The sequence below is a fragment of the Burkholderia sp. Ac-20379 genome, from assembly GCF_017104645.1.
Lineage (GTDB): Bacteria > Pseudomonadota > Gammaproteobacteria > Burkholderiales > Burkholderiaceae > Burkholderia.
In genome coordinates, this window is record NZ_JAAGPF010000013.1 from 1 (window position 1) to 50709 (window position 50709).

Sequence of the window (50709 nt, forward strand, 5' to 3'; positions counted from 1 at the left end):
GCCACGGCGGGCGCGTCGAACGGCCCGCGGCCGCCGGCGCCGCCGCGGCCGAACCGGCGCTGTCCGTCGACAGGCTGCGCTGGCGCACCCGCGTGCGCGACGTGTCGATGCGGATCGCGCCGAAGGAGATCGTCGGGCTGGCCGGCCTGCTCGGCTCGGGCCGCACCGAAACCTTCAAGGCCGTGTTCGGCGCGCAGAAGGCCGAAGGCGGCGACGTGCGGATCGACGGCGGCGCATTTCGCAACACCGCGCCGGCGCGCTCGATCGAACGCGGCCTGGCCTTTCTGTCGGAAGACCGCCGCTCGGAGGGCATCTTTCCGCGGCTCTCGGTGCGCGACAACCTGGTGGCCTCGGTGCTGCCGCGCATTTCGCGCTTCGGCTTCATCTCCACGCGCAAGCAGGACGAACTGGTGGCGCGCTACATCGAGGCGCTCGGCATCAAGACCGCCGGCCCCGGCGCGCCGATCTCGACGCTGTCGGGCGGCAACCAGCAGAAGGTGCTGATCGCGCGCTGCCTGTCGACGCATCCCACCGTGCTGCTGCTCGACGATCCGACGCGCGGCATCGACGTCGGCGCGAAGGAGGAAGTGCACCGCGTGGTGCGTGGGCTCGCCGATGACGGGCTCGCGGTGGTCGTCACCTCGTCCGAAATGGAGGAACTGCTGGAACTGACCGACCGCCTCGTGGTGCTCAACGAGGGCGTGACCACCGGCACGCTCGCGACGCAGGGCGCCAGCGCCGACGACGTGCTGGCGATCCTCGCCCAGGGCGGCCAGGACGCCGGCGGCGACGCGGCGCCGGACGCCGCCTCCCATGCCGCCCAGGCCCCGGCCAACCGATAGCGCAACCGCCGGGCCGGGCGCGCGCAGCGCCCCGCCCGGCCGCTCCACCGAACCGACGAGGACAGCTTGAGCCTTTCCAACCCTTCCGCGCAGCGCCCGCCCCGCGCGCTGCCCGCCCACGCCGCGCTGACGTGGGCACGCGAGAACAGCGTCTACGTGGCGCTGGCGATCCTCGTGCTGATCAATCTCGCGATCACGCCCGGCTTCTCGAATCCGCTGGCCGCCCGCAGCCTGCTGTTCGAGGCCGCGCCGGTGGTGCTGATCGCGCTCGGCCAGAACCTCGCGATCGCCACGCGCGGCATCGATCTGTCGGTCGGCTCGGTGATGGCGCTGGCCAGCGCGACGGTCGCCGTCTGTCTCGATTTCGGCACCGGCACCGCGATTGCGGCCGGCATCGCGGCCGGGCTGGTGGTCGGCATCTTCAACGGCGCGCTGGTATCGATCGTGCGCATCGATCCGCTGATCTCCGGGCTCGCGCTGCTGGTCGCCGCGCGCGGCCTGGCGCAGGCGCTGGTGGGCGGCTCGCGCGTGAGCCTGCCGCCCGCCGACGCGTTCGACCTGCTCGGCACCGGCGCGATCGGCCCGCTGCCGGTGGTGATGCTGATCGCGCTGGCGCTCGGCCTGCTGGTCATGCTGCTGGTGCGCCGCACCACCTTCGGCCGCTACACGATCCTGATCGGCGCGAGCCGCGGCGCGGCGTTCCTGGCCGGCATTCCGGTGCGCCGCACGCTGTTCCTCGTCTACGCGGCGAGCGGCGCGCTGGCGGGCCTGGCCGGTGTGTTCGCGTCGGCGCGGCTCGGCGCGTCGGATCCGAACTACGTGGGCGTCAATTTCGAGCTCGACGCGATCGCCGCGTCGGTGATCGGCGGCACGCCGCTGTCGGGCGGGCGCATCTCGATCGTCGGCACGGTGTTCGGCGTGCTGCTGCTGCAGGTGCTCGATGCGAGCTTCATCATGAACAACGTCAGCTTCACGTATGCGCAGATCCTGAAGGCCGTGTTCATCGTCGTCGCGCTGTATCTGCAGCGGCAAGGAGGCTGAGATGAACGCACGTCCGAACCTCGACTCCGGCTCCGGCCGGCTCGACGCCGACGCGAACCTGCGCCCGGCGCCGTCGGCCGCCCCGCAGCGCGCCCGCAAGGCGCGCCGCGCGCGGCTCGTCGGGCTGATCCAGTCGCGCGGCGCGATCGGCATCCTGATCCTGGTATGCGCCGCGGCCGGCGCGGTGTTTCCCGATTTCCTGCGTCCCGCCAACCTGGCGGACATCGTCTCCGCAGGTTCTTTCCTCGGCCTGATCGCGATCGGCCAGAGCCTCGTGATCATCATGGGCGGCTTCGATCTGTCGGTCGGCTCGATGGTGGGCCTCGGCACCGTGGTGGCCGCCTATGCGGCGCCGTACGGCTGGGGCGCGGCGATGCTCGCGCCGGTCGTCACGGGCCTGCTGGTGGGCCTCGTCAACGGCGTGCTGATCGCGCGGGCGCGGATGGCGCCGTTCATCGTCACGCTGGCCGCGCTGCTCGGCCTCAAGGGGCTGGCGCTGGTGCTGGCGAGCCAGGATCTGCTGATCGAGAACCCGGGCTTCTTCACGCAGATCGCCAACGGCTCGATCCTCGGCGTCAACACGCTGATCTGGCTGCTGGTGGCCGCCTATGCGGCGGGCGCGCTGGTGCTGAACGCCACGCCGTACGGCGCGGCGATCTTCGCGATCGGCGGCAACGAGGAAGCGGCGCGGATGCTCGGCGTGCGCGTCGAGCGCATCAAGATCCTGACCTACGGCCTGAGCGGTGCGCTGGCCGGCCTCGCGGGCGCGCTGCTGGCGTCGCATCTCGATTCGGGCCTGTCGGGCGCGGGCTCGGGCTACGAGCTGCAATCGATCGCGGCGGCCGTGATCGGCGGCGTGCTGCTGACGGGCGGGGTCGGCACCATGACCGGGCCGTTGGCCGGCGTGTTGCTGCTCGGCGTGATCCAGAACGTGATCAATCAGGTCGGCACGCTCAGCCCCTATTACCAGAACCTCGCGAGCGGCGTGTTCCTGCTGCTCGCGGTGATCGTGCAGACGGTGCTGACCAGCTCGCGCAAGCGCTAGGCGGCCTGCTGGCGGCCGCGGCGGCGAGTAGAGACAAGCGCGGGGAGATCGGTTAGAATCCGCGCTCGCGCTTTCCGGCGGCCGTCCGATTCCACGTCGGCGGCATGCTCGCGGAACGCTCCGGCCGCTACGCGGCGGCGTTCCCGATCATCGATGTGCGTGAGTGGCGAAATTGGTAGACGCACCAGGTTTAGGTCCTGACGCCCGCAAGGGTGTGCCGGTTCGAGTCCGGCCTCACGCACCACCCCGCATCACCCCCCTATTGTTCCCCCGCCGATTCCCCGACGTTCCGCCTCCGTCCCATCGCCCGGCCCATGCCGCGATCCGGCACGTCGGTGCTAGAATCGCCGCGCATTGGCCCGGCCCGGCGGCGCTGTCCCCCCGCCCCGCGTCCGGCCGCCCGCTTACGTCCATGTTGCCCCGCCCGTGAATTTCGACGACTACTGCCAGCAGAAGGCCGCTCCGGCCGGCTCCAGCGCCTATTACGCGCTCCGTCAGGCGCCGTTCGCCAGCCAGGGCGCGCTGACCGCGCTGTTCGCGCTGCGCCGCGAACTGGACGAGACCACCCGCGAAACCAGCGATCCGACCATCGGCCACACCAAGCTCGCCTGGTGGCGCAACGAGCTCGTCGCGCTCGCGCAGGGCCGCGCCTCGCATCCGGTCACGCAGGCCATCGCCCATCACGCGCCGGCGCTCGCGCCCGACGAGGCCGCCTGGCAGGCGCTCGCCAACGGCTTCGCGATGGATCTCGAACAGGCGCGCTATCTGGATTTCGCGAACCTGCGCCGCTATATCGGCGGTGTGGGCGGCGGCTTCGCGGCGCTGGTCGCGCGCGCCAGCGCGGGCGACGGCGCCGGCAACGCGCCCGATTGGGCGTTCGCGCTCGGCAACGCGTTGGCGCTCGCGCAGATCGTCGAGGACGTCGGGCACGACGCGCGCCACGGCCGCGTGTATCTGCCGATCGACGAGTTGCAGCGCTACGAAGTGACGGCCGCCGATCTCATGCACCGGCGCTACGGCGACGCATTCGACGAACTGATGCGGTTCCAGGCCGAGCGCGCGCGCCGGGCCCTGAACGAAGCACTCGACGCGATTCCGGCCGCCGAGCGGCGCGCCCAGCGCACGCTGCGCGCGCTTGGGGCGCTGGCGCTGGCCACGCTCGACGAAATCGATCGCGAAAAGTATCAGGTGCTGCACCAGCGCATCGCGCTCACGCCGATCCGCAAGCTGTGGGTGGCGTGGCGCGCCGCGCGCCGGCGCTAAACGTGCCGCCCGCGCGCATTCACGCGCGCAACAGCGGCAGCGGCGCGAACCTGCCGCGCAGCACCGCCGCCGCCGCATCGATCCCCCACCACGACGGCCCCAGCACGGTCGCATACAGTTGCCGGAAATCGACGGCCACCGGCAGGTTGCCATTGCCGTCGAGCCGCGCGAGCGCCGGCGTCTCGCCATGCAGCCCGCCGCGCACGCGCCCGCCCATCACGAAGTGCGGCGCCGACGTGCCGTGATCGGTGCCGCCGCTCTGGTTCTCGCGCACGCGCCGGCCGAACTCCGCATAGGTCATCACGAGCGTGTCGTCCCAGCGCCCCAGCTCGACAAGCGCCGAGCGCATCGCCGCCAGCCCTTCCGACAGTTGCTTGAGCAGCGCCGCCTGCTGGCCGGCCTGGTTCTGATGCGTGTCGAAACCGTTCAGCGTGAGCCGCAGCACGGCCACGCCCTGCCCCGCCAGCGGCTGCCGCTGCGGCGATTCGGACGCCGCCAGCACCTGCATCGCCGTCTTCACCGAGGTGCCGAACGGGCCGCCCGGAAACGCCGTGGCGAACGCGAACGCGCCGTCGCGCGGCCGCAGCCGCGCCGCCGCGTTGACGATGTCGTTCTCCACGTCGATCAGATGCGCAAGCGCCGGGTTCTGCTCGCGCAGCGCCACCGGATGCGCCAGCTTCGCCGCGCCGATGAACTGCGCCGGATTGACGAGCACGATCGCGCGCGCGCCGTTCGCGAGCGGCCCCATCTCGGCGCTGCCGAACACCACGCCGTCGGCCGCGAAACCGGGCGGCACCGGCGCGCGCGCGAACGCGCGCGACAGCCAGCCGTCGCCCAGATATTCGTCGGAGCGCGAGGCCGTGTCCCAGATCTCGATCGAGCGGAAATGCGAGAGATTCGGCTGCGGATAGCCGACGCCCTGCACCACCGCCAGCTCGTGCGCCTGCCAGGCGGGCAGCAACGGCGCGAGCGACGGATGCAGCGCCACATGTTCGTCGAGCGGCAGCAGCGTGTCGCGGCGCAGCGCGAGCGTCGGGCGCAGCGTGCGATAGAGCGGATCGGCGTAGGGCACCACCATGTTCAGGCCGTCGTTGCCGCCCTTCAATTCGACGAGGATCAGCAGGCGCTGGTAATGGCCCGTTTCGCTCGTCGGCTTGGCGAGAGTCGTTCCGGCCAGCGCCTCGGCCGCCTGCGCGCCCGGCGTCCAGATCGTCACGCCGGCCGCGCCCGCCATGCCGGCCAGCCTCAGGAAATCGCGTCGTTTCATGGTTGCGTCCTCGTTGCCGTTGCCGGCCTCAGCACAGTTGATAGACCGGATCCATCAGCAGCGCGCGCAAATACGCCGCGCCGCTCGCCCCGGCATCGATCGCCGCGACCGGCGACAGCGGCAACACCGCATGCTGCAATTGCAATTCGACCGACACCGACGGCTTGCCCTGCGGCGCAGCGCCGAACCGCGCGAGCCAGCCGTCGAGATCGAAGCGCATCGCCGCACCGCGCGGCTTGGGCGCGGCGGACGCCGTCGGTATCGCGGAAGCCATCGCGGGCCGCGCCGCCTTCGCCGGTTTGCCCGGCGCGGTGGTCGAGCGGAACATGCGCTCGACGAACTGCTTGCGCGCCAGCAGCGTCGCGCTGTTGATCCACAACGCGCCGCCGGGCCAGCCCTTGACGTTCGGCGGCGCGAACAGGTTCTCGCCGAGCCCGCGCACCACCGGCACGAATTGCGCCGCATCGCCGTAGTCGATCGCGAACAGCCGCACGTTGCCGACCACGAATTCCACCGGCGATTTCACATGCACGCCGCGCACGCGGTCGCTCCAGAACGCATCGCTCGACAGCAGCGCCGCGAGCGCCGCGCGGATCTCGTAGCCGCTGTCGCGAAAGCGCGCGGCGATCGCATCAAGCTCGACGGGATCGGGCGTGTCGGAGACGAACTCGCGCCACAGCTTCGCGCAGACGAAGCGCGCCGTGTCGGGCTGCGCGAGCAGGATGTCGAGCACGCCGTCGGCGTCGAGCGGGCCGCTCTGCCCGAGCACGGTCTTCATGCCGTCGTCGTGAAGGTTCGGATGCCAAACTGTTTCGAGCGTATCGGGATCGAGGCCCCAGCCGGTCAGCGCGCGCGCCGCCTCGGTCACGTCGCGCTGCGTGTAATGGCCTTCGCCGAGCGTGAACAACTCCATCACCTCGCGCGCGAAATTCTCGTTGGGGCGGCCCTTGCGATTGCTCGCGCCGTCGAGGTATTGCAGCATCGCCGGATCCTTCGCCACCGCATGCAGCATCGTGCCGAAATTGCCGAGCGCCTCGCCGCGCAGCAGGCGGTGCTGCATCGCCATCGTGCGCGCATACGGCGATTTGTCCTGCCCCGACGTGAAGTGCCGATGCCAGAACAGCGTCATGCGTTCGGCCAGCGGCGACGGCGTGCTCAGCATCGCGTCGAGCCACCACGCGCGCAACGCGTCGTAGCGTTGCGCTTGCAGGCGCTGGTCGTCGCGGCGCTGATCGGGGCTCCAGGCGTTGCGCACCGCGCGCGACGGCGGCAGTTCGTCGGTCCAGGGCGGCATCGCCGTGAACGTGTCGTGGCGCGCGCCGTCGAGCAGCGCGTCGACGGCCGCCGCGCGCGTCGTGCCGACATGGCGCGCAACCTCGTCGGGGGCCGCGGCAAAACCCGTGCGCGTCAGCAGAAAACGGGCGTCGTCGGCATCGAGCAGCGCCTGCATCGACGGCGGCCCGTTGCCGACGGCACGGGTGGCGGCATGCGCGCCGTGCGCACCCGGGCGAGACACTTCGGTATCGATTCGACGCATGCGACGCCGCTCCCTGATGACCTGAATCGCGCGCAAGCCGGCACGCTTGTGGCCAAGCGGGCGCGGCATGCGCATCCATCAAATAAACGGACGGCGCAGGCGACGCGTTGACGTGACGCATCCGGGTGCACGCGCACGCAAACGGTGCGTCGCACGACGTCCTGACATCAAATATAGGGAAAATGAAACGCTGGACTCAGCGCTTGTAGAGCTCGCGCACGGCGTCTTCGATGTGCTGGCGCAGCAGATGGCGTTCTTCGGGCGTCATGTGCCCGTCGCGGCGGCGCTGGTCGAGATCGGGGGGAACGGCGGAGCGGCCGGACGGTTCGTCGAAACGATCGAGCTGATCGCGCGCCGGCGGCGGCACGACACGGCCGCGCGACACCTTGTGCAACGGCCCGCCCCGCTCGTGGCGTTGCGCGCAAGCGAAGTTCGATGCAAAGAGACCGGCAAACACGATCGTCAGTGCGCATGCCATCTGGTGAGATCGCATCACTGTGCTCGCTTCTGTGGTCGATTTGTTCCCTTCGTCACGCGGCAACCGTTTTAACCTCTGGTACTTGAAGACACCCGGCGAATATCGGGCAAACGAACTACGAAATCTCGAGTGGGTGGAGTATCCACTGAACTTCCGCGCCAAGTAAAGGAGTGTCTAACGACTGTCTTTACTCAGCATCGCAGCACGGGTAAATTTTGTAACCGACTGTTACTCGTAAAATCCCGCGCCCGTGCGCACCTCCGTAATCGCGATAAGATGCCGTCCATGGAAACGAAAAACCCCTCGAAAATCCTCGTCGTCGACGACGATCCCCGCTTGCGCGATCTGCTGCGCCGTTATCTCGGCGAGCAAGGCTTCAATGTGTATGTCGCAGAAAATGCGACGGCCATGAACAAGCTGTGGGTTCGCGAACGTTTCGATCTGCTCGTGCTCGACCTGATGCTGCCCGGCGAGGACGGCCTGTCGATCTGCCGCCGCCTGCGCGGCAGCAACGACCGCACGCCGATCATCATGCTGACGGCGAAGGGCGAGGACGTCGACCGCATCGTCGGTCTCGAGATGGGCGCCGACGATTATCTGCCGAAGCCGTTCAATCCGCGCGAACTCGTGGCGCGGATTCACGCGGTGCTGCGCCGCCAGGCGCCGGCCGAATTGCCGGGCGCGCCTTCGGAAACCACCGAAGTATTCGAATTCGGCGAGTTCTCGCTGAATCTCGCCACGCGCACGCTGACCAAATCGGGCCAGGAAATTCCGCTGACCACCGGCGAATTCTCGGTACTGAAAGTATTCGCGCGCCATCCGCGCCAGCCGCTGTCGCGCGAAAAGCTCATGGAACTGGCGCGCGGCCGCGAATACGAAGTGTTCGACCGCAGCCTCGATGTGCAGATCTCGCGTCTGCGCAAGCTGATCGAACCGGATCCGGGCAGCCCGCGCTTCATCCAGACCGTCTGGGGCCTCGGCTACGTGTTCATCCCCGACGGCGCGGCCTGATCGCCCAACCGGCTCGGCGCGCGTTCGCGCGCGCCGGCCTTCCCCGCCACGCCTGCCTAGACAGTCCGCACTATGCGTATTGACCGGCGCCTTTTGACGCTCGTTTTTGGCGGGCTGTTCTGGCGCACCTTCCTGCTGATCGCCCTGTTGATCGCGGTCAGCCTCGCCGCGTGGTTCCAGAGCTTTCGCGTGATCGAGCGCGAGCCGCGCGCGCAGCGCGTGGCGCTGCAGCTCGTCGCGGTCGTCAAGCTCACGCGCACCGCCCTGCTCTATTCCGATCCCGACCTGCGCCGCGCGCTGTTGCAGGATCTCGAGAGCAACGAGGGCGTGCGCGTCTACCCGCGCGAAACATCCGACAAATTCAAGCTCCAGCCCGACGAATCGCTGAACCGCCTGATCGAGCACGACATCCGCAGCCGGCTCGGCGACGACACCGTGATCGCGCAATCGGTCAACGAGATTCCCGGCGTGTGGATCAGCTTCAAGATCGACGACGACGATTACTGGGTCGCGCTCGACCGCGACCAGCTCGATACCGTCACGGGCCTGCAATGGGCCGGCTGGGGCCTGTTCGCGCTGGCGCTCTCGCTGCTCGGTTCGGCCTTCATCACGAGCCTCGTGAATCAGCCGTTCTCGCGGCTCGCGCTCGCCGCGCGCAAGGTGGGCGCCGGGCAGATGCCCGAGCCGCTGCCCGAGCGCGGCATGGGCGTGGCCGCCGACACCAACCGCAGCTTCAACCAGATGGTGCGCGATCTCGAACAGCTCGACGCCGATCGCGCGCTGATGCTGGCCGGCATCTCGCACGACCTGCGCACGCCGCTCGCGCGGCTGCGGCTCGAAACCGAGATGAGCCCGTCGGATCAGGCCACCAAGGACGCGATGGTGGACGACATCGAACAGATGGATCGCATCATCGCGGCCTTCATCGATTACGCGCGGCCCACGCCGCAGCGCGCACTCGAACCGGTCGACCTGTCGATGATCGCGCACGACGTGGCCGCGCGCCTCGCCAACGAGGACGGCGTGCAGATCACCACGCGGCTCGCGCCGGCGGCCGTGGTCGAGGCCGACGAAACCGACATGCGGCGCGTGGTCGGCAACCTGGTCGAGAACGCGCGCAAGTACGGCCTGAGCGCGGGCGACGGCATCGCGCGGATCGTCGTCGAAACGCGCAGTTCGGCCACCCGCGTCGAGCTGATCGTGCGCGACGAAGGCCCCGGCATCCCCGACGATCAACTGCCGCTCGTGATGCGCCCGTTCTATCGCGTCGACGCGGCGCGCAGCAAGGCCGACGGCACCGGCCTCGGCATGGCGATCGTGCTGCGCATCGTGGGCCGCTACCGCGGCACGCTGAAGCTGCGCAACCGCGCGCCGGAGCCGGGCCTCGAAGTGTTGCTCGACTTCCCCACCGGCAAGGCCGCCCGCACGGCAGCCTGATTCTCCCGCTTCATTCCCGATCCCGAGCGGCGGCGGCGATTGGCCCGCCGCTCGCGGCGCGCGCGTTTCGATAGCGAATTCCTACTGGAGCGCTTCCCCGATAGACCTATAGTCGATGCGTGGCACCCGCTCACCGCAAGGAGCCCGCATATGAAAACCGTCGGCGACAGGCTCGAGGCGTTCACCGTGGTGGCCGCCCGCCCCGGCTTCCTGCAGCCCGAGGAAAACGGTCATTCGGCCTACGAAACGATCACGGAAGCCTCGTTCCCCGATCGCTGGAAAGTGATCTATTTCTATCCGCGCGATTTCGATGCCGCCTGCGCCGACGAGATCGCCGGCTTCGCGCGGCTGCAGCCGGCGTTCGCCGAGCGCGGCGCGGTGCTGCTCGGCGGCAGCGCCGACAACGAATGCGTCAAGCTCGCCTGGCGGCGCGAGCACGCCGCGCTCGACCGGCTCAACCACTACGCGTTCGGCGACGTGAAGGGCGAACTGATCGACCAGCTCGGCGTGCGCGACCGCGACACCGGCACCGCGCTGCCCGCCACGTTCATCGTCGACGCCGACAACATCATCCAGCACGTCTCGGCCGACCGACTCGAAGCGGGCTGCCGGCCCGAGGAGATCCTGCGCGTGCTCGATGCGCTGCTGGGCGCGGCATCGGCGGCGCGTTAGCCGCCGGCGCGCAGAAACGACAACGCCCCGCACGAGGCGGGGCGTTGCGCGCATCGGCCGGCTCGCGCCGGCTGTCACGACACTCAGGCGCCGTCGCGTACCAGCAGCGCGGCGGCTTGCGCCTCGATGCCTTCGCCGCGGCCCAGATAACCGAGCTTCTCGTTGGTCTTCGCCTTGACGTTGACGCGGTCGAGCGGCAGGCCGAGATCCTCGGCGATGGTGACGCGCATCGCCTCGATGTGCGGCGCGAGCTTCGGCGCCTGCGCGATCACGGTGGTGTCGACGTTGCGGATCGAGAAACCCGCCGCCTTCACGCGCTTCACGCATTCGCGCAGCAGCACGCGGCTGTCGGCGCCCTTGAACTGCGCGTCGGTGTCCGAGAAATGACGGCCGATGTCGCCGAGCGCGGCCGCGCCGAACAGCGCGTCGGTCAGCGCGTGCAGCAGCACGTCGGCGTCCGAGTGGCCGAGCAGCCCGCGCTCGTAGGGGATCGTCACGCCGCCGATGATGAGCGGCCGGCCGGGAACCAGTTGATGTACGTCGTAGCCTTGTCCGATTCTGAAATCCATGCTGGGTCGGTTCCTGGTTGAGTGGATCAGGAGGCGTTCGCCGGCCGCGACAAAAATGCCTCGGCCAGATCGAAATCCTCGGGGTACGTGACCTTGAAGTTGCGCAGGTTGCCCTGCACGACGCGCGGCGCATGGCCGGCCCATTCGATCGCGCTGGCCTCGTCGGTCAGGTCGTGGCCGTCGCGCTGCGCGGCGAGGATCGCGTCGCGCAGCATGCCGATGCGGAACATCTGCGGGGTTTGCGCCTGCCAGAGCCCGTCGCGCGATTCGGTGCGGGCGATCTCGTCGCCGCCGGCCGGCACGCGCTTGAGCGTATCGGCCACCGGCAGCGCGACGATGCCGCCCACCGGGTCGTCCTTCAGCGTGGCGATCAGCGTGCGGATCAACGCGGGCGTGATGCCGGGGCGCGCGGCGTCGTGCACCAGCACCCAATCGGCGTCGGTCGCGCCGAACTCCTCGGTGAGCCGCAGCAGCCCGTTCAGCACCGAGGCCTGGCGCGACGCGCCGCCGCAGCGGCTGACCGCGAAGCGCAGGCCGGAGAAGCGGCGCGCGTCGAAATGCGTGTCGTCGGGCGAGATCACCACCAGCGTTTGCGAGAATTCGCTGAGCGCGTCGAATGCGGCGAGCGTGTAGTGCAGCAGCGCGCGACCGGCCAGCGTGCGGTACTGCTTGGGCAGCGCCGAGCCGGAACGGCTGCCGGTGCCGGCGCAGGGAATCAGGGCAAAAAGTCGGGGAGTCACGTGAGCGAACGCCGGTAATAGGGAAATCGAAGGCAGGATTTTATAATAGGTCTTTCGCCTCGGCCGTCGTGCCGATCGCTGCGCCCCGGCGCTCGCCATTCCAGCCTCGTCCATGCCAGAAAACGCCAGCACTCCGTCGTCCCCCGTCGCACTCGTGAAACCGGGCCAGCGCTTCGCCTTCGACGGCGCGCACGGCTCCGCCGATGGCCTCGTCATCGCCCGCTATCTCGCCGCCCACCAGGCGCAGGTGCCGCTGCTCGCGGTGGTCTGCGCGAGCGCGGTGGACGCGCAGCGGCTCTCGCAGGAGCTGGCGTTCTTCGCCCCCGAGGCCCGCGTGCGGCTGCTGCCCGACTGGGAAACCCTGCCTTACGATACGTTTTCACCGCACCAGGATCTGGTCTCGGAACGGCTCGCCACGCTGCACGATCTCGGCGAGGGGCGCTGCGACATCCTGCTCGTGCCGGCCACCACGGCGCTGTACCGGATGCCGCCCGCCTCGTTCCTGGCCGCCTACACATTCGCGTTCAAGCAGGGCGAGCGGCTCGACGAGGCGAAGCTCAAGGCGCAGCTCACGCTGGCCGGCTACGAGCACGTGAGCCAGGTGGTGCGCCCCGGCGAATACTGCGTGCGCGGCTCGCTGATCGACCTGTTCCCGATGGGCTCGCCGCTGCCCTACCGGCTCGACCTGTTCGACGATCAGGTCGATTCGATCCGCGCGTTCGATCCCGACACGCAGCGCAGCCTCTACCCGGTGCGCGACGTGCGCCTGCTGCCGGGCCGCGAATTCCCGTTCGACGAGGCCGCGCGCACCGCGTTCCGCAGCCGCTGGCGCGAAACCTTCGAGGGCGACCCGAGCCGCGCGACGATCTATCGCGACATCGGCAACGGCGTGCCGTCGGCCGGCATCGAGTATTACCTGCCGCTGTTCTTCGAGGACACCGCCACGCTGTTCCACTATCTGCCGCAGGATGCGCATCTGGTGTTCAGCGGCGATCTGGACACCGCGATCCGCCGCTTCACGGCCGATACGAAGCAGCGCTACACCTTCATGTCGCACGACCGCGAGCGGCCGATCCTCGAGCCGCAGCGGCTGTTCCTCAGCGACGACGATTTCTACACGTTCGCCAAGCCGTTCGCGCGCGTGGTGCTGCCGGCGCAGCCCGAAGGCGGCTGGGCCGCGCCGCTGCCGCCGCTCGCGCTCGAACGGCAGGCCGACGATCCTGTCGCGGCGCTGCGCCAGTATCTCGCCAGCTCCCCGAACCGCGTGCTGTTCACGGTCGAATCGGCCGGCCGCCGCGAAACCATCGCGCAACTGCTGGCCGAGAACGGCCTGCGCCCGGCCGGCAACGACAGCTTCGCCGCCTGGCTCGCCAGCGACGAGCGGTTCGCGCTCGGCGTCGCGCCGCTCGCGAGCGGCTTCGCGGTGCCGGGCGAAGGCTACGCGATCGTCACCGAAACCGAGCTGTACGGCGCCACCGGCCGCCGCGCGGGGCGCCGCCGCCAGGAGCAGGCCAGCAACGTCGACGCGATGGTGCGCGACCTGTCGGAGCTCAAGGTGGGCGACCCGGTCGTGCACACGCAGCACGGCATCGGCCGCTACATGGGCCTCGTGTCGATGGATCTCGGCGAGGGCGACACCGAATTCCTGCATCTCGAATACGCGGGCGAAAGCAAGCTCTACGTGCCGGTGTCGCAACTGCACGTGATCTCGCGCTACAGCGGCGCCGATCCCGACAGCGCGCCGCTGCACGCGCTCGGCTCGGGCCAGTGGGAGCGCGCCAAGCGCAAGGCCGCGCAGCAGATCCGCGACACCGCGGCCGAGCTGCTGAACCTGTACGCGCGCCGCGCCGCGCGCGAGGGCCATGCGTTCGCGCTCGATCCGCGCGACTACGTGAAGTTCGCCGAGAGCTTCGGCTTCGAGGAAACGCCCGACCAGGCCGCCGCGATCGCCGCCGTGATCGGCGACATGACGAGCGGCAAGCCGATGGATCGCCTGGTGTGCGGCGACGTGGGCTTCGGCAAGACCGAGGTGGCGTTGCGCGCAGCGTTCATCGCCGTGCTCGGCGGCAAGCAGGTGGCGCTGCTCTCGCCCACCACGCTGCTGGCCGAACAGCACACGCAGACCTTCATCGACCGCTTCGCCGACTGGCCCGTGCGCGTGGCCGAGCTATCGCGCTTCAAGTCGACCAAGGAAATCTCGGCGGCGATCCAGCAGATCAACGAAGGCAGCGTCGACATCGTGATCGGCACGCACAAGCTGCTGTCGTCCGACGTGCAGTTCAAGCGGCTCGGGCTCGTCATCATCGACGAGGAACACCGCTTCGGCGTGCGCCAGAAGGAGGCGCTCAAGGCGCTGCGCGCCGAGGTGGACGTGCTGACGCTGACGGCCACGCCGATCCCGCGCACGCTCGGCATGGCGCTCGAGGGCCTGCGCGATTTCTCTGTGATCGCCACCGCGCCGCAGAAGCGGCTCGCGATCAAGACCTTCGTGCGCCGCGAGGACGACAGCGTGATCCGCGAGGCGATGCTGCGCGAACTCAAGCGCGGCGGCCAGGTGTACTTCCTGCACAACGAGGTCGAGACCATCGAGAACCGCAAGGCGATGCTCGAGGAACTCGTGCCGGAAGCGCGCATCGCGATCGCGCACGGCCAGATGCACGAGCGCGAACTCGAACGCGTGATGCGCGATTTCGTGGGGCTGCGCGCCAACGTGCTGCTGTGCACGACCATCATCGAAACCGGCATCGACGTGCCGAGCGCGAACACGATCATCATGCATCGCGCCGACAAGTTCGGCCTCGCGCAGTTGCATCAGTTGCGCGGCCGGGTCGGCCGTTCGCACCACCAGGCCTATGCCTACCTGCTGGTGCACGATCCGCAGGCGCTGACCAAGCAGGCGCAGCGCCGGCTCGAGGCGATCCAGCAGATGGAGGAGCTCGGTTCGGGCTTCTATCTGGCGATGCACGACCTGGAAATCCGCGGCACGGGCGAGGTGCTCGGCGACAAGCAATCGGGCGAGATCCACGAGATCGGCTTCCAGCTCTACACCGACATGCTCAACGACGCCGTGAAGGCGCTCAAGAACGGCCGCGAGCCGGATCTGCTCGCGCCGCTGGCCGCCACCACCGAGATCAACCTGCACACGCCCGCGATCCTGCCGGCCGATTACTGCGCCGACGTGCAGGAGCGGCTGTCGCTCTACAAGCGCCTCGCGAACTGCGAGGAAGCCGAATCGATCGACGCGATCCACGAGGAACTGGTCGACCGTTTCGGCAAGCTGCCGCCGCAGGCCACCGCGCTGGTCGAGACGCACCGGCTGCGGCTGCTGGCCCGGCCGCTCGGCATCAGCAAGATCGATGCGAGCGAGGTGGCGATCGGCCTGCAGTTCGTGCCCGATCCGCCGATCGATCCGATGCGCATCATCGAGATGGTGCAGAAGCATCGCCACGTGAAGCTCGCCGGCCAGGACAAGCTGCGCATCGAGACGCGCACGCCCGATCCGGCGATCCGCGTGTCGACCGTCAAGGAAACGCTGCGCGCGCTCGGTCAGCCCACCGGCGGCAAGAAGGCGCCGGCGCGCTGAGCGCGGCTGCCGCAGCGCGGGCCGCGACGCCCCCGCTGCGGATCCCGCTGCCCGGGCCGGATCCGGCGCGGGCGAGCGGCCGGCACGCGCTTTTCATGCTGCACCGCAAGGCGGCCCGCGAGCGCGGGCCGCCTTGTTTTTGAGTATGATTTTCGTATTGCCATCCGGAGTTTCACCATGCGTTCCGCTGTCGACGCCGCTACCCCGCCTGCTTCCTCCTCCGCTTCCACTGCGTCCGCCGCCAGCCTCGACTGGGTCAATCGCCTGGTGGCGATGGACACCACCAGCCGCGTGCCGAACCTCGGCCTGATCGAAACCGTGCGCGATGCGCTGGCCGAACGCGGCATCCGCTCCGAGCTGACATACGACAAGCGCGAAGGCTGGGCCAACCTGTTCGCGACGATCCCCGCGCACGACGGCGCGACCGACGGCGGCGTGGTGCTGTCCGGCCACACCGACGTGGTGCCGGTCGACGGCCAGAACTGGGACAGCGATCCGTTCGCGCCGCAAATTCGCGACGGCCGCCTCTACGGGCGCGGCACCTGCGACATGAAGGGCTTCATCGGCTCGGCGCTCGCGCTGGTGCCCGAGATGCAAGCGGCGCGGCTCGTCAAGCCGATCCACTTCGCGCTGTCCTACGACGAGGAAATCGGCTGCGCCGGCGCGCCGCTGCTGATCGCCGACCTCAAGGAGCGCGGGCTGAACCCGAGCGGCTGCATCGTGGGCGAGCCCACCAGCATGCGGCCGATCATCGCCCACAAGGGCATCAACACCTACCGCTGCTGCGTGCGCGGCCACGCGGCGCATTCGTCGCTGACGCCGAAGGGGCTCAACGCGATCGAATACGCGGCGCGCCTGATCTGCCATATCCGCGACATCGCCGACGAGTTCCGCGCCAACGGCCCGTTCGACGAGCTCTACGACGTGCCGTTCACCACCGCGCAAACCAGCCTGATCGAAGGCGGCAACGCGATCAACACGGTGCCGGCCGAGTGCCGCTTCTCGTTCGAATTCCGCAACCTGCCGACGCTCGATCCCGACACGATCTTCGCCCGGATCGACGCCTACGCGCGCGACACGCTGCTGCCGAAGATGCGCCGCGAGCACCCCGACGCGGCCATCGAGATTTCGAAGATCGCCGCCGCGCCCGGCCTCGACGCCGACGAGCAGGCCGCCATCACCGAGCTGGTGCGCGCACTGACGGCCGACCGCTCGCAGCGCAAGGTCGCCTACGGCACCGAGGCCGGGCTGTTCGCCAACGCGGGCATTCCGAGCGTCGTGTGCGGCCCCGGCAACATCGAACAGGCGCACAAGCCGAACGAATACGTCGAGCTGGCCCAGCTCGACGCCTGCGACCAGTTCCTTCGCAAGTTCATCCACAGCATGACGCTGGCCTGATCCCCAACCACCTGCCGCGGCGCCCGCCGTTCGCGGCGGGGGCCGCGCCCCCGCCGACATGTCCACCCTCGCTCCCCCGCCCGCTCCCGCCGCCCAGCCCGCCATCAACGGCAAGCCGGTTCCGACGCTCGACGACATCGCCGCCGAACACTTCGCGCTGACGCCCTGGGTGTCGCGCACGCCCGTGTTCGAGCGCGCCGACCTGCCCGAGCTGGAGTCCACCCACGTCAATCTGAAGTTCGAGCTGCTGCAGGCCAGCGGCAGCTTCAAGGTGCGCAGCGCGTTCGCCAACCTGCTCGCGCTCGGCGAGCGGCAGCGGCGGCTCGGCGTGACCTGCGTGTCGTCGGGCAATCACGCGGCGGCCGTCGCCTACGCGGCGATGCGGCTCGGCATCGGCGCCAAGGTCGTGATGCTCGACAGCGCCTGCGACGCGCATCGCGCGCTGTGCCGCCAGTACGGCGCGGAGATCGTCATGGCCGACGACCGCGCCGAGGCATTCGAGCGCGTGCGCCGCATCGAAACCGAGGAAGGCCGCCATTTCGTGCACGCGTTCAACGGCTATCGCACGATCCTCGGCACGGCCACGCTCGGCTACGAATGGGCCACGCAGGCGCCCGACCTCGACGCCGTGATCGTGCCGGTGGGCGGCGGCGGCCTCGCGGCCGGCGTGTCGACCGCGCTGCGGCTCGCCAATCCGCGCGTGCGCGTCTATGGCGTGGAGCCGTCCGGCGCCGACGTGATGAGCCGCAGCTTCGCGGCGAACCGGCCCGTGGAAGTGAGCGAGGTGCATACCATCGCCGATGCGCTCGCGCTCACGCACACCGAGGAATACGACTACGAGCTGTGCCGCCGCCATCTCGAGCGGCTCGTCACGGTGGACGACGACGCGTTGCGCGCCGCCATGCACTACCTGTTCGCGCAATTGAAGACGGTGGCCGAGCCGGCCTGCGCGGCGCCGCTCGCGGCCTTGCTCGGGCCGCTGCGCGAAACGCTGCAGGGCAAGCGCGTGGGCGTGCTGCTGGCCGGCTCCAATATCGACGCGGCGAGCTTCGCCGCGCATCTGGCGGCACGCCGCGGCGCGGCGCGCGCGTAAGCGGCCGCGCCGACATATCCCCAGATTGTGTTGAGTAGCCTGTGGACAAGCGCCTGACAAGCGAGCCAAGTGCTTGATTGAGCGGACATTCGCGGCGCTGACCCAAATCGGTCGCCGCGCGGGCGGGCGCGCCGCGCTGCCCGTTTTCGCACCCGCGCTGCCCAATGCGCGACCGCCGACAAAAAACCGAACGCGCTCAACGGCTTGCGCGGCCTCCCGGGCAGTTATCAACAAGGATCTCAACACAAACTGTGGACAACCCGGCCCGGGCGTCAGGCCGCGTCGAGCGCCTTGATCAGGTCGACCAGCGCGCGCAGCCCCGGCGGCATGTGCCGGTTCGCCGGGAAGTACAGGAACAGGCCCGGCACCGGCGGGCACCAGTCCTCCAGCACCGCGCGCAATTGCCCCGACGCCAGCCCCGGCGCCGCATACATCTCGGGCACATAGGCGATGCCGAGGCCGTCGGCGGCCGCCTCCACCATCAGCGGATTGTGATCGAGCGTCAGCGTGCCGGGCACGTCGATCGTCAGCTCCTGATCGTGCCGGCGGAACTCCCAGCGATAGCGCTTGCCGCTCGGCAGGCGCTGCCGGATGCAGCGATGCGCGTGCAGATCGTCGGGTGTGCGCAGCGCCGGCGCGCCGTCCAGATACGCGGGCGCGGCCACCGCCGCGAAGCGCAGGTCGGGCGCGAGCCGCACCGCCACCATGTCCTTCGGCACCGCCTCGCCAAGCCGGATGCCGGCGTCGAAACCCTGTTCGACGATGTCGACCAGTTGCCCCTGCGCCACCAGATCGAGCGCCACTTGCGGATAGCGGCGCTGGAACTCGGGCACGACGCGCGTCAGCAGCACGCGGATCGCTCCTTCGCTGCCGTTGATGCGCACCGTGCCGCCGGGCCGCCCGCTCGCGGCGGCGGCATCGTCGAGCACGGCCGACAGCTCGCCGAGCACCGGCGCGAGCCGCGCGAGCAGGCGCTCGCCCTCCTGCGTCGGCGACACGCTGCGCGTGGTGCGGTTCAGCAGCCGCACGCCGAGCTGGCGCTCCAGCGCGCGCATCGCGTGGCTCAGCGCCGAGTGCGAGACGCCCAGCGCATCGGCCGCGCGCCGGAAGCTGCGGTGCGTGGCCACGGCGATGAAGGCATGCAGATCGGTGATCGATGGCGATTTCATTGGTCGATATTACTCACCAACACATGCAAGATCCAGGGGATTCTCGAACCAATCGACGATCACTACGATGGCTTCATTGATCCCCCATCGAAGGAGAACGTCATGCGGAAAACCTGGCTCATCACCGGCACCACGGCCGGGCTCGGCCGCTTGCTGACCGAGAAGGCGCTGCAACGCGGCGATCGCGTCGCGGCCACCGTGCGCCGCGACGGCGCGCTCGACGCGCTGCGGGCGCAGTACGGCGAACGCCTGCTGACGCTGCGCGCCGACGTGACCGACACACCCGCGCTGCGCGCCGCCGTCGATCGCGCGTTCGCGGCGTTCGGACGCATCGACGTGGTGGTCAGCAACGCCGCCTACGGCCTGTTCGGCGCGGCCGAGGAAGCGAGCGACGCACAGATCGCGCGCCAGATCGCCACCAACCTCACCGGCTCGATCCAGTTCGTGCGCGCGGTGCTGCCGCACCTGCGGCAACAGGGCGGCGGGCGCATCGTGCAGGTGTCGTCGGAGGGCGGCCAGATCGCCTACCCCGGCTTCAGCCTCTATCACGCGACCAAGTGGGGCATCGAGGGCTTTCTCGAATCGGTCGCGCAGGAGGTCAAGCCGTTCGGCATCGACGTGCTGATCGTCGAGCCGGGGCCGACGCGCACGCAGTTCGGCGCGAGCCTCGACCGCACCGAGCCGATGCCGTGCTACGACGCCACCCCGGCCGGCGAAATCCGCCGTGCGATCGGGAGCGGCGCGTTCAACGAATACGGCGATGCCGAGCGCACCGTCGACGCGATGCTGCCCGCGATCGATGCAGCCGAGCCGCCGTTGCGGCTCGCGCTGGGCAGCTCGACGTTCCGTGGCGTATCGGCCGCGCTGCGGCAACGGCTTGCGCTGCTCGAATCGCAGCGCGAGGTGGCGCTGTCGGTCATGCCGCCGGCCTGAAAAACGATTCGCGGGCCGCTCGCCGGCCGTAAACGCAAGAACGTCGCGGCCGACAGCGCCGCGACGTTCTTTGCCGGGTTCAGGTTGCGCGCCCGCCTTCGAGCGGGCGCGCGGCCGAACCGGATCAGGGCTTGTCGAACATGTCCATGATCTGCTGCTTCTCCTGCGCCGTGACGGGCGGCGGCGTCAGGCCCGCGGCGCCGGCCGAGCCGAGCGCATCGTTGGCGTTGATGCCGTTGCCGGCCTGGTTGATGTCGACGCTCGACACGAACCCGTTGCCCGGCGTGTGATCGGCGAAATACAGCTCGCCGTCGATGGTCGTCACGCCGTCCGGCATCGCCATCTGCTGCTCGGGCACGCCGTGCAGCGCCGTGCGCATGTAGTTGATCCAGATCGGCAAGGCCAACTGCGCGCCGAATTCGCGGCTGCCGAGGCTCTTCGGCTGGTCGTAGCCCATCCAGGCCACCGCCACCAGCGACTGCTGATAGCCGGCGAACCAGCCGTCCTTCGCGTCGTTGGTGGTACCCGTCTTGCCCTGCAGATCGCTGCGGCCCAGCACGTTCGAACCGGCGCCGGTGCCCGACGTCGCGACCGTGTGCAGCAGGCTGTTCATGATGTAGGCGTTGCGCGAATCGACGGTGTGCTGCGCGTTGCTGCCCGCGATCGCCGGCTGCGCCTTCTGCAGCGGCTGGCCGTGCGCGTCGTCCACCTCGGCGATCAGATACGGATCGACGCGGTAGCCGCCGTTGGCGAACACCGAGTAGGCGCCGGCCAGTTGCAGCGGCGTGACGAGGCCCGCGCCAAGCGCCATCGGCAGGTACGGCGGCGTCTTGGCCGGATCGAAGCCGAAGCGCTGCGTGACGTAATCCTGCGCGTACTTGGTGCCGATCGACGCGAGGATCCGGATCGACACGAGGTTCTTCGAACGGCGCAGCGCTTCGCGCATCGTCATCGGGCCGTCGGGCTGATCGTCGTCCTTCGGTTCCCAGGCCGCGCCGCCCGGCGTGCTCGACGGGAACGACAGCGGCGCATCGTCGATGATGGTGGCCGGCCCGAGGCCCTTGTCGAGCGAGGCCGAATAGATGAACGGCTTGAAGCTCGAACCCGGCTGGCGCCAGGCCTGCGTGACGTGATTGAACTTGCTCTTGTTGAAGTCGAAGCCGCCGACCAGCGAACGGATCGCGCCGTCCTGCGGAGCCAGCGCAATCAGCGCGCCTTCCACCTGCGGCAGTTGCGACAGTTGCCATGCGCCCTTCGGATCCTTGGTCACGCGCACGATCGAGCCGGGCTTGATGCGCACCGCATCGGCGGCGCGCGGGCTCAGCGCGGCGGCCGCGAAGCGCACGCCGGCCGCGTTGATGCTGGCCTTCTCGCCGCCCACGAACTGCACCTGCACGCCCGACGGCGCCGCCGCCGTCACGACCGCCGATTGCAGATCGCCGTTGTCGGGGTGATCGGCGAGCGCGTCGTCGATCGCCTCGTCGCGCGCGTCGCCGTCGGCCGGCAGCGCGATGAAGCCTTCGGGGCCGCGATAGCCGTGGCGGCGCTCGTAATCGAGAATGCCGCGGCGCACCGCCTGATAGGCCGCTTCCTGATCGCTCGAATTGATCGTCGTGGTGACCGTCAGGCCGCGCGTGTAGGTTTCGTCCTTGTACTGCGCGTACATCATCTGGCGGACCATCTCCGAGATGTATTCCGCATGCACCGCGTACTGGTTGCCCGGCGTGCGCGTGTGGATCTCTTCCTTCACCGCTTCGTCGTACTGCTGCGGCGTGATGTAGCCGAGCTCGCGCATGCGCTGCAGGATGTACTGCTGGCGGATCTTCGCGCGCTTCGGATTGACCACGGGGTTATAGGCCGACGGCGCCTTCGGCAGCCCGGCCAGCATCGCGGCCTCGGCCAGCGTGATGTCCTTCAGATCCTTGCCGAAATACACGCGCGCGGCGGCCGCGAAGCCGTAGGCGCGCTGGCCCAGATAGATCTGATTCATGTACAGCTCGAGGATCTGGTCTTTCGACAGCGTCTTCTCGATCTTGTACGCCAGCAGCATTTCGTAGATCTTGCGCGTGTAGGTCTTCTCGCTCGACAGGAAGAAGTTGCGCGCCACCTGCATCGTGATCGTGCTCGCGCCCTGGCGCGCACCGCCGTGCAGCAGGTCGGCCACGCCGGCCCGCATGATGCCGACGAAATCCACGCCGCCGTGCTCGTAGAAGCGGTAATCCTCGATCGCGAGCACCGCCTTCTTCATGACGTCGGGAATGTCCTGGAAGCGCACCAGGCTGCGGCGCTCCTCGCCGAACTCGCCGATCAGCACGTGATCGGCCGTGTAGACGCGCAGCGGCACCTTCGGCTGGTAGTTGGTCAGCGCATCGAGCGACGGCAGTTGCGGCGCCATCACCACCAGCGCGTAGCCGACGATCAGCGCGCCGATCACGCCGGCGACGGCGGCCAGCCCGGCGAACCAGATCGCGATGCGGGCGCCGAGCGAGCGGCGGCCCGAATCGCCGTCGTCGCGGCCGCGACGGTCGCCGCCGCCTCCGCCGCCACCGCCGCCGTGGCGGTCGGATTCATCCGCGTAGAACGCGCCGGACGGCGAGCGGCGTAACTTGTAATTGGGTTCGGAATCGGACGGTCGTTTGATGATCGGCATGTCGGAATGGCAGGCGCGGCAGCGGCACCGTGAGCGCGCGCAAGGTGCGCGCGTGTGGATCGATACGTCAGGCTAGACGCGATGCGGATGGAGCGTAGCACGTCGACGGACCCAGGCACGTGTGGATCCGTTCCCGCGACGTGACAGCGCATTCTAATGAAATCACCCCGGCCCTCTCGCGATTTTTTGTAAAAATTTCCGCCACCCGCCCCATCGTGGGGCGGCGTGCCGCGCAGCGCTGGCGCAGCCCGTTTGCGGGCGGCCCGATGCGCTTCGCCGGCACGCATCGGCGAAAGCTTCGCGCGCAATTATGCACGCATTGAATTCGCGTTTCCGCGTTTCTCGCCTTTCAATGGCGAAAGCATTGTATCCATCTGTATTTTTCACTGGAAATCCACGCGTGCCGTCCATATTTCCTGCTCGCGCATCAGCATGCCCCCGCCCGCGCCGAACGCCGTGTTTAAGCGGTGTTTAAGCGATCCGGTGGTGTAATATCCGCCGGCACATCGGGCGCGCAGCGCCGTGCCGCCGACGCGGTCGCCGACCGCGTCGTCATCATCATCACGGAGGGTTTCATGTCGCTTTTCGACTCTATTTCGCGCACGCTCAAAGGCCTGTTGAATGACGCGGCCGATTCGGTGCAGGATCCGTCGCGCGATGCACGCCAGATCGTGCGGGAGCTCGACGACAGCATCGGTCGCGCCGAGAATTCGCTGATCGAGATCGAAGCGCAGGTGGCCACGCAGCGCAGCAAGTGCGATGCGGCCAACGACAAGGTGCGCAAGTACGAAGAAGGCGCGAAGCGCGCGCTGCAATCGGGCGACGAATCGCTCGCCCGCGAGGCGCTGACCGCGCAGAGCAACGCCGAAGTCGAACGCAACGCACTCGCGCACGAACTCGAAACGCTGGAGCCGTCGGTCGACAAGCTCAAGTCGCAGATCGCCGACATGCGTCAGCGCCGCAACGACCTGAACACGCGCTCGAACATCCTGCAGGCGAAGCAGGAAATCGCGCAGGCCAAGGACGTGGCGGCCACGGCGCTGGGCGGCATCGGCGGCAAGGATCTGTCGGGCGATTTCCAGAAGCTGGAAGACAAGGTCGCGCTGTCGAACGCGCGCTCGGACGCCCGCCTGAACTCGGCCGACACCAACAGCGGCAAGGCGCTCGACGACAAGCTCGCGGCGCTCAATCGCGGCCCGTCGGTCGACGATCGTCTCGAAGCGCTGAAGAAGCAACTGAACACGCCGGCGCAGTAACACGCGCACCGGCCGCTCCGCGCGCGGCCGGGTTCGCCCGGCCCGCGCGGCTCCGCCCGCAAGGAGGCAGGCTCGCCGCCTGGTCAATCATGAAGAAATTCGTCGCCGCCGCAGGCATCGCGCTGCTGGCCGCATCGGCCAGCGTGTTCGCGGCCGTGCCGTCGCTGTCGCAGGTCACCCAATCGATCGAGCAGCGCGACTGGCAACGCGCCGACAGCCAGCTCTCGCAAGTCATCGCGGCGCACCCCGACAACCCGCGCGCGCACTATCTGTACGGTCAGGTGCTCGACCGCGAAGGCCGCTCGGCCGACGCGCTCGCCGAGATCGAACGCGCGAAGTCGCTCGACCCGTCGCTCCATTTCACGAACCCGCAAGCGTTCGCGCAAACCGAGTCGCGCGTGCGCGCCGATGCGCAGCGCGCCTCGGGCCAGCACCGCTCGGCCACCTCGGGCGGCGCGCTGGTGCCGACCGATTCGCAACTGACGCAGCAGGCGCAGTTTGCGCCGGCCAAGCCCGCGCATCACGGCCCGTCGGCCGCGATGTGGATCGGCCTGATCCTGCTGGTGGCGGTGATCGCGCTGGTGCTGCGCTGGACGCTGCGCCGCTCGCGTTCGACCGAAAACCAGGCCGCCGACGACGAGCGCCGCGCGCAGCTGAAGCGCGCCACCGATCTGCTCAACGAAGTGCGTCCGCTCAAGCTCGATGCGCGCATTTCGACGATGCCGGGCGTGTCGGCGCTGACGGGCGAGATCGAGGCCGTGGAAAGCGAGGCGCGCAGCCTCGTCGAAGCGCTGTCGAACGGCAAGAATCCGGTGCCGCCGTATCAGCTCGAGGATCTCGAGCACCGCTTCGCGAGCCTGAAGGCGCGCGTCGAAGGCCGGCCCGATCCGAACGCGGCGCCGGCCTCGGCGCCCGGCACGAACTTCGGTTCGGGGGCCGGTTCGGGTTCGGTGTTTGCTCAGGAAGCGGATCGCCTGACGCAGCCGCCGTATCCGCCCTACCCGCCGCAAGCACCGTATCCGTATCCGCCGCAGCAACCGCCGGTGGTGATCCAGCAGGGCGGCGGCATCGGCAGCGGCGTGGGCGGCCTGCTGACCGGCGTGCTGCTCGGCGAGGCGCTGTCGGGCAACCGCGAGCGCGTGGTCGAGCGCGACGTGATCGTCGACGACCAGCGCCAGCACGGCTCGGGCTCGATCGGCAATCCGTTCGACAACGGCGGGAACGACAGTCGCTTCGATCTGGGCCAGAACGACAACTGGGACAGCGGCAACGACAGCGGCGGCGTCGATCTCGGCAGCACGGACGACGACTGGAACAATAGCTGAGCGCACAACCATGCGCCGCATGCACACCTCGACGGGCCGGCAACGGCCCGTTTTTCATGGCGCGCCGAACGCAACGGACTTTGTTAACATTGGTCAGTCGAACTTTCGGTGTCCGATCGGGTTCGCTATCATCACCGCGTTCGCGTGCGGGCAGGTCCGGCCGCACATCCCCTACCCCTTCCCCGGAGAAACCTGCATATGAGCATCGTCAAGGAATTCAAGGAGTTCGCCGTCAAGGGCAACGTGATGGACTTGGCTGTCGGTGTGATCATCGGCGGCGCGTTTTCGAAGATCGTCGACTCCATCGTCAAGGATCTGATCATGCCGGTGATCGGCGTGATTACCGGTGGCCTCGATTTCTCGAACAAGTTCATCCAGCTCGGGCCGATTCCCGCGACCTTCAAGGGCAACCCGGATTCCTACAAGGATCTGCAGGCGGCAGGCGTCGCCCTGTTCGGCTACGGTTCGTTCATCACCGTGCTGATCAACTTCATCATCCTCGCGTTCATCATCTTCATGATGGTGCGCTTCATCAACCGCCTGCGCCGTCCGGAAGAAGCGCCGGCCACCCCGGCCGCACCGCCGCCGACGCCGGAAGACGTGATGCTGCTGCGCGAGATCCGCGATTCGCTGAAGAACCGCTGACAGCCGCCGCGCCCTGCGCGCGTCACGCCTGGAAAAGCCCGCCGCGCGCGGGCTTTTTTGCGTGCGCTTTGGTGCGGCGCACTGCGCGGGCGCCGCGCGTACGCGGGAAAACACTCATCGTTTCGGCGACCGAAAACCGCGCTTTTTTGCGAATCGGCCTGCACATGCCGCGATTGCCGCACTATCATGAAACGGCAGTGACATTACACAAGGCGCACAATGCGCCTACATGACGATCAGGGTTTGGGACGCATCGGCAATGCTCGGCACGACTGAACATCGTGAAGCCGGCTTTTTCGTATGCTATAAAAGATCGGCATGCGGGCGCGCTAGCCGGTTTGGGGGTGGGTCGCATGACAAAGCCACAAATCTTGCAATCGTTTTTGACGCGAGTGTTTATGTCCTTTCCGAAAAAACGCCGACGCATGCAGGAAGACGGCCAGGAATCGTTTCTCGCCGTCCTGCATCACGCGAAACCGTTCGCCCAGCTCGACACCAAGCTCTCCCGCGCCCGCGCCCAGGACGAGCCGGTGCTGTATGCGCACGTACTGCCCGGCCTCGACGTGCTGCTCTGCACGGTGCGCGGCGCGCAGCCGCCGTATCCGGCCATTGCCGACCTGCGCAAGCGCTGCATTGAATCGATCAGCAACGCGCTCGAGCAGCCGATCGAAGGGCTGGAAAACGGCGGTTACTGGTACGAGGCGAGCGGCTTCGGCTTTCTCGTGTTCGCGAGCCGCGCGCGAGCGCGCATCCTGCCCGAGTTCGCGGCCGGGGGAAGCCTCGGCGAGCGCAGCACGAGCCGGCAAAATGCCGGCGACACCACGCCCCGGTCGCTCTGACCGGGCTGCACCGAACGGGCCGCGATGTCGCGGCCCGATTCGTTTGGGCGCGCCGCCGCGCGCATGCGGCGGCGATTCGTCCGACTGGTTCGATGGTGCAGCGGAAATCTCAGCCGCGCGCGTGCGGCCGGACGATATCGATGAACGCCGAGAAATCCGCATCCGCCAAGCCCATCGCCGAACCCAGGCGCAGCACTTGCTGCACCGCGCCCGCCACCGGCATCGCCGCACCCGCGTCGCGCGCGGCGTCGGCAATCGCTTCGGCATCCTTCCTGAACGTGCTCAGCGCGCCGAGCGGCGCGTGGCCGCCGGCCGTCATGCGCGGCACGAAGGTTTGCAGCAGCACCGAATCGGCCCAGCCGCCCGCGAGCGCTTCGGCCAGGCGCGCCGCATCGATGCCGCTTGCCTGCGCGAGCCCCACCGCTTCGGCGATCGCCGCCACCGTGGCCGTCACGATCGCCTGATTGCAGAGCTTGGCCGTCTGCCCCGCGCCGGCGTCGCCGAGATGCGTGAGCCGCGACGCATAGGCGCCGATCAATTCGCGCACGGCGTCGATGTGCTCCAGCGGCCCGCCGGCCATGACCGCGAGCGTGCCGGCCTCGGCGCCGGGCACGCCGCCCGACACGGGCGCGTCGATCCAGGCCACCTGCTGCTGCGCCGCGCGCGCCGCGTATTCGCGCGTGGCGGCGGGCGGAATCGACGAATGATCGACGATGCGCCGCAAGCGCCGCGTGCCCGGCTCGCCCGACAGCAAGCCGCCGGGGCCGAACACCACGTCGCCCACTGCGGCGGCGTCGAGCACGCACAGCATCACGGTGTCGACGCGCTCGGCCATCTCGCGCGGCGTGTCGACCACCTGCGCGCCCTCGCCCGCCAGCGCCTCGGCTTTCGCCCGCGAGCGGTTCCAGACCTGCACGGCATGCCCCGCGCGCAGCCAGTGCCGAATCATCGGCGCGCCCATCAGGCCCGGCCCGCAAAATCCTGCTTCCATGTGGTGTCTCGCAATCGGATTGAACTTGGCGCCCATCTTACCGATCACTCAAGGATGCGCGGCCGGCGGCGTCGCCGCACGGCACGCATGAACCCGACTTTTCAGGAGGCACCATGACCGACCATGTCTACAAGACGATCGAACTGACCGGCTCGTCGCAGACGTCGAGCGACGACGCGATCCGCAACGCCATCGCCAAGGCAGCCAAGACGCTGCACGGCCTGAACTGGTTCGAGGTGGTCGAGACGCGCGGCCACATCGACGGCGACCAGGTCAAGCACTGGCAGGTCACGCTGAAGGTGGGCGTGCGCCTCGACGACTGACCTGCGACGGATCGGCGCAATAATCCGCCCATCGGCCATCGCGGCGGCCTTCAAACCGCCGCGATGGCGTTTACGCCGTCTTGACGCTCCTTTCTGTCCATATTAAAAATCATATATACCGATGATCCATCGATCAGCCTGGAGATATATAACGTGGAGAGAAGATGAGCCAACAACGCGAGGCGATCGACACCTACCTGCTGCGCGTCATGCATACGCTGCTGATGGAGCGCAGCGTCACGCGCGCGGCGGTCAAGCTGAACCAGTCGCAGCCCGCGATCAGCGCCGCGCTGCGCCGGCTGCGCGACATCACCGGCGATCCGCTGCTGGTGCGCGGCAAGTCGGGCATGGTTCCGACCGAATACGGGCTGCGCCTGCTCGAACCGGTGCAGAACGCGTTGCGCGAAATCGACCGCATCAAGTTCCAGCAACACAACTTCGACCCGGCCACCTCGATCCGCTGCTACCGGATCGGCTGCCCCGATTACCTGAACGTGCTGTTCGTGCCGACCGTGGTCGAGCGCTTCCGGCAAGCCGCGCCGAACGCGACGCTCGAATTCCATTCGCTCGGCCCCGCGTTCGATTACGAACTGGCGCTCGAGGACGGCAAGCTCGACATCGTGGTCGGCAACTGGCCCGAGCCGCCCGAACAGTTGCATCTGTCGAACCTGTTCGTCGACCAGATCGTTTGCCTGATGAGCAATACGCATCCGTTCGCCAAGCGCGGCGGGCTGACGCTCGATCAATACCTCAACGCGCCGCACCTCGCGCCCACGCCCTACTCGGTCGGCCAGCGCGGCGCGATCGACGTGCACCTGGCGCGCGAGCGGCTCAAGCGCCATGTGGTCGTGACGCTGCCGTACTTCAATCTCGCGCCGTACGTGCTCGTCAAATCGGATCTGATCTTCACGACCACGCGCCTGTTCGCCGATCACTACGCGAAGTTCCTGCCGCTGTCGGTGGTGCCCGCGCCGCTCGATTTCCCGCCGATGCAGTATTACCAGCTCTGGCACGAACGCTGCCATTACTCGGACGAAGTGCGCTGGCTGCGCGGCCTCGTCGCCGAGGCCACCCGCACGCTGATCAACGCCTGAGCGGGCGCGCGGGCGCGGCGTATCGCGCTCGCGCCGACCGCCACGCCAACCGCCGCGCCGGCTTCAGCGCGCGGCTTCCATCAAGCCGCGCGCGAGCGCGTTGTGACGCTCGATCACCGGCCCGAGATCGAGCGTGGCGAGCCGCCCTTCGCGCACCACCACGCGCCCGTTGACCACGTTCCACGCCACCTGCGACGGCGCGCAGAACACCAGCGCCGCGACCGGGTCGTGCAGCGCGCCGGCGAACAGCGGCTGATTCAGGTCGAATGCGATGAAATCGGCGGCCATGCCCGGCGCGAGCGCGCCGATGTCGTCGCGGCCGAGCACCTGCGCGCCGCCGAGCGTGGCGATTTCGAGCGCCTCGCGCGCCGTCATCGCGTCGGGGCCGAAACCGACGCGCTGCAGCAGCAGCGCCTGGCGCGCCTCGGCCACCATCTGCGCGCCGTCGTTCGACGCCGAACCGTCCACGCCCAGGCCCACCGGCACGCCGGCCAGCCGCATGCGCCGCACCGGCGCGATGCCCGACGCGAGCCGCATGTTCGAGCACGGACAATGCGCGACGCCCGTGCCCGTGCGTCCGAACAGCGCGATGCCGGCCTCGTCGAGCTGCACGCAGTGCGCATGCCAGACATCGGGGCCGACCCAGCCGAGATCCTCCGCATACTGAGCCGGCGTCATGCCGAACTTCTCGCGGCTGTAAGCCACGTCGTTGAGGTTTTCCGCGAGGTGGGTATGCATCGACACGCCGTGCGCGCGCGCCAGCTTCGCCGACTCGCGCATCAGGTCGCGGCTCACCGAGAACGGCGAGCACGGCGCCACCACCACGCGCAGCATCGCGTAGCGGCCCGCATCGTGATAGGTCTCGATCAGGCGCTGCGTGTCGGCGAGGATCGCGTCCTCGCGCTCGACCACCGAATCGGGCGGCAGGCCGCCATCGCGCTGCCCGACGCTCATGCTGCCGCGGCTCGCGTGAAAGCGCAGGCCGATGCGCTGCGCGGCCGCGATGCTGTCGTCGAGCCGCGCGCCGTTCGGGTAGAGATAGAGATGGTCGCTCGAGGTCGTGCAGCCCGACAGCAGCAGCTCGGCCATCGCCGTCAGCGTCGAGACTTCGATCATCTCGGGCGTCAGATGCGCCCAGATCCGGTAAAGACTCGTGAGCCAGCCGAACAGCTCGGCGTTCTGCGCGGCCGGCACGGCGCGCGTCAGGCTCTGGTACATGTGGTGATGCGTGTTGACGAGGCCGGGCATCAGCAGATGGCCGCGCAGGTCGAGCACCTCGTCGGCCGTGTCGGGCAGGCTGTCGGTCGGGCCCGCCGCGACGATCCGGTTGCCTTCGATATACAGCCCGCCGTCGCGGATCTCGCGGCGGCTCGCGTCCATCGTTACCAGCACGTCGGCGTGGCGCACCAGCAACGTGCGGCCGCGCGGGGCCGCAGCGGCGTGCGGGGAAGGATCGGTTCGGGATGAGGTCGGCATGGAGGATCTCCGTTCGGTTGCGCCGCCCGCGCCGCGTGGGGTGAGCGGGCTGGCGTGATGGCTGAACGGCGCCCGGCGGGAGGCGGCGGCACGGCCGTGCCGCTGCGCCCTGTCGAACGCCCGTGGCCCGGTTACCCGGCGTGCCCGCCGTCTTCGGGGTGCATGCGCGGCCGGCGAATCGATGGAATCGACCCCGTGCGGCCACGCGCGAACCGGCCGAGCATCGCCCGCCGCAATGCGCGGCGCAAGCCGTCACATCGAATACTTCGCTTCACGCCGGCAATATGGTCGGCTAAGTTGGATCACGGGCAATCGGCGCGCCGCGTGCCAACACCGGCAATCCGGACAAACCCGGCGCGTGACGCGGCCGCTCATGCACACCGGCTTATCTTCAATATCGCGCGGCGAATCGCGCCGCGAGCATTCTTAAAATGACCACTCGGCGCGCGCTTCGATCCGCCGACGGGTATGTAGCCACGAACGTGGAGCCTCGATCCGCCATCCCTGGATCGACGCCGCGTTTACTCATCGCATTCACACAAGGACATTGGCGAATGGGAAAGCTCACCACCCACGTACTCGATACCGCGCACGGCCGCCCCGGCGCCGGCATCCGGATCGAACTGCATGCGATCGACGGCGCCGCGCGCCGTGCGCTCGTCACCGCCACCACCAATGACGACGGCCGCTGCGACAGCCCGTTGCTCGAAGGCGCGGCGCTCGTCGCCGGCGAATACGAACTGACCTTCCATGCCGGCGACTACTTCGCCGCGATCGGCGTTCAGGTGCCCGAACCGCGCTTCGTCGACCGCGTCGTGCTGCGCTTCGGCGTGGCCGACGCCGGCGCGCACTATCACGTGCCGCTGCTCGTCTCGCCCTGGTCGTACAGCACCTATCGCGGCAGTTGACACCCGGCGCACGATCCCCACCCGATCACACCGATAACAAGAATTTGAGTCTGTCCGGAGGAGTTTCATGGAAGGTTTCATCACCGACTGGCTGAACCTCGCACTGCGCTGGTTGCACGTCATCGTCGCGATCGCCTGGATCGGCGAATCGTTTTATTTCGTCGCCCTCGACAACAGCCTGAAGCCGCCCAAGGATCCGAACCAGCGCCAGCGCGGCGTGTTCGGCGAGCTGTGGCACGTGCACGGCGGTGGCTTCTACAACATGCAGAAGTACACGGTCGCGCCGCCCGAGATGCCGGAGGATCTGCACTGGTCGAAATGGCCGTCGTACACCACATGGATGTCCGGCTTCGGCCTGTTCTTCGTGCTCTACCTGCTCGCGCCGAACACCTACCTGATCGACCGCAACGTGCTCGACATGGGGCCGGTCGTGGCCGTGGCGTCCGCGCTCGGCTTCCTGATGGCCGGCTGGATCGTCTACGACTGCGCGTGCCGCCTGCTCGGCACCCGTGACCGCCTGCTCGGCGTGTTCGTCGGGTTGTACGTGGTGGCCGCGGCCTGGCTCGCGTGCCATATCTTCTCGGGGCGCGCGGCCTATCTGATCGTGGGCGCGATGCTCGCCACCATCATGTCGGCGAACGTGTTCTTCGTGATCATCCCCGGCCAGCGCAAGATGGTCGACAAGATGCTCAAGGGCGAAACGCCGAACCCGATCTACGGCAAGCGCGGCAAGCAGCGTTCGGTGCACAACACCTACTTCACGCTGCCGGTGGTGTTCGCGATGCTGTCGAACCACTACGCGATGACCTACACGAACCGCTACAACTGGATCGTGCTCGTGATCATCATGCTGGCCGGCGCGCTGATCCGGCAGTTCTTCGTGATGCGGCACCGCGGCCAGCAGCTCTGGTACCTGCCGATGGGCGGCGTGGCGCTGATGTTCGTCGCGCTGATCTGGACCATGCCGCGCCCGGTCGCGCCGCAGGCCGAGGCCGCGAACCTGCCGAAGCTGACGGTCAAGGACATCGAGCCCGTGATGCAGCAGCGCTGCGTGGCCTGCCACTCGGCCAAGCCGACGATGATGGGCAGCGCCCCGGCCGGCGTGATGTTCGATACGCCCGAGGAAATCGCGCAGAACGGGCAGCGGATCTATCAACAGGCCGTGCAGTTGAAGGCGATGCCGATCGGCAACGTCACGCACATGACGGACGACGAGCGAACGAAGATCGCGGCGTGGTTCGAGGGCGGCGCGGCGAAGTAAGCGTTTTTCACATGCCGTGTTTGGAACGGGTTCGCCGATGGCGAACCCGTTTGCTTTTGGGCTCGCGACAGCGGGCCTGGCCGTGACCGGCATCGACCGTGCCGAGCATCGCAGGCAGCCGCAATGACAACGTGCAGCGGCCCGTGTGGCGGCCGGATTCGAGGGCTTCCAAGGCGCGGCAATGCGCACCCGATGGGCACGAACGCCTGCGCATCGTCCATCCGCGTGGCGTCGCGCATCGGAATCGCCAAGCCCCCTCTCGAAGCCCAAATCGCAACGTGGCAAGCCGCTTGCCGACAAGCGCATTCGCAGTCCGTATCGCCGCGCTCCCGCGCCTGCGCCTTCGCCCAAAAGCAAAAAGGCCCTGCGAGCTTCACACTCGCAAGGCCCTTCCGACTTCGCCGCGACGATTTAAGAGGCGGAACGCCCCGTCAAGCCGCCACTTGGTGCATTGCCTCGTCCGTCAACCACAGCGGCGCCGCGAGCGTCTGCTCGTTGAGATTCAGCCCCTCGCCGCCGCGATCGACCACGATGAAATCGCTGACGCCGCCCAGCGCGATCAACGGGTGATGCCACACGCCCTTCGCGTAATTGACGCCCTGCCAGCCGCTCGACACGAACGCGCGAATCCTCGACGCATCGAGTTCGCCTGCCGGCGCCACCACGACGAGATACGGCTGCGTCGACAGCGGCAGAAACGCCTGGCTGCCGAGCGGATGCCGTTCGAGCATCGTCACTTCGAACGGCAGCGTGCGCGGCTGCCCGCGAAACAGGTTGACGAGCGTGCGGCCGCCCGCGTCGCTCACGTCCACGCGCGCGAGATCGTGGAAGCGGATCGTCGTGCCGAGATTGATCGGAATCTGCTTCGCGCCGTCGGTCTCGATCACGTCGCCGAACGGCGCGAAGGCCTCGCGCGTCAGCGCTTCGATGGTCAGCGTGTTCATTGGCCGAGCGTGCCCCACAAGCGCAGACGCGATACGCCGCCGTCCGGGATGATGTTCAGCCGCACGTGCGTGACCGGCCCGAGCGCAGCCAGTTCCGATTCGAAGAAGTGCTGTTTGTCCATCTGCAGCTTCTGCTCGCCGAGCAGCTCCGGCCAGAACATCGCCTGCGTGACGAGCGAGCTGTCGGTGCCGCCCGTCACGTGCGCGGCCTGGATCGAGCAGCGGTCGGGGTAGTTGCCCTTGAAGTGCGCTGTGTCGACTTCGATCTTGCGGATCACGCCCGGCCGCGCCAGCGCGACGATCGCCCAGTCGTTGCCCGGCTCGCGGCGGCGGCGCGTTTCCCAGCCGTCGCCCATGTTCACGCCGCGGCCCGGCAGCAGGATGGTCGACGCCGGCCCGAAGTGCTGGTTGTTCGCGGCGACCACGTAGCCGCCGTTCTCCATCGCGGCCAGGTCGAACAGTTCGGTGCGGCTCGCGCCTTCCCAATCGAGCTGCGGCTGGCCGTAGACGCGCAGCCGCGCGATCCCGCCATCCGGATAGATGTTGACGCGCAGGTGCGTGTACGGCGCGGCGTCGCCGACCTCGACGTAATGGTGGTGGTTGCCCTGCAGCGTGGTGGACGGCACGATCTCGACCCAGCGCGCATTCTGGTTCGGCGCGCCGTCGGGCGCATGGCAGGCCTCGATCGACGCGGCCGGCGGGAAGTTGCCGGTGAAGTGGCTGGTGTCGATGTCGACGCCCTTGATCACGCCGGGGCGCGCGAGCTTGACGATGCACCAGTCGTAGCCGGACACGCGCTTGCGGCGCGTTTCCCAGCCGTCCATCCACTTGCCGTGCTCGTCGTACTTGCCCGGGATGAACACGGCCGGCTCCGGGTTCAGCATGCGATCCTTCGGCGCGAAGAAATCGTCGCTCGCCTCGAGCGCCTGCGCCCCGAGACGCGGATCGGCCAGGTTCACGTAGCGGCGCGTGAATTCGGGGGCATTGGGATCGAGCAGCGGCATGGCCATGATGAAGTCCTTATTCGAAGTGCGTGAAAAGCGCGGCGCCCGCGAACGCGGGCGCGGCGGAGGCATCGCGCCGCGCGGCAAACCTCGCGCGGCGCGGGGCGAAACTCAGGCGTCGATCAGGTCGTCGAGCCGCAGGCGCGCGATCCGGTAGATCTGGTCGAGGCTGGCGCGCAACTCCTGCTCGCGCGTGTTGGCCACGCGCGCTTCGAAGTTGGCGATGATGCCGTGGCGGTCGTAACCGCGCACGGCGAGAATGAACGGGAATCCGAACGTCTCGCGGTAACTGCGATTGAGCTGTTGCAGCCGGTCGAACTCAGCCTGCGTGCATTGATCAAGGCCGGCCCCGCTCTGCTCGCGCGTGGATTCGGCGGTCAGCTCGCCGCGCACGGCGGCCTTGCCGGCCAGCTCCGGGTGGGCGTTGATCAGCGCGAGCTGCGCTTGCGCGCCGGCTTGCTCGACCACGCCCGACATCGCCGCATGCAGCGCATCGACGCTCGCGTAAGGGCGCGCGCCGGCGGCCGCCTCGGCCACCCACGGCGAATGTTCGAAAATGCCCGACAGCGTGACGACGAACCCGTCGGTCGTCATCGCGTTCAGTTCTGCCAACGTGTATTGCATCGCCTTCATGCCGTCCCTTCGCGTCGGTTGGTGGAATACGGATGGTGTTCGCGCCAGTGGCGCGCGATGTCGACGCGGCGCGTCACCCATACGCGATCGTGCTGCTCGATGTGATCGAGGAAGCGTTGCAGCGCGCGGAAACGCCCGGGCCGGCCGAGCAGCCGGCAGTGCATGCCGATCGACAGCATCTTCGGCGCTTCGTCGCCCTCTTCGTACAGCACGTCGAACGCATCGCGCAGGTACTGGAAGAAATGGTCCGCCGTGTTGAAACCCTGCGGCGTCGCGAAGCGCATGTCGTTGGTGTCGAGCGTGTACGGCACGATCAGCTGCGGCACGCTCGCGCCGCCCGCGACCGTCACGTCGGTCCAGAACGGCAGGTCGTCGCCGTAGTAATCGGAGTCGTACAGGAAGCCGCCGTGCTCGGCCACCAGCCGGCGCGTGTTGGGGCTGTCGCGGCCGGTGTACCAGCCGAGCGGCCGCACGCCGGTCACGCGTTCGATCGCTGCCATGCCGAGCCGCATGTGCTCGGCTTCGCGCTCGGGCGTCATGTCCTGGTAATGAATCCAGCGCCAACCGTGGCACGCGATTTCATGGCCCAGCTCGACGAACGCGCGCGACAGCTCGGGATGCCGCTCCATCGCCATGCCCACGCCGAACACCGTCAGCGGCAGGCCGCGCTTCTCGAACTCGCGCAGAATGCGCCACACGCCCGCGCGCGAACCGTATTCGTAGATCGATTCCATGCTCATGTGACGCGACGGATAGGCCGCCGCGCCGACGATCTCGGACAGGAATTGTTCGGAGCCCGGATCGCCGTGCAGCACGCAGTTCTCGCCGCCTTCCTCGTAATTGAGCACGAACTGCACGGCGACGCGCGCGCGCCCCGGCCAGTTCGCCTGCACCGGATGCCGGCCGTAGCCGATCAGATCGCGCGGATAGTGAGAATCGAGTGACATGGTGGAGTACGAAATAAATCCCGTGGAGAGGGGTTCGCAACGGCGCGCGGAGGCGGGATCCGGCAGGCCGTGCGCGGCGGATCGGGCCAGTTCGCGCGCCGTTGCGAGGGTTGGGCCAGTGTAGCGAAAAGGCCTCGCCCGGCCCATACAGCCAAACCGATAGTGCGTGTCACACCGGGGTTATGTGCGCTTGCGGCATGAGCGCCGCGGCGGCCTCGGCAGCGCCGCCCGAAGCCGCCCTGCCGCTGCCGGCGATCCCGGCCGGCAGGCCGTCTGCATCGGGGCCGAATCGCGCGAACTCGCCGTCGTAGCGCTTCGCGAGCGGGCGGGCGTAGTCGCCACGCTTGGCCGTCGACAAGCGCAGCGCGACCAGCATCTCGACCCATTTCACGGCCGCCGTCACGCCCTCCACCACCGGCGCGCCGATCGCCTGCTCGACCTCGCGCGCGAATTCGGCCATGCCCGCGCAGCCCAGCACGATCGCACCGGCGCCGTCCTCGTCGAGCGCGCGGCGGCATTCGTCGACGATCAAGCGGCGCGCCGCCGAGCCGGGCCGGTCGAGTTCGAGCACGGCCACGTCGGTGGCGCGCACGTTGCGGCAGAAGCGCTGCATGCCGTAGCGCTCGGCGAGATGCCAGGCCATCCCGCAGGTGCGCGACAGCGTGGTCACCACCGAGAAGCCCGGCGCGAGCACGCTGGCCGCATGCATCGCGGCCTCGGCAATGCCCACCACCGGGCCGCGCGCGATCTCGCGGGCCGCGTACAGGCCCGGATCGCCGAAACAGGCGATCACATAGCCGTCGAAGCCGTCGCGCTCGCCGGCTGCGATTTCGGCCAGCAGGCCCGGCATCGCGAGCGCGTCGTCGTAGTGGCTCTCGATCGAGGGCGGCCCGGAGGCCGGGCTGACCGCCACCACGGCGGTGCCGGCATTGACGACCTCGCGCGCGCAGCGCCCCATCGCGTCGGTCATGCGCTGCGTGGTGTTCGGGTTGATCAGCTTGATTTTCATGCGTGTCTCCTGACTATGCGTTGCGGCCACGCCCGGGCCGGTGCGTCGCCTGCTTCATGTCGATGCGCGGCCAGCGCTCATTTCGCGATGGCCCGATACACGAGCCCGGCCAGGATCGCGCCGACGAACCACGAGAAGTTGGCGGCCGCGCCCAGCGACGGCACCATCACGCAGGCGATCGCCGCCACCGCCGCCGGCAGCAGCGCGAACACCGCGCGCCGGTTCACGCCGCCGCGATACCAGTACGCGCCCGTCTCCGACAGCGTGTACAGATCGTCGCGTTCGAGCTTGCCGCGTTTGATCAGATAGAAGTCGACGATCAGGACACCGTACAACGGCCCGATGAAGCTGCCGAGCACGTCGAGCGTGTAATGGATCACGGCCGGGTTGTTGAACAGGTTCCACGGCGTGATGAAGATCGACGCCACGGCGGCCAGCATGCCGCCCGCGCGCCAGCTGATCAGGCGCGGCGCGACGTTCGAGAAGTCGAACGCCGGCGACACGAAATTCGCGACGATGTTGATGCCGATGGTGGCGATCGTGAAGGTCAGCGCGCCGAGGATCACCGCGGTCGGATGATCGATGCGGCCGACGGTGGACACCGGGTCGGTAATCAGTTCTCCGAACACCGGCAGCGTGGCGGCGGTGGTGATCACGGTGACCAGCGAGAACGCCAGGAAGTTGACCGGCAGGCCCCAGAAATTGCCGCGCTTCACGGCGCGATAGCTGCCGCAGTAGCGCGAGAAATCGCCGAAGTTCAGCATCGGCCCCGAGAAATACGACACCACCAGCGCGATCGCCGTGATCATCACCGGAATCGCGTCGGCGCCGTGATAGCGCACGCCGCCCAGGTTGATGCCGATATTGCGCCAGCCCGCGCGCCACACCATGTAGCCGGCCAGCGCGAACATCACCACGTACACGGCCGGCCCGGCGAAATCGATGAACTTCTTGATGGTGTCCATGCCGTTCCAGAACACCAGCGCCTGCAGCACCCAGAGCAGCATGAAGCCGGCCCAGCCGAGCGCCGACAGGCCGAGAAAGCCGTAGCGGTGCACGTCCGCATAGGGCATCCACTGCGGCACGAACTTGAGCACCACGATCACCAGCGCGCTGGAGGCGAGAAACGTCTGGATGCCGTACCAGGCCACCGCGATCAGGCCGCGGATCACGGCGGGCACGTTCGCGCCGAGCACGCCGAAGGTGGCGCGGCAGGCGACCGGATACGGCACGCCGAGCTGCTGGCTCGGCCGCGCGATCAGGTTGCAGAGCGCGTTGACGATCGCGATGCCGACGATCAGCGACACCAGCACCTGCCAGCTCGTCAAACCCAGCGCGAACAGGCTGCCGGCGAACACGTAGCCGCCCACCGAATGCACGTCCGACATCCAGAACGCGAAGATGTTGTAGGCGCCCCAGCCCTGTTGTTCGAGCGGCGCGAGATCCGCGTTGTAGAGCCGCTCGCTGTAGGCAGCGGGCAGCCTCGCCTCGCCGTCCGAAGGGGTGCCCGCGTGATACGGGGGATTGGCCTGCGCGATACCGAACTGAGCCATGACATCTCCTTGCCTGCCGCGGTCGAGCCGCGCGATCGTCATTGAAATCGCGGCCCGGCATCGAGGTCAGGCCACGCCCGCGTGCGGCAGCGAGGCTGCCGCCAGCATTCCGTCAGTTCGTCGGCGCGGGCGTGGCGCGCGGGCCGTCAGCCCGCGCCGCCGAACACGTCGCGCAAATCGACCGCGCCCTGTGCGGGGCGGTCGAGCATCCTCAGTTCCACGTGCTGCAGGTGATGCGCCATCAGCGTCGCCGCACGCGCGGCATCGCCCGCCTCGAGCGCCGCGACGATCTCGGTGTGATCGTCGAACGAGCACGCGTTGCGGCCGTGCGCCTCGTAGAGCGCCGACATCAGCGTCGAGCGCGCCACCAGCCCGTTCAGACAGTCGCACAGCGTGGTGTTGCCGGTCAGCGCGGCGAGCGCCGTATGGAACTCGCCCGACAGCCGGATCCACGCGGCGAAATCGCGCCGCTCGAACGCATCGCGCTCGCGCTCGATACCGCTCGCGACGCCCTTCAGGCGCTTCGCGCCCGGTCCCGTCGCCAGCCGTTCGACCACCGCCAGCTCGATGATCCGCCGCAGCTCGAACACCTCGTGCACCTCCTGCAGCGACGGGCTCGCGACGAATGCGCCGCGGTTCGGCTCCAGATCGACGAGCCGGTCCGTCGCCAGCAGCGCGAGCGCCTGCCGGATCGGGCCGCGCTTCACGCCGAACACGTCGCACAACTGCGCCTCGGTCAGCTTCGCGCCCGGCGCGAGCCGATGCTCGAGGATCGCGGTGCGGATCCGTTCGGCGATCGCTTCCGGCGTCAACGCCGGCGCTGCGGTTTCCTGCTTGGTCATGTTCGCTATCTCGTTATGTTCGTCATGCTAGGGCGGACATAAATATTGTCAACAATTTATCTCGCCGATTTTGCACAATCCTCGATCATCGCGCTGCTCGAAAACGGTGCGAAGGCGTATAAATCGTGCATGCACAAGGCTTTCATGCAGACCCGCCAAGACTTTTGGTCTCGACTGACCGAAAATTTTGTCAACAATCCATGCGCCGCGTTGGGGCAAACTTCATTCGATGTCGCCTGCAATGCGAGACTGTTAGTTGCAATTCGCGACGCAAAAAAAGGCGGTTGCCCGCCTTTTCACGCCGCCGACACCGCCGATTGTCACCCGGCCAATACCGGATAGTCGGATACCGACAGCCGGAAGCCGTGGTCATTGGCCACGAGCTGCGCCTGCCCGCCCACCGGCAGCGTGACCATGTCCGGCACGTGGCCGAACTGCAGCCCCGTCACCACCGGAATGCCGATCGTCTCGCGCACCTGATCGATCATCGCCTGCATGTCGTAGCCGTTGTCGTAATCGGACGCGCGCGCACCGGTGAACTGCCCGAGCACGAGCGCCTGCTGGCGCGCCAGGATGCCGGCGTGATGGAGCGTGTAGATCATCCGCTCGATGCGGAACGGCTGCTCGTTCACGTCCTCGATGAACAGGATGCCGCCCTCGATCCGCGGCAGATACGGCGTGCCGACCAGCGACGCCAGGATCGCGAGGTTGCCGCCCCACAGCGTGCCCGCCGCGTTGACCGCCTGCTGTTGCGGCGCGTCGCCGAGGATCGTGGTGGATGGCTGCGAAAGCGTCGACCAGAACTGCGTCATCGTGAATTCGCTCGGCGTAACCGCGCCGAAATCGGCCGACAGCATCGGGCCGCCGAAGCTCTTGACGCCCGATTTCGCGAGCAGCGCGAGCTGGATCGCCGTGAAATCGCTGTGGCCGCACAGTGCGATGGGCTGGTCGCGCAGGCGTTCGAGCGCGCGGTAATCGAGCCGGTCGAGAATGCGCGCGGCGCCGGAGCCGCCGCGGATCGCCAGGCCGATCTCGGGCAGCGGCTGCGAGCGGTCGCCGAGGCGGTTCAGGTCGTCGGCCCGTTCGGCGTCGGTGCCCGCGAAACGCAGGTGGCGCCGTTGCGTGGCGGCGACGTTCTGCACCACATGATGCTGATCGCCGAAGCGTTCGATCGCGCGCTGGATCGCGGCCGGATCGTGCGGATAGCCGGACGGCCCGAGCAGGCGGATGGTGCGCGGCGAGAGAGAGGTGGAAGCCATCGGTCGCGTATCGAAAAAGGGGACAGCCCGGTTAGAGCCGGGCGGCGGCGACTGGTTCAGTCGGCCTTGGAAACGCCGTCGCGGTTTTGGCCCGCGTCGTGGCCCTGGCCGCAGCCGCAAGCCTGGCCGTCCGGCTGCGCGGTAGCGTCGGCATTGGCGGCGGCCTGCGCCGCCTGCCGCGCCTCGCGCGCCGCCCGGCGGCGTTCGGCGAAGAACGTGCGCAGCGCAGCGCCGCACGCGTCGGCGAGCACGCCGCCCGTCACGGTCGTGTGGTGGTTCAGTTGCGGATTCGCGAACGCGTCGATCACGCTGCCGCACGCGCCCGTTTTCGGATCGGCCGCGCCGAACACCACGCGGGCGATGCGCGCGTGCATGATCGCGCCCGAACACATCAGGCACGGTTCGAGCGTCACGTAGAGTTCGCAGCCCGGCAGGCGATAGTTGCCGAGCGCCTGGGCAGCCGCGCGCAACGCGGCCATTTCGGCATGGGCCGACGGATCGTGCCCGCCGATCGGATGATTGAAGCCGCGCGCGATCACCTCGTCGCCGCGCACGATCACCGCGCCCACCGGCACCTCGCCCGCGGCGCGCGCCTGTTCGGCCGCCTCGAGCGCCATGCGCATGTAGAAACGGTCGCGCTCGGCGGCCGGATCGCCGGCCGGGCTTTCGGCAGGAACGGGCAGATCCGGGAAATCGGGCACAGCGGGAAGATCGTCGGAGGTGGCGCGCGCATCGCGCGCCGGGGGGAATGCGTTGCTCACGCGGCCCCCGCTTCGCCGGCGCCGTCGTCGAGCACGCGCTCGGACAGGCGTTCGGCAATGCGGCGGCAGTATTCGCGCGGCACGACCAGCGGCCCGCCGCGCAGCGATTCGAGGGCCATGTCGAGGGCCAGCATCTTGGCCTGCAGGCGGCACAGCGTGGCGCGATCGCTGACCGCGCGCATTTCGTCCTGCAGGTTGCACAAGGCGCGAAGCTGCTCGAGCGCGGGCGGGGCAAAGCCCGCGTGCTTCAGGATCCGATTGGCCATCTGCACCTCGGCCGGGACGAGCAGATCGTCATCCAGTTCCGTCGGCGCACCGGTTCCCGGCAGGTCGTTGAACTCCCCGCGCGCAGCGGCAGCGGCAATACGTTGTTCGACCAGGGCGTCAAGCAGTCTCATTCGAGCAATTCAAGGCAATGCGGCCTGGCGATTCTAACAGGGGATCGGGCAAGTGCCAGCCCTCTGGAGCAAATGCTCGATTGCCGCACTCGCCCATTGACGAAAGCCGTTATGCTGGCTCGGAATGTCGCGGCGCGGCCGATGGATCGGGCCAGCGCTGCCGTCAGACCGGATTGAGGGAGGAGATTGCCGTGCGCAGTTCGATTCGAACCGGAATGCTATTGGCCGCCGCCGCGCTTCTGCTGGGCTTGAGCGGCTGCGGCGTGTTTTGCAGCGGGGCCGGCACCAATGGCTGGGCCGGCGGGGCCTGCGGGACGACGATGCATTTCTGACCCCATGACCGAAGCTGGGGCGGCGGCCCACGCCAGGTGGGCATCGCGATCAAAATCGCGACAATGCGCCGCACTTAAATCCACCATTTTCCTTGCCGTCGAGCAAGGCGCGTCGCCACATAACGTGGCATGCGCCCTGCTCCCGCCGCCCGGCTTCAGCGATTGACCAGCGCCAGCCCGGCCGGCAGATAACGGTCGCCCGCCACGCCGATCTCGGCCAGCACCGCGTCGAGCCTGGCGACGTCCTCGTCGGTCAGCACCAGATCGGCCGCGCCGAGGTTGTCTTCGAGATACCGGCGGCGCTTGGTGCCCGGAATCGGCACGATGTCGTCGCCTGCGCGCAACACCCACGCCAGCGCCACCTGGGCCGCCGTCGCGCCGCGCGCCGCCGCGATCGCCTGCACGGCGTCGGCGATCCGCAGGTTCGCATCGAAGTTTTCGCGCTGGAAACGCGGATCGTTGGTCACGCGATAGTCGCGCTCGCCGATCGCGTCGAGCGACTTCACCTGCCCGGTCAGGAACCCGCGCCCGAGCGGGCTGAACGGCACGAGGCCGATGCCCAGCTCGCGCAACACCGGCAGCACGTCCGCCTCGAGATTGCGCTCCCAGATCGAATACTCGCTTTGCAGCGCCGACACCGGCTGCACCGCGTGCGCGCGGCGGATCGCGTCCGCGCCCGCTTCCGACATGCCGAAGAACCGCACCTTGCCTTCCGCGATCAGGTCGCGCACGGCACCGGCCATGTCCTCCACCGGCACGTCCGGATCGATGCGGTGCTGGTACAGCAGATCGATGTGATCGGTGCGCAGCCGCTTCAGCGAGGCATGCACCACCTCGCGGATATGCTCGGGCCGGCTGTCGGTGCCGCTCTGCTTGCCATCCGGCGAGATGCGGAAGCCGAACTTGGTGGCGATCGTCACCGCATGGCGGCGCCCTTCGAGCGCGCGGCCGAGCAATGCCTCGTTCGTGAACGGCCCGTACACCTCCGCCGTGTCGAGGAACGTGCAGCCGAGCTCGATCGCGCGATGCAGCGTGGCGATCGATTCGGCGTCGTCGGGCGTGCCGTAGGACTGGCTCATGCCCATGCAGCCCAGCCCGATCATCGACACTTCGAGGCCTTGCCGGCCCAGCTTGCGTTGTTTCATTACGGATTCCTCGTAGGTTGAACAGCGTCGCTGCGGCCGGCGCGAGGGTTCAACGCAGGCCCAGATAATCCATCTTGCCGAGCGGGACGCCATTGTGACGCAGGATGTCGTAGGCCGTCGTCACGTGGAAATAGAAGTTCGGCAGCACGAACGTCGACACGTAGCTCAGGCCCGTGAATTCGAACGCACCGTTGCCCGACGGCAGCGAGATGGCGCGCGTGGCCGCGTCGGCGAACTGCGCGGCATCGACCGATTCCGCGAACGCGATGGTCTTGGCGAGGCGCTCGCGCAGCTCGTCGAAGGTCTGTTCGGTGTCGGGGAACGACGGCACGTCGATGCCGGCCAGGCGCGCGACGCAGCCCTTCGCGGAATCGGTGGCCAATTGCACCTGGGCCGACAGCGGACGCATGTCCTCGAACAGGCGGGCCGTGGTCAGCGTGGCGGGGTCGATGCCCTTTTCGCTGGCGTGGGCCTCGGCCTTGTCGAGAATCTTCGACAGGTTGCGCAGGCCGCGCACCAGCGCGGGAATCGAAACGTCGTACAGGGAAACGGACATGGGAGCTCCTGACTGGTGGGATACATCGAGGCGCCGGCTTCGCGGCGTTCGGGCGCAAGCTTAAAGCGATTCGCCGATCGCCGCAGACAGCGGACGACCGGCGCGGCGGGCAGGTCCGGATTGGCGCGTTTTCCCAAACGACGGCGCACGGCAAGCAACGATTGTTCGCGATTCGGGCCGCGCCGGCGCTCAGAGCGACGGCCAGTGCACGCCCGTCAACGCTTCCGATTCCGCCCAGAGCCGCACGGCCACGGCCTCGTCGCGCGCTTCGGCGCCCACTCGCGCCGGGCCCACCGGCCCGAGCAATTCGAAGCGGCGCTGCGGCCCGTAATAGCCGGCGCGCCGCGCGTCGGGAGACGTGGCGGCGAACAGCGTCGGCAGCGCGCCGGCCGCCGCCGATTGCGAGATCCACGGCTGCGCCTGCGCCATCAGCCCGCGAAACAGCGCGGCACGGCCGGTCGAACCGAGGTTGGGGCCGGCGCTCTGCAACCCGGTGCGCGCGAAACCCGGGTGCGCGGCCGTCACGTGCAGCCCCCAACCGGCCGCATCGCTGCGCCGCTGCAATTCGAACGCGAACATCAGCATCGCGAGCTTCGATTGCGCATAGGCCGGCCACGGCGCATAGCGGCGCACCCATTGCAGATCGTCGAAATGGATCGCGGCGCGCAACCGGTGCGCGACGCTGCTGACGATCACCACGCGCGGCGCCGGGGCCGCGCGCAGCAACGGCAGCAGCAGGCCGGTCAGCGCGAAATGCGACAGGTAGTTGGTGCCGAACTGCAGCTCGAAGCCGTCGGCCGTGACGTGGCGCACGGGCGGCGCCATCACGCCGGCGTTGTCGATCAGCAAGTCGAGCGCCCGGTTCCGAGCCGCCAGTTCGGCCGCGAAGCCGCGCACGGCGCCGAGGCTGGCCAGATCGACGCGCCGGTAGTCGACCTCGGCGCCGGGATGCGCCGCGCGAATCGCCCGCAGCGCCGCCTCGCCCTTCGCATCGTCGCGGCCGGCCAGCAGCACGCGCGCCCCCGCGCCGGCCAGCGCAAGCGCGGTTTCGTAGCCGATGCCGCCGGTCGCGCCGGTCACCACCGCGAATGTGCCGCGCTGGCTCGGGATGTCGCGCACGCTCCAGTTCATGACGAGGCCTTCAGGAAGTCGAGTCCGTCGGGCAGCTTAGCATCGGCGAAGTGCGTCGAGAGCGTCGTGTCGCGCCAGCGCGCGGCTTGCTCGGCGCGCTGCGCCTCGGCCTGCTCGCTGACGAACAGCGCATCGCCGCCGAGCAGCAGCCGCATCGGAAGGTCGTCGCGGCGCGACAGTTCGACGATCAGCGCCGCGATCCGCGCCGGATCGCCCACTTCCTTGCCCGCGTAGCCGCCGAGCAAGGCGAGGATCCGGCCGACCGAGGCGTCGTACTCGGGCAGCATGGCCGGGACCGCCTGCTTCGCCTGCTCGGCCCATTCGGTGCGCATGCCGCCCGGCTCCAGCGTGCAGACGCGCACGCCGAACGGCGCGGCCTCCTGGCCGACCACGTCGCTGAAGCCGCCCACCGCCCATTTCGCGGCCTGATACGCCGACAGCCCCGGCGTCGCGCTGCGCCCACCCACCGACGACACCTGGAAGATGTGCCCCGCGCGCTGCGCGCGCATCACCGGCAAGGCCGCGCGCGTCAGGTTGACCACGCCGAACAGGTTGGTTTCCACTTGCGCGCGGAAATCGTCCGCGGCCATCTGCTCGAACGGCGCCGTGTGCCCGTAGCCCGCGTTGTTGACGAGCACGTCGAGCCGGCCGAACGCGTCGCACGCGGCGGCCACGGCGCGCTGCGCGGCCGCTTCGTCCGTCACGTCGAGTTCGACCACGCGCAGGCGCTCGCCGTGGCGCTGCGCGAGATCCGCGAGGCGCGACGGTTCCCGCACGCCCGCCACGAGCCGGTCCCCCGCCGCCAGCACCGCTTCCGCAATCGCACGGCCCAGGCCGCGTGCCGCTCCCGTTACCAACCAGACTTTCGACATGATTTGCTCCCTCATGAAAATGAATGATTACTCACTCATTAAAAGGCACGACGCAGCGACCGGAATTGGCCGCGCGGGCGTCGTGCGTGATGCCGATCAGTGCGCCTGCAAGGCCGCCCAGATCGCCCGAAAACCGGCTTCGCGGTATGCCGCCTGCTGCTCGGGCTCCCGCGCGATGCTGTCCATCGTGACTTCGGCCATCGACGAAAACAGCGCGCCGCAAAAACTCAGCACCTGCTCGGCCGACAGCCCGCTCGTGCCCGACAGGCATTCGCGAAACGTATCGCGCACCGCGCCGAACCCGGCCGCACCGGCCAGCCGGTTGGCCTCCTCGATGTTCGCGCCCACCTCGAGCTGGCGCAGCGCGCGCCGCCCGTCGGGATTCGTCACGCCCCACGCCACGTAGGCGTTCCAGGCGTGGCGGGCGCGCCGCTCGGCGGTGTCGTCGTGCGGAAACGCATCCATCATCGCCGAGCGCAAGCCGTCCTTCAGATGCAGGTACAGCGCGTTCAGCAACGCATCCTTGGTATCGAAATACGTGAACACCGTGCCTTCGGCCACGCCGGCCAGCCGCGCAATACGCGCCGTGGTGGCGGCCACGCCGTGTTCGGCCAGCGCGCGCGCGGCGGCATCGAGGATCGCTTCCTGTTTGTCGGTGCTGCGTGGACGGGCCAAAACCGTGCGCCTTTAAATGAGTGATTGCTCAATCATAGATAAGCGGCCCGCCATGCGCAAGCGAAACTTCGCCTTGCCGCGATGCAGCGCGTCCGCACGCGCCGGTTTGGCCCGGCTCGCGTGTTTAGCGCGCCGCCGCGCAACACACGACGCGACAGGCCTTCGCGGCCCGCCCGGCCGCCCGGCGCGAAATACGTTCCGCATCCCGTCGCGCGAAGTCGCGCAAAACCGTGCACACTTAGCGCTTTCCGCAGCACCGCGGCGCAACATGCGCCGTCCGTTCAACGCTCATCGACTTGACCCGCGAACCACCCATGACGAACCCCTCCTCCCAAGCCGCACACGAAGCGCCCGTCGACATGATCATCTTCGGCGGCGGCGGCGATCTCGCCGCGCGCAAGCTGCTGCCCGCGCTCTACATGGCGCATCTGCACGACAACCTGCCGGCCGAAACGCGCATCATCGCGGTCGGCCGCCGCGATTGGGGCATCGACGGCTACCGCGCGTTCATGGAAGAGCAGTCGCGCCCGTTCATCGACGAAAAGGCCTTCGACGCGCAAGCCTGGGGCCGCTTCCTCGACCTGTTCCAGTACGTGCTGATCGACGTGAACGCCGCCGCCGATTACCAGCGCCTGGCCGAAGCCTCGCGCGACGAGGCGATCCGCGTGTTCTACCTGTCGACCTCGCCGGAGCTGTTCACCACCATCTGCGACAACCTCGCCGCCGCGAAGCTGCTGAACCCCGCCTCGCGCGTGGTGCTCGAAAAGCCGCTCGGCCACGATCTCGCCTCGGCGCAGGCGATCAACAACGACGTCGGCCGCCATTTCGCCGAATCGCAGATCTACCGGATCGACCACTACCTCGGCAAGGAAACGGTGCAGAACCTGATGGTGCTGCGCTTCGGCAACCCGATCTTCGGGCCGCTCTGGCAGGCGCCGTATATCCGCAGCGTGCAGATCACGGTGGCGGAAACGGTGGGCGTGGGCAGCCGCGCGGGCTTCTACGACCACACCGGCGCGCTGCGCGACATGGTGCAGAACCACCTGCTGCAACTGCTCTGCATCGTCGCGATGGAGCCGCCCGTCTCGCTCGATCCCGACGCCGTGCGCGACGAGAAGCTCAAGGTGCTGCGCTCGCTGCGGCCGATGACGCCGGCCGACATCGCGCGCGACACGGTGCGCGGCCAGTACGCGGCCGGCGCCGTGGACGGCAAGCCGGTCAAGGGCTATCTCGAGGAAGACAACGTGCCGCCGAACAGCCGCAACGAAACCTTCGTCGCGCTGCGCGCCTACATCAACAACTGGCGCTGGGCCAACGTGCCGTTCTTCCTGCGCACCGGCAAGCGGCTGCAGAAGCGCCAATCGGAAATCGTCATCGAGTTCGCCGACCTGCCGTTCTCGATCATCCCCGACGGCCCGCGCCACTACAGCAACCGCCTCGTGATCCAGTTGCAGCCCGAGGAATCGATCCAGTTGCAGATGCTCGCGAAGGAACCGGGCAGCGGCATGAACATGGTGCCGGTCAGCCTCAATCTCGACCTGCAGCAGGCGATTCCGGAGCGCCGCGCCGAAGCGTACGAGCGCCTGCTGATCGACGTGATCCGCGGCCGTCTCACGCACTTCATGCGCCGCGACGAACTCGAAGCGGCCTGGACCTGGGTCGAGCCGATCCTCGACGGCTGGCAGCAGCCGGGCGACCGGCCGCGCCTCTACACGGCGGGCACGTTCGGGCCGGCCGCGTCGTCGGCGCTGCTCGCGCGCGACAACATGTCGTGGGCCGAGGAGGCCTGAGCGCGCGGCGTCACGCGCGGCTTCGCCACGCATGAAAAAGCCGGCTGCCACTGCGCAGCCGGCTTTTTTTCGTCCTCGATGCGTGGCGCGCTCACTCCGCGCCGCGGGCGCCCTCGCCCGGCAGAATCAGCCGCTCGGGAATGCGGCGCGACGACACCCGCGCGCCGGCGTAATACAGCAGCGCGGGCACCGCGAGACCGAGGATCCACGAGATGTCGGTGCCGCCGAGCGCGTCGACCAGCGGGCCGGTGTAGAAGCCCGTCGAGATGAACGGCATCTGCACGAGGATGCCGATCGCGTAGACGCCGATCGCCATGCCGTTCCAGCGGCCGTAGCGGCCGTCGGGATCCGACAGCGCCGGCACGTCGTAGCGCGAGCGCGTGAACACGTAATAGTCGACCAGGTTGATCGCGCTCCACGGCGTGAAGAACGCCAGCAGGAACAGGATGAACGACGTGAATTCCTTCAGGAACGCGTGGCGGCCGGCGATCGCGAGCGCCGTCGACACGGCCACCATCGCGAGGATGTAGGCGAGCCGCCGGCCATGCGACAGCGTGCGCTGGCCGCGAAAGCCGCTGACGATCGTCGCCATCGACATGAAGCTGCCGTAGGCGTTGAGCGTGGTGACGGTGACCTTGCCGAACGCGATGCTGAAATACAGCAGCGCGGCCACGCCGCCCGTCGAGCCGAGCCCGACGATGAACGCCACCTCGTGATGCGCGAACTGCGCGCCGGCCAGCGCCGCCGCGAACACGCCGAACACCATCGCGGCCTGCGCGCCGATCACCGAGCCGAGGCCGACCGCGAGAAACGTGGCCGGCGACGACGTCGAGCGCGGCAGGTAACGCGAGTAATCGGCCACGTACGGGCCGAACGCGATCTGCCACGAGGCCGACAGCGACATCGACAGCAGGAAGCTCGCCACAGAAAAATGCCGGTTCGCCAGCAGCAGCCCGACGTCGTGCTGCGCGAACAGCCGCGCGAACATGAACACGAACGCCGCCACGCCGATCACGCTGGCGACGCGGCCGATCAGGTGAATCGTGCGATAGCCGAAGATCGTCAGGATCACGATACAGATCGCAAACAACACGATGCCGGCCACGTCGCCCACGCCGAGCAGTTGCGCGACGGCCGCGCCGGCCAGCACCGAGCCGCTCGCCGAAAAGCCGACATACATCAGGCAGACCAGCACCAGCGGGATCGTCGCGCCGTACACGCCGAACTGCACGCGGCTCGAGATCATCTGCGGCAGCCCCAGTTGCGGCCCCTGCGCGCCGTGCAGCGCCATCACCGCGCCGCCCACCAGTTGCCCGAGCAGCAGCGCGATCAGCGACCAGAACACGTCGCCGCCCAACACCACGGCCAGCGCGCCCGTGACGATCGCCGTGATCTGCAGGTTCGCCGACAGCCACAGCGTGAACTGGCTCGCGAGGCTGCCGTGACGCTCCGCGTCGGGGATGAAATCGATCGAGCGCGTCTCGATTAACGCGCCGCTGCCACGGCCCTCTCTCTCGTTCGCCACGTAGTGCGCTCCGGTTGGTGTCGCCGACGATGCACGTCGGCTCGCGCCGACATTGTCTTGTATAGACATTCCATCCGACATCGGGAGTGACCCCGCATCGCGCTGGTCTGCCTGGAGCACGCATCTCAACCGGCCAAATTTGAATAGTCAACCTGGAAAAGGTGGATCGTCGTGCGCCGCCACTGTAACCGCGGCGGCCCGCGCAGCGAATTGACGGTGTTGAAAACGACCCCGCCCCCACCATGTCCCTCCACTTTTCCTGCACGATGTGCGGCCGCTGCTGCCACGATCTGCGCCTGCCGCTCGCCGTCGACGAGGCCATCGCCTGGCTGTCGCGCGGCGGCGAGGTGCAACTGTTCTGCGACGCCGTGCCCTGGCCCGAGGAGCCGCCCGCCGACAACCTGCTCGCGCAGCATCGCCGCCGGCGGTCGTTCGCGGCGCACTGCGGCGCGCTGCCGGTGCGCGTGGCGGTCACGCTGGTGGCCGC

46 protein-coding genes, 1 tRNA gene and 1 pseudogene are annotated in these 50709 nt (G+C 68.6%); 23 read left to right on the forward strand and 25 right to left on the reverse strand.

Translation table 11 applies throughout. The annotated features are described in order from the left end of the window. The 5 genes from G3N92_RS03135 to G3N92_RS03155 all read left to right on the forward strand — a co-directional run. A partial coding sequence (locus G3N92_RS03135; RefSeq protein ID WP_241014550.1) for an ATP-binding cassette domain-containing protein occupies positions 1–842 on the forward strand: 842 nt, incomplete at its 5' end. Positions 843–908: 66 nt separating this feature from the next. Continuing rightward, a complete protein-coding gene (locus G3N92_RS03140) occupies positions 909–1883 on the forward strand; it encodes an ABC transporter permease (RefSeq protein WP_206125987.1) in 975 nt (324 codons plus the stop codon). Position 1884: 1 nt separating this feature from the next. Beyond that, positions 1885–2928, forward strand: a complete 1044-nt coding sequence (locus tag G3N92_RS03145; RefSeq protein WP_241014551.1) for an ABC transporter permease — start codon at positions 1885–1887, stop codon at positions 2926–2928. 157 nt (positions 2929–3085) lie between these two features. Next, positions 3086–3172: transfer RNA gene (locus tag G3N92_RS03150), tRNA-Leu, on the forward strand. Between the two features lie 110 nt (positions 3173–3282). Beyond that, on the forward strand, positions 3283–4191 hold the full coding sequence (locus tag G3N92_RS03155) for a squalene/phytoene synthase family protein (RefSeq protein ID WP_241014552.1): 909 nt from the start codon (positions 3283–3285) through the stop codon (positions 4189–4191). A gap of 19 nt (positions 4192–4210) precedes the next feature. Here the strand turns inward: G3N92_RS03155 and G3N92_RS03160 are convergent, their stop codons facing one another. From G3N92_RS03160 to G3N92_RS03170, 3 genes are all read right to left on the reverse strand, one after another. Then, on the reverse strand, positions 4211–5458 hold the full coding sequence (locus tag G3N92_RS03160; RefSeq protein ID WP_206125991.1) for a DUF1501 domain-containing protein: 1248 nt from the start codon (positions 5456–5458) through the stop codon (positions 4211–4213). Positions 5459–5486: 28 nt separating this feature from the next. Beyond that, entirely contained in the window at positions 5487–6908 is a 1422-nt protein-coding gene (locus tag G3N92_RS03165; protein WP_206126033.1) for a DUF1800 domain-containing protein, read from the reverse strand. A gap of 283 nt (positions 6909–7191) precedes the next feature. Beyond that, positions 7192–7488 carry a hypothetical protein gene (locus G3N92_RS03170; protein WP_206126034.1) on the reverse strand — a complete coding sequence of 99 codons (297 nt, stop codon included), beginning with the start codon at positions 7486–7488 and terminating at the stop codon, positions 7192–7194. Positions 7489–7758: 270 nt separating this feature from the next. Between G3N92_RS03170 and ompR the strand changes: the two genes are divergently transcribed. The 3 genes from ompR to G3N92_RS03185 all read left to right on the forward strand — a co-directional run bounded on the left by ompR (position 7759) and on the right by G3N92_RS03185 (position 10593). Beyond that, a complete protein-coding gene (gene ompR / locus G3N92_RS03175) occupies positions 7759–8484 on the forward strand; it encodes a two-component system response regulator OmpR (RefSeq protein WP_004199523.1) in 726 nt (241 codons plus the stop codon). A gap of 72 nt (positions 8485–8556) precedes the next feature. After that, entirely contained in the window at positions 8557–9921 is a 1365-nt protein-coding gene (locus G3N92_RS03180; protein WP_206125992.1) for an ATP-binding protein, read from the forward strand. A gap of 150 nt (positions 9922–10071) precedes the next feature. Next, a complete protein-coding gene (locus G3N92_RS03185; RefSeq protein ID WP_206125994.1) occupies positions 10072–10593 on the forward strand; it encodes a redoxin domain-containing protein in 522 nt (173 codons plus the stop codon). Between the two features lie 83 nt (positions 10594–10676). Here G3N92_RS03185 and ispF read toward each other — a convergent pair whose 3' ends face one another. Further along, a complete protein-coding gene (gene ispF, locus G3N92_RS03190; RefSeq protein ID WP_206125996.1) occupies positions 10677–11162 on the reverse strand; it encodes a 2-C-methyl-D-erythritol 2,4-cyclodiphosphate synthase in 486 nt (161 codons plus the stop codon). Between the two features lie 26 nt (positions 11163–11188). Beyond that, positions 11189–11902, reverse strand: a complete 714-nt coding sequence (ispD, locus tag G3N92_RS03195; protein WP_206125998.1) for a 2-C-methyl-D-erythritol 4-phosphate cytidylyltransferase — start codon at positions 11900–11902, stop codon at positions 11189–11191. Between the two features lie 112 nt (positions 11903–12014). Here ispD and mfd point away from each other — a divergent pair, with 112 nt between their 5' ends. The 3 genes from mfd to G3N92_RS03210 all read left to right on the forward strand — a co-directional run bounded on the left by mfd (position 12015) and on the right by G3N92_RS03210 (position 17976). Then, complete coding sequence (gene mfd / locus G3N92_RS03200; RefSeq protein WP_206126000.1) at positions 12015–15485, forward strand: transcription-repair coupling factor; 3471 nt, start codon at positions 12015–12017, stop codon at positions 15483–15485. Positions 15486–15662: 177 nt separating this feature from the next. Continuing rightward, on the forward strand, positions 15663–16883 hold the full coding sequence (argE, locus tag G3N92_RS03205; RefSeq protein ID WP_206126001.1) for an acetylornithine deacetylase: 1221 nt from the start codon (positions 15663–15665) through the stop codon (positions 16881–16883). A 58-nt stretch (positions 16884–16941) separates the two neighbouring features. Further along, on the forward strand, positions 16942–17976 hold the full coding sequence (locus tag G3N92_RS03210) for a pyridoxal-phosphate dependent enzyme (RefSeq protein ID WP_206126002.1): 1035 nt from the start codon (positions 16942–16944) through the stop codon (positions 17974–17976). Positions 17977–18248: 272 nt separating this feature from the next. On the opposite strand, the gene G3N92_RS03215 is transcribed toward G3N92_RS03210, so the two are convergent. Continuing rightward, a complete protein-coding gene (locus tag G3N92_RS03215; RefSeq protein WP_206126003.1) occupies positions 18249–19145 on the reverse strand; it encodes a LysR family transcriptional regulator in 897 nt (298 codons plus the stop codon). A gap of 102 nt (positions 19146–19247) precedes the next feature. Here G3N92_RS03215 and G3N92_RS03220 point away from each other — a divergent pair, with 102 nt between their 5' ends. Continuing rightward, positions 19248–20078 (forward strand): SDR family oxidoreductase, encoded by an 831-nt coding sequence (locus G3N92_RS03220; RefSeq protein WP_206126004.1) that lies wholly within the window; start codon positions 19248–19250, stop codon positions 20076–20078. 124 nt (positions 20079–20202) lie between these two features. On the opposite strand, the gene G3N92_RS03225 is transcribed toward G3N92_RS03220, so the two are convergent. Next, the gene (locus G3N92_RS03225; protein WP_206126005.1) at positions 20203–22728 is read right to left on the reverse strand and encodes a penicillin-binding protein 1A; all 2526 of its coding nucleotides are present in this window, start codon (positions 22726–22728) and stop codon (positions 20203–20205) included. A 575-nt stretch (positions 22729–23303) separates the two neighbouring features. Between G3N92_RS03225 and G3N92_RS03230 the strand changes: the two genes are divergently transcribed. From G3N92_RS03230 to G3N92_RS03245, 4 genes are all read left to right on the forward strand, one after another. Further along, positions 23304–23984, forward strand: a complete 681-nt coding sequence (locus G3N92_RS03230) for a PspA/IM30 family protein (RefSeq protein WP_206126006.1) — start codon at positions 23304–23306, stop codon at positions 23982–23984. Between the two features lie 89 nt (positions 23985–24073). Continuing rightward, complete coding sequence (locus tag G3N92_RS03235; protein ID WP_206126007.1) at positions 24074–25309, forward strand: tetratricopeptide repeat protein; 1236 nt, start codon at positions 24074–24076, stop codon at positions 25307–25309. A gap of 198 nt (positions 25310–25507) precedes the next feature. After that, on the forward strand, positions 25508–25954 hold the full coding sequence (gene mscL / locus G3N92_RS03240; RefSeq protein WP_206126008.1) for a large conductance mechanosensitive channel protein MscL: 447 nt from the start codon (positions 25508–25510) through the stop codon (positions 25952–25954). A 353-nt stretch (positions 25955–26307) separates the two neighbouring features. Beyond that, on the forward strand, positions 26308–26793 hold the full coding sequence (locus tag G3N92_RS03245) for a hypothetical protein (RefSeq protein WP_339385779.1): 486 nt from the start codon (positions 26308–26310) through the stop codon (positions 26791–26793). 109 nt (positions 26794–26902) lie between these two features. On the opposite strand, the gene G3N92_RS03250 is transcribed toward G3N92_RS03245, so the two are convergent. Then, positions 26903–27784 (reverse strand): NAD(P)-dependent oxidoreductase, encoded by an 882-nt coding sequence (locus G3N92_RS03250; protein ID WP_206126009.1) that lies wholly within the window; start codon positions 27782–27784, stop codon positions 26903–26905. A gap of 113 nt (positions 27785–27897) precedes the next feature. On the opposite strand from G3N92_RS03250, the gene G3N92_RS03255 reads away from it, so the two are divergent. Both G3N92_RS03255 and G3N92_RS03260 read left to right on the forward strand, forming a co-directional pair. Further along, entirely contained in the window at positions 27898–28107 is a 210-nt protein-coding gene (locus tag G3N92_RS03255) for a dodecin (protein WP_206126010.1), read from the forward strand. 164 nt (positions 28108–28271) lie between these two features. After that, positions 28272–29201, forward strand: coding sequence for a LysR substrate-binding domain-containing protein (locus G3N92_RS03260; protein ID WP_206126011.1), 930 nt, complete (start codon positions 28272–28274; stop codon positions 29199–29201). 63 nt (positions 29202–29264) lie between these two features. On the opposite strand, the gene G3N92_RS03265 is transcribed toward G3N92_RS03260, so the two are convergent. Further along, on the reverse strand, positions 29265–30677 hold the full coding sequence (locus tag G3N92_RS03265) for an 8-oxoguanine deaminase (RefSeq protein WP_206126012.1): 1413 nt from the start codon (positions 30675–30677) through the stop codon (positions 29265–29267). Between the two features lie 554 nt (positions 30678–31231). Between G3N92_RS03265 and uraH the strand changes: the two genes are divergently transcribed. Continuing rightward, on the forward strand, positions 31232–31585 hold the full coding sequence (gene uraH, locus G3N92_RS03270; protein ID WP_206126013.1) for a hydroxyisourate hydrolase: 354 nt from the start codon (positions 31232–31234) through the stop codon (positions 31583–31585). A gap of 67 nt (positions 31586–31652) precedes the next feature. Next, on the forward strand, positions 31653–32846 hold the full coding sequence (locus G3N92_RS03275) for a urate hydroxylase PuuD (RefSeq protein WP_206126014.1): 1194 nt from the start codon (positions 31653–31655) through the stop codon (positions 32844–32846). 431 nt (positions 32847–33277) lie between these two features. Here G3N92_RS03275 and G3N92_RS03280 read toward each other — a convergent pair whose 3' ends face one another. The 7 genes from G3N92_RS03280 to G3N92_RS03310 form a co-directional block, all read right to left on the reverse strand. Beyond that, positions 33278–33790 carry an ureidoglycolate lyase gene (locus G3N92_RS03280; protein WP_206126015.1) on the reverse strand — a complete coding sequence of 171 codons (513 nt, stop codon included), beginning with the start codon at positions 33788–33790 and terminating at the stop codon, positions 33278–33280. Further along, positions 33787–34800, reverse strand: coding sequence for an allantoicase (alc, locus tag G3N92_RS03285; RefSeq protein ID WP_206126016.1), 1014 nt, complete (start codon positions 34798–34800; stop codon positions 33787–33789). The genes G3N92_RS03280 and alc overlap by 4 nt, the downstream gene beginning before the upstream one ends. A gap of 105 nt (positions 34801–34905) precedes the next feature. Beyond that, complete coding sequence (uraD, locus tag G3N92_RS03290; protein WP_206126017.1) at positions 34906–35427, reverse strand: 2-oxo-4-hydroxy-4-carboxy-5-ureidoimidazoline decarboxylase; 522 nt, start codon at positions 35425–35427, stop codon at positions 34906–34908. After that, complete coding sequence (gene puuE, locus G3N92_RS03295) at positions 35424–36374, reverse strand: allantoinase PuuE (RefSeq protein WP_206126018.1); 951 nt, start codon at positions 36372–36374, stop codon at positions 35424–35426. The genes uraD and puuE overlap by 4 nt, the downstream gene beginning before the upstream one ends. A 169-nt stretch (positions 36375–36543) precedes the next feature. After that, positions 36544–37383 carry an aspartate/glutamate racemase family protein gene (locus G3N92_RS03300; RefSeq protein ID WP_206126019.1) on the reverse strand — a complete coding sequence of 280 codons (840 nt, stop codon included), beginning with the start codon at positions 37381–37383 and terminating at the stop codon, positions 36544–36546. Positions 37384–37460: 77 nt separating this feature from the next. After that, positions 37461–38978: an NCS1 family nucleobase:cation symporter-1 gene (locus G3N92_RS03305; protein ID WP_206126020.1), complete on the reverse strand. Its 1518-nt coding sequence runs from the start codon at positions 38976–38978 to the stop codon at positions 37461–37463. Positions 38979–39082: 104 nt separating this feature from the next. After that, entirely contained in the window at positions 39083–39778 is a 696-nt protein-coding gene (locus G3N92_RS03310; protein ID WP_206126021.1) for a GntR family transcriptional regulator, read from the reverse strand. A gap of 45 nt (positions 39779–39823) precedes the next feature. Between G3N92_RS03310 and G3N92_RS03315 the strand changes: the two genes are divergently transcribed. Next, on the forward strand, positions 39824–40120 hold the full coding sequence (locus G3N92_RS03315) for a hypothetical protein (RefSeq protein WP_206126022.1): 297 nt from the start codon (positions 39824–39826) through the stop codon (positions 40118–40120). Here the strand turns inward: G3N92_RS03315 and ldcA are convergent. The 8 genes from ldcA to G3N92_RS03355 all read right to left on the reverse strand — a co-directional run bounded on the left by ldcA (position 40099) and on the right by G3N92_RS03355 (position 46907). Continuing rightward, positions 40099–41037, reverse strand: coding sequence for a muramoyltetrapeptide carboxypeptidase (gene ldcA / locus G3N92_RS03320; protein WP_206126023.1), 939 nt, complete (start codon positions 41035–41037; stop codon positions 40099–40101). The genes G3N92_RS03315 and ldcA overlap by 22 nt on opposite strands. 56 nt (positions 41038–41093) lie before the next feature. Then, positions 41094–41720, reverse strand: a complete 627-nt coding sequence (tadA, locus tag G3N92_RS03325) for a tRNA adenosine(34) deaminase TadA (protein ID WP_241014558.1) — start codon at positions 41718–41720, stop codon at positions 41094–41096. A 74-nt stretch (positions 41721–41794) separates the two neighbouring features. After that, positions 41795–42196 (reverse strand): DnaJ family domain-containing protein, encoded by a 402-nt coding sequence (locus G3N92_RS03330; RefSeq protein WP_206126024.1) that lies wholly within the window; start codon positions 42194–42196, stop codon positions 41795–41797. Positions 42197–42683: 487 nt separating this feature from the next. After that, on the reverse strand, positions 42684–43673 hold the full coding sequence (locus G3N92_RS03335; protein WP_206126025.1) for an aldo/keto reductase: 990 nt from the start codon (positions 43671–43673) through the stop codon (positions 42684–42686). Between the two features lie 49 nt (positions 43674–43722). Beyond that, entirely contained in the window at positions 43723–44229 is a 507-nt protein-coding gene (locus tag G3N92_RS03340) for a DUF1993 domain-containing protein (protein ID WP_206126026.1), read from the reverse strand. Between the two features lie 189 nt (positions 44230–44418). Continuing rightward, positions 44419–45360 carry an oxidoreductase gene (locus G3N92_RS03345; RefSeq protein WP_206126027.1) on the reverse strand — a complete coding sequence of 314 codons (942 nt, stop codon included), beginning with the start codon at positions 45358–45360 and terminating at the stop codon, positions 44419–44421. Next, positions 45357–46232 (reverse strand): SDR family NAD(P)-dependent oxidoreductase, encoded by an 876-nt coding sequence (locus tag G3N92_RS03350; RefSeq protein WP_206126028.1) that lies wholly within the window; start codon positions 46230–46232, stop codon positions 45357–45359. Before G3N92_RS03350 ends, G3N92_RS03345 begins: the two co-directional genes overlap by 4 nt. A 96-nt stretch (positions 46233–46328) precedes the next feature. Then, complete coding sequence (locus G3N92_RS03355; protein WP_206126029.1) at positions 46329–46907, reverse strand: TetR/AcrR family transcriptional regulator; 579 nt, start codon at positions 46905–46907, stop codon at positions 46329–46331. 314 nt (positions 46908–47221) lie between these two features. On the opposite strand from G3N92_RS03355, the gene zwf reads away from it, so the two are divergent. Then, positions 47222–48697, forward strand: a complete 1476-nt coding sequence (zwf, locus tag G3N92_RS03360; RefSeq protein ID WP_206126030.1) for a glucose-6-phosphate dehydrogenase — start codon at positions 47222–47224, stop codon at positions 48695–48697. Positions 48698–48788: 91 nt separating this feature from the next. On the opposite strand, the gene G3N92_RS03365 is transcribed toward zwf, so the two are convergent. Next, positions 48789–50222, reverse strand: coding sequence for a cytosine permease (locus tag G3N92_RS03365; RefSeq protein WP_339385778.1), 1434 nt, complete (start codon positions 50220–50222; stop codon positions 48789–48791). A 242-nt stretch (positions 50223–50464) separates the two neighbouring features. Here G3N92_RS03365 and G3N92_RS03370 point away from each other — a divergent pair. Continuing rightward, positions 50465–50709 (forward strand): annotated as a pseudogene (locus G3N92_RS03370) (YkgJ family cysteine cluster protein); the annotation flags it as partial.

Bases quoted from the DNA above. Each gene is read 5' to 3' on its own strand.
- G3N92_RS03255 (WP_206126010.1), top strand. From the start codon at position 27,898: ATGACCGACCATGTCTACAAGACGATCGAACTGACCGGCTCGTCGCAG.
- ompR (WP_004199523.1), top strand. From the start codon at position 7,759: ATGGAAACGAAAAACCCCTCGAAAATCCTCGTCGTCGACGACGATCCC.
- mscL (WP_206126008.1), top strand. From the start codon at position 25,508: ATGAGCATCGTCAAGGAATTCAAGGAGTTCGCCGTCAAGGGCAACGTG.
- G3N92_RS03225 (WP_206126005.1), bottom strand. From the start codon at position 22,728: ATGCCGATCATCAAACGACCGTCCGATTCCGAACCCAATTACAAGTTA.
- puuE (WP_206126018.1), bottom strand. From the start codon at position 36,374: ATGTCACTCGATTCTCACTATCCGCGCGATCTGATCGGCTACGGCCGG.
- mfd (WP_206126000.1), top strand. From the start codon at position 12,015: ATGCCAGAAAACGCCAGCACTCCGTCGTCCCCCGTCGCACTCGTGAAA.
- G3N92_RS03160 (WP_206125991.1), bottom strand. From the start codon at position 5,458: ATGAAACGACGCGATTTCCTGAGGCTGGCCGGCATGGCGGGCGCGGCC.
- G3N92_RS03215 (WP_206126003.1), bottom strand. From the start codon at position 19,145: ATGAAATCGCCATCGATCACCGATCTGCATGCCTTCATCGCCGTGGCC.
- G3N92_RS03235 (WP_206126007.1), top strand. From the start codon at position 24,074: ATGAAGAAATTCGTCGCCGCCGCAGGCATCGCGCTGCTGGCCGCATCG.
- uraH (WP_206126013.1), top strand. From the start codon at position 31,232: ATGGGAAAGCTCACCACCCACGTACTCGATACCGCGCACGGCCGCCCC.
- G3N92_RS03170 (WP_206126034.1), bottom strand. From the start codon at position 7,488: ATGCGATCTCACCAGATGGCATGCGCACTGACGATCGTGTTTGCCGGT.
- G3N92_RS03185 (WP_206125994.1), top strand. From the start codon at position 10,072: ATGAAAACCGTCGGCGACAGGCTCGAGGCGTTCACCGTGGTGGCCGCC.
- G3N92_RS03180 (WP_206125992.1), top strand. From the start codon at position 8,557: ATGCGTATTGACCGGCGCCTTTTGACGCTCGTTTTTGGCGGGCTGTTC.
- G3N92_RS03300 (WP_206126019.1), bottom strand. From the start codon at position 37,383: ATGAAAATCAAGCTGATCAACCCGAACACCACGCAGCGCATGACCGAC.
- G3N92_RS03220 (WP_206126004.1), top strand. From the start codon at position 19,248: ATGCGGAAAACCTGGCTCATCACCGGCACCACGGCCGGGCTCGGCCGC.
- G3N92_RS03345 (WP_206126027.1), bottom strand. From the start codon at position 45,360: ATGAACTGGAGCGTGCGCGACATCCCGAGCCAGCGCGGCACATTCGCG.
- G3N92_RS03230 (WP_206126006.1), top strand. From the start codon at position 23,304: ATGTCGCTTTTCGACTCTATTTCGCGCACGCTCAAAGGCCTGTTGAAT.
- G3N92_RS03165 (WP_206126033.1), bottom strand. From the start codon at position 6,908: ATGCAGGCGCTGCTCGATGCCGACGACGCCCGTTTTCTGCTGACGCGC.
- G3N92_RS03330 (WP_206126024.1), bottom strand. From the start codon at position 42,196: ATGAGACTGCTTGACGCCCTGGTCGAACAACGTATTGCCGCTGCCGCT.
- G3N92_RS03335 (WP_206126025.1), bottom strand. From the start codon at position 43,673: ATGAAACAACGCAAGCTGGGCCGGCAAGGCCTCGAAGTGTCGATGATC.
- alc (WP_206126016.1), bottom strand. From the start codon at position 34,800: ATGGCCATGCCGCTGCTCGATCCCAATGCCCCCGAATTCACGCGCCGC.
- zwf (WP_206126030.1), top strand. From the start codon at position 47,222: ATGACGAACCCCTCCTCCCAAGCCGCACACGAAGCGCCCGTCGACATG.
- uraD (WP_206126017.1), bottom strand. From the start codon at position 35,427: ATGAAGGCGATGCAATACACGTTGGCAGAACTGAACGCGATGACGACC.
- G3N92_RS03350 (WP_206126028.1), bottom strand. From the start codon at position 46,232: ATGTCGAAAGTCTGGTTGGTAACGGGAGCGGCACGCGGCCTGGGCCGT.
- G3N92_RS03275 (WP_206126014.1), top strand. From the start codon at position 31,653: ATGGAAGGTTTCATCACCGACTGGCTGAACCTCGCACTGCGCTGGTTG.
- G3N92_RS03265 (WP_206126012.1), bottom strand. From the start codon at position 30,677: ATGCCGACCTCATCCCGAACCGATCCTTCCCCGCACGCCGCTGCGGCC.
- G3N92_RS03260 (WP_206126011.1), top strand. From the start codon at position 28,272: ATGAGCCAACAACGCGAGGCGATCGACACCTACCTGCTGCGCGTCATG.
- G3N92_RS03210 (WP_206126002.1), top strand. From the start codon at position 16,942: ATGTCCACCCTCGCTCCCCCGCCCGCTCCCGCCGCCCAGCCCGCCATC.
- G3N92_RS03305 (WP_206126020.1), bottom strand. From the start codon at position 38,978: ATGACGATCGCGCGGCTCGACCGCGGCAGGCAAGGAGATGTCATGGCT.
- G3N92_RS03280 (WP_206126015.1), bottom strand. From the start codon at position 33,790: ATGAACACGCTGACCATCGAAGCGCTGACGCGCGAGGCCTTCGCGCCG.
- argE (WP_206126001.1), top strand. From the start codon at position 15,663: ATGCGTTCCGCTGTCGACGCCGCTACCCCGCCTGCTTCCTCCTCCGCT.
- ldcA (WP_206126023.1), bottom strand. From the start codon at position 41,037: ATGGCTTCCACCTCTCTCTCGCCGCGCACCATCCGCCTGCTCGGGCCG.
- G3N92_RS03250 (WP_206126009.1), bottom strand. From the start codon at position 27,784: ATGGAAGCAGGATTTTGCGGGCCGGGCCTGATGGGCGCGCCGATGATT.
- G3N92_RS03310 (WP_206126021.1), bottom strand. From the start codon at position 39,778: ATGACCAAGCAGGAAACCGCAGCGCCGGCGTTGACGCCGGAAGCGATC.
- G3N92_RS03340 (WP_206126026.1), bottom strand. From the start codon at position 44,229: ATGTCCGTTTCCCTGTACGACGTTTCGATTCCCGCGCTGGTGCGCGGC.
- ispF (WP_206125996.1), bottom strand. From the start codon at position 11,162: ATGGATTTCAGAATCGGACAAGGCTACGACGTACATCAACTGGTTCCC.
- G3N92_RS03245 (WP_339385779.1), top strand. From the start codon at position 26,308: ATGACAAAGCCACAAATCTTGCAATCGTTTTTGACGCGAGTGTTTATG.
- G3N92_RS03145 (WP_241014551.1), top strand. From the start codon at position 1,885: ATGAACGCACGTCCGAACCTCGACTCCGGCTCCGGCCGGCTCGACGCC.